Origin of the sequence: Buttiauxella agrestis (assembly GCF_900446255.1) — a bacterium.
GTDB lineage: Bacteria > Pseudomonadota > Gammaproteobacteria > Enterobacterales > Enterobacteriaceae > Buttiauxella > Buttiauxella agrestis.
In genome coordinates, this window is the sequence record NZ_UIGI01000001.1 from 4,022,058 (window position 1) to 4,079,728 (window position 57,671).

A 57,671-nucleotide genomic window follows, 5' to 3' on the forward strand; every position below is an offset into this window, starting at 1 on the left:
CTTTACAAAACTCAACGAGTCACTTATTCCACAGCTATCAGGCGTCGATACTCATCCCATGCGAATAAGTCCGTCATTCCACTGATATAATCCTGAATCAGGCGGCAGCGGTAGTAATATTCCCACACACCATAATCACTGGCTGACTTATCCAAATCACTGACGGCTTCAATATATGCAAGCCGATGTTTTGTCGATAATTTATGGAACAGGCGTGTCTCAATAGGCAGACGACGTAAACTTTCTTTCTCCACCAGTTCAGCAAAATCCTCATTTGATATATGGAGTAAGGGACTGTAAATATCAAGTAAGCCACTGATTACACGATACCCCTGTAGCTCGAGCTGTTCGACCTCAGGGTGGCTAAATACATGCTTAAACGCCACTTGCTTATAAAGCTCGAGCAAACGCGCAAAAGGGCTGTCATCTTCAAGCAACGCGTGATTAAACTCGCCGCTATACATCTCAGCAATATTGTCGATAAAACGCTGGGCAGCGTAGGGGACTAATTGGTTTAGCGTGTTGACGCGCAAATACATAAAGAACTGATCTTCGGTACTGCGGCGCATCTGATTGGTACGGGATTTTTCCCAGGCTTCATTCACCACTTGCGCAAAAAGATCGCCGTCACAATGCTCGCCCCAGGCGTCGCATAAGTGCTGATAAAGCTGCTCGACGGTGAATATACTTTTCTCGACAGCGTCTTCCAGATCCGCCACGCAGTAAGAAATATCGTCCGCCGCTTCCATAATCCAGGTCAGCGGAAAACGGCTGTGCTCGCCAAGTTCCAGCTCTGAACGCAAGCGTGCGATATATGAGTCTTCAGAAAGATAGTAACCGGGCTTTTTCATCAGATAAGCGTGGCTTTCAGGCGGCTCGCCAACAAACCAGGCAGGACGGGTATACTTGAGAATGCAGCCCACTTGCGCCCAGGTCAGATTCATCCGCAACAAGCTGTGCACCAGGCGAATACCCTGCGCATTACCTTCAAACTGGCAAAGATCCTGGCGCACTTTACGGCGCAAACCGTTTAACTGATCTTCTCCTTCATGCAGACACAGCGCCGCGACTTTGCAGCGATCGTCACTGCGTGGCTGGCTTCCGGCATCCCCCGGAAACAAACGCTGGCGAAACCAGTCATTTATAGCTGATTCCCCAAAGTGGCCAAACGGCGGGTTGCCGATGTCATGCATCAGGCACGCCATTTCAACGATACTTTCAAACGGACCGGTGAGTTCATGCAAGCCATAGCGTTCGAGATCTTGCTGCTCTTTCAGGCGACTCAACACTTCTTTGGCTATATAACGCCCCACCTGCTGCACTTCCATGGAATGCGTTAAACGCGTGCGGACAGAGGCATTTCGCTCCAACGGGAAGACCTGAGTTTTCTGCTGTAACCGGCGAATCGCTGGGGAATTGACGATCCGCCCACGATCGCTTTCAAAAATGCGCAGGATCTCATGTTCATTCTTTTGCCCTTCGGGCGAACGGAAACGGCGGTGCCAATTAATTTTCTTACGGAAATCTATTTCACTCATGCCTTCTCCTTCGCCCAGATTAAGAGCGGATTAATCCTTAATGCCTGCCATGATAGACTATGCATCTGATTTAACACTTTAGCGAGTATCACTATGAAAGCAGGCATTATTGGTGCAATGGAAGAAGAAGTTACGCTGCTGCGTGACAAAATTGAAAACCGTCAAACTCTGACCCTGGCCGGGAGTGAAATTTACACCGGCACGCTCAATGGCGTTGAAGTGGCGCTGTTGAAATCTGGCATCGGTAAAGTGGCTGCGGCAATGGGCGCAACGCTTTTGCTGGAACACTGCAAGCCTGATTTTATTATCAACACCGGTTCCGCAGGCGGCCTCGCGCCGACGCTGACAGTGGGCGATATCGTGGTTTCTGATGAAGTGCGTTATCACGATGCGGACGTCACCGCTTTTGGTTATGAATTCGGCCAACTGCCAGGCTGCCCGGCAGGCTTTGCTGCTGATGCAAAACTGATTGCTGCTGCTGAAGAGTGCATTGCCGAGCTGAACCTGAATGCAGTACGCGGCCTGGTTGTCAGTGGTGATGCGTTCATTAACGGTTCTGTAGCATTGGCAAAAATCCGCCATAACTTCCCACAAGCTGTTGCTGTAGAAATGGAAGCAACTGCGGTTGCACATGTTTGCCATAACTTCGGCACGCCGTTTGTGGTGGTTCGCGCTATTTCTGATGTGGCTGACCAACAATCTCACTTGAGCTTTGAAGAGTTCCTGGCGGTTGCGGCGAAACAGTCCACGCTGATGGTTGAAAACCTGGTGCAGAAACTGGCCCGTGGTTAACAAGAAGCTTTTAGTTAATAAGAAACTCTGGCGCGGGTTCACCGCGCTACTGTTTTGCATCCCGGCGCTGCTCATTGCCGCGCCGCGGGTGATTTCACTGTCGCCGAGCAATACCGAACTGGCATTCGCCGCAGGGATCACGCCAGTCGCCGTCAGTGCATGGTCGAACTATCCAGACGCCGCTAAAAAACTTGAGCAAGTCTCAAACTGGCAGGGAATGAATCTCGAGCGCATCGTGGCGCTTAAACCCGATGTAGTGCTGGCATGGCGTGGTGGAAATGCAGAACGACAAGTCAATCAGATGCAGGCACTGGGGATAAAAGTCGTCTGGCTTGACCCGACGACAGTTGAAGGTGTGGTTGCCGCCCTGCGTCAACTGAGCCAGTACAGCCCAACTCCGCAAACCGCCCAAAACGCAGCCGATCAACTGGCGAAAGAATTTGCAGATTTGAAAGCGAAATACGCTCATCGCGCGCCGAAAAAAGTGTTTTTGCAATTCGGCCAGCAACCGCTGTTTACCTCAGGACGCGGTTCGATTCAGAACGAAATTCTGGAAGTGTGTGGCGGGCAAAATATCTTCGCGGATAGCCGCGTTCCCTGGCCGCAAGTCAGCCGTGAACAGGTGCTCAGTCGCCGTCCCCAGGCTATTATTATCACCGGCGATGACACCCAAATTCCGCCCGTTGAACAATTTTGGAATACCCAGCTAAAAATTCCGGTTATTGCAGTGAATGATGACTGGTTTAGTCGCTCAAGCCCACGTATTATCCTCGCCGCAAAACAGCTCTGTGAGGAGCTGGCAGAAAAATAAACTTACTGAGGGTCATCTCCCATGCTCGTCTATTGGCTGGACATCATTGGCACAGCCGTCTTTGCAATATCCGGCGTGCTGCTGGCAGGAAAACTTCGAATGGACCCGTTCGGCGTGCTGGTGCTGGGCGTGGTGACTGCCGTGGGCGGCGGAACCATTCGCGATATGGCGCTGGATAATGGCCCGGTATTTTGGGTTAAAGATCCCACTGACTTAGTGGTGGCGATGGTCACTTGTCTGTTGACCATTGTGCTGGTGCGCCAGCCGCGCCGTCTGCCGAAATGGATTTTGCCCGTGCTGGATGCCGTCGGTCTTGCAGTGTTTGTCGGGATTGGGGTGAACAAGGCATTTCTGGCCGGTGCCAGCCCGCTGATTGCCATCTGCATGGGCGTGCTGACCGGTGTTGGCGGCGGGATTATTCGTGATGTTTTAGCGCGTGAAATCCCAATGATCCTGCGTACGGAAATCTACGCCACGGCCTGCATTGCCGGCGGTATTGTCCACGCCACCGCGTATTACACCTTCCACGTGCCGCTTGAACAAGCGAGTATGATTGGCATGGTCGTCACGCTGGCTATTCGTCTGGCCGCGATTCGCTGGCATCTTAAACTGCCAACATTTGCGCTCGATGACAGACAATAGAAAATAAAAAAGCCGGATAACGCTTTCGCTTATCCGGCCTACAAAGAACGATGTTATTAAACGCTAAAGGAAGAACCACACCCACAGGTGCTTTTCGCATTCGGGTTAGTCACCACAAAGCGCGAACCTTCCAGACCTTCGGTGTAATCCACCGCGCCGCCAACCAGATACTGCAGGCTCATCGGGTCAACAACCAAAGCAACACCTTGCTTCTCGATAGTCATATCGCCGTCGTTAATCTGATCGTCAAAGGTAAAACCATACTGGAAGCCGCTGCAACCACCACCGGTGATGTAAACGCGCAGTTTCAGATTCGGGTTCTCTTCATCCGCGATCAGGTGTTTTACTTTATTGGCTGCTGCTTCGGTAAACTGCAACGGCAGCACTGCTACGTCATCACTCATCATTTGCTCCCAACGAAATAAGAAGTCGGGTAAAGTTTAACCCGATCTTTAGGGCCATTATCTAATACCCGAGTAAATCGTTCAAGTATTCTCCCCGGCTGGGGTTTGCTGCTCTTTCGCCCGCTGTTCGGCTTCTTGTTTTGCCAGCGTGCGCTCAAGAATCGAGGAGTATAGCGGTTTCCCACCGAGAAATTGTGCCAATAGTGTCGCGCCAAGGCAGGTAATAATCATTGGCAGAATGAGCTGATAATTGTCGGTCATTTCCAGAACCAGCACAATTCCTGTCAGCGGCGCACGTACCGATGCCGCAAACAATGCGCCCATTCCGGCAATCGCAAATGTCCCAACTTCAAGGTGATACGCCGGGAACCAGGCGACACTGGCGGCTCCGAAAGCCGTTCCCAGCAACGTCCCCAATGCCAACATGGGGGCGAAAATCCCGCCCGGTGCACCGGATGCGAAACACAACAAAGTAGTAATCACGCGGGCAATAAAAATAAATAGCAGCATGCCAATAGTGTAGTTACCCGCCGCCGCGATAGGTATCAGGTTGAAACCACCGCCAGCAGCAGCCGGTTGAATCAGCCCTAAAACGCCACAAATTCCACCTAACAGGCCGCCGATAATCACCCATTTTTTTAGATTGCCGCCGTGGAAGCGCTGGAACATATCCTGAGTACGGAACACCATTGCGTTAAAGAACACGCCAACGATGCCAAAGACCATTCCCAACACCAGATATAGCCATAATGTGTTCACCGGCGCACTAGCCAGTTTCCCGACTTCAATGACGGCACTTTCACCGTTGAAAATACGGAACACCACGCTCGACATAATCACGCCGATAAACACGGCTTTTATCGAAATCAGGTTGTAACGGAACTGCGGACGCATCTCTTCGATGATGAACAAAATTCCCGCCAGCGGTGCGTTAAACGCGGCCGATAAACCCGCTGCGGCACCCGTCGCCAACAGTGAATGACGCGCTTCGGCACCGCGCAGCCGGAAAATATCCAGCACCATGCGGCCGATATTCCCGCCCAACTGCACCGTTGGCCCTTCGCGACCCAGCACCATGCCCGCGCCCAGCGTTCCCATACCGCCGATGAATTTCACTGGGATAACGCGCCACCAGCGCACCGGGCGTAACTCCTCGAGCGCACCTTCAATTTCAGGGATACCCGAGCCGCCCGCTTCAGGTGCATAACGGCGCACCAGATAATAGCCAAGCATCGCCAAAAGCATTGAACTGATGAATGCCAGCGGCCAGACAATCAGGCTGTAATCTGCCACATGCGCCAGCATCGCCAGGCGATTCTGTTGTACCCAGGTCACTGATTTTTCAAAAGCGACCCCCACTAAACCGGCTAACGTCCCTACTATCGCGGCCATGAAAAGAATAGCGACAGGCGTTTTGTCCTGTCTCATAAGGCGACGCACCATGTCGCCCCTGCGTAAGCGCACAACTTGCTGTGCTTCGAAAGAGGGGTGGGAGTGATTCATTAGGCTAATCATTTATTGGTAATACAAATCGAGGGGGCATTCTACTCTCTCGACGCGTTTGGGCAAAACTTTCATAACTTCGAGAGTTTCCCTTAGAATAGCGTGTTGCCACTATTTCCACGAATCAGGAGCCGATTCATGAGTAAGTCTGAAAACCTGTACGCTGCCGCCCGCAAAGTCATCCCTGGCGGGGTGAACTCACCGGTTCGTGCCTTTACCGGAGTCGGCGGTGTACCGCTGTTTATCGAACGCGCTGACGGGGCTTACCTGTTTGATGCTGACGGCAAAGCCTATATCGATTACGTCGGTTCATGGGGGCCAATGGTTCTGGGTCATAACCATCCGGCTATCCGTAATGCGGTGATTGAAGCGGTAGAACGCGGCCTGAGCTTCGGCGCGCCAACCGAGATGGAAGTGAAAATGGCGGAACTGGTGACTGAACTGGTTCCAACCATGGATATGGTTCGCATGGTGAACTCCGGTACTGAAGCCACCATGAGCGCGATTCGCCTGGCTCGCGGTTTCACCGGGCGCGATAAAATCATCAAATTTGAAGGCTGCTACCACGGCCACGCTGACTGCCTGCTGGTAAAAGCGGGTTCTGGTGCACTCACCCTCGGCCAGCCAAATTCACCGGGCGTTCCAGCTGATTTCGCCAAACACACCCTCACCTGCACCTATAACGATCTCGCCAGCGTGCGTGCAGCATTCGAGCAGTATCCGCAGGATATCGCCTGTATCATCGTTGAACCGGTCGCGGGCAACATGAACTGCATTCCACCAAACGCCGATTTCCTGCCGGGCTTACGCGCCCTGTGTGATGAGTTTGGCGCCCTGTTTATCATCGACGAAGTGATGACTGGATTCCGTGTTGCCCTGGCGGGCGCGCAGTCTTACTACGACGTGGAGCCTGACTTAACGTGCCTGGGTAAAATCATCGGTGGCGGTATGCCCGTCGGTGCATTCGGTGGCCGCCGTGAAATCATGGACGCTCTGGCACCAACCGGCCCGGTTTATCAGGCGGGCACGCTTTCTGGTAATCCAATCGCGATGGCCGCAGGTTACGCGTGCCTGACAGAAGTCTCTCAACCTGGCATTCACCAGACGTTGACTGAGTTGACTGAAATGCTGGCGCGTGGGCTGTTGAAGGCCGCGAAAGAAGAAAACATTCCTTTGGTCGTCAATAACGTCGGCGGTATGTTCGGCTTGTTCTTCACCGATGCTGTGTCTGTGACGAGCTATCAGGATGTGATGGCGTGTGACGTTGAGCGCTTTAAGAAGTTCTTCCATTTGATGCTGGAAGAAGGCGTTTACCTGGCGCCATCTGCATTTGAAGCAGGCTTCATGTCAGTTGCGCATTCGAAAGAAGATATTCAGAAGACAATTGACGCCGCGCGTCGGGTGTTTGCGAAGCTGTAACGCTGAGCAAAATAGATCCGTAGGGCGAGCAATCGCCCTACGAAAGTGGTTAGCCCGTTGTTTCAATACTGCAATATCAGAACCCCGTTACCATAAACTCACCAAATTCTTCCTTGAGTTTTGCCGATTGACTGACTGAAGGTTTACCTCCCCCCGCCAGCGCTGAAAAGTGCGTCCTGACCTCTTTGAGTAAAGGCAATCGATCTGCATCTTCTGTCTCCTTCAACCCGATAATTTGTGCCAGACGCATAGAGTTTAGCAGCGTGCTATTCAGTTCTTTCACATGACTAAAAGTCCGCGGCATACCTTGCTGTAACATAACCTGAATACTGCCGTTCGCTTCTTTCTCGGTCGCATCAAGCGCCTGGAACACGAGCTTCAAATATTTACGAGTGGCTTTCAATAATGGGCTTCGATTCATAACCTGCTCAACTTGCTCAATATTTCTGAAGTTGATGGCCGTGTTATTGCTGAACAACAACTCATAAGCTTGCTGTACATAGCTGTTTGGATCGCTGATTGCGGTAATGAATTCATTCATGGTGCACGGTGCTTCATGCGTTTTAGGCCGATTGGCAACAAAGCGCTGAAGCGAATCAGAAAGTTGCTCGGTTGCAAGTGTACGCACTACAAAAGATTTGATAACGTTATCTTCAGAAATCACATCGGCATTCTTCTCTTGCTCGTTGTGACCTTCAATTGGCAAGACCAGCAAGCGTGAACCACATCCTGCCTGCTTCCGTAAATAGGCAAATTCGCCAATAGTCCCCGCCCCAGAAGTAGTAATACCATCAGCATCAGCAATATAAGCCAGATGCATGGCATTAAAATCACCCGCAGCCCCCGGCCCACAAAATAAGAACAGTATTCGCTGGAAAACGGGATCATTAGCACGCATTCGCTCATTAACACAGCGTGCTATTATATTTGTTTTCTTATGTGCATAAACATAAACAATATTTTGGGCATCACCGCCGCGCTGTACTAAAGAACCCGCCATCACGCCTGAAAAGGGACGATTAACATTAGTTAATTTTTCTTTAATTTGTTCTTTAGAAAGTGAATGTGACAATAATAAATCGGCAACTTTTACCCTGGCAATATATTTCGGGGTTCCACTGAAGATACCAAGGCGTTCAGTAACATTACTAATACTTACCAGGGTATTACGTCCACCTAAATCAATATGCGAAATTATCTCTCCGTATCCCCCTAATACTTTTGATAACAAAGCATATTTCGGCAGTAAATTGAGTTGGCTATCATTAAGATTAAGTAAAATTGCATGGTTTTGTTGATCCAGACATCGTTTCCCGGGGACTCCCGCAGACTGGGCCGCTTTCTGCAAATAGGGATCCATATCCGTCAGTACATAGCAACGTTCTGCCATAATTTCACGCCCAAAATTAGCCGTCATGCTATTCATCAGATTCTTGGCTGAAATGATGGGTAATTCATTACAATCTTTATGCGTTTGGAACAAAGTACATTGCGAAAGCTCTGTGATTATTTTCTGACTATCATTCTGTCTGGCGGATTTTGACGTGACACTGCGCAAAGGAAAACGCGCGATATGCTGGAGAATGCTGGCATCATCCGACCCCCCCGTATCCTTATTCAGATATCCATAGATAGATTTATCTGACTCAGCTATCAAGACATTAATTTGGCGATTGACAAGTGTCTTTGCAAGATTTACGACCAAAGGGGATCGCGGCGTGCCTTCCCACGGACAGGGGACATGAAACATAACGATGCTATCTTCAGGAATAGATTTTTTCTCCAGCGCCATCGAAATAATATTGAGTAAACGTGCAGTATGCCCGCCCCCTGTTGGAGAATAGCTAACAACAATTAATTTAGCGGAAGGATTTCTTATAAACTTCCTTACAGTTTCACTAATCATGAATCCCCTTACAACATATTATTTAATATAAACACCACCCAATATCATTGGTGAAAATGATATACTCAACTTAATTCATTGATAGAATATATTTAACTTCACGGTCTATTCCAGGTGGCTGTAACGCCTATATGTTAGCTACAAATGCTAAAGAGTAGTGATGTCAGTCTCATTTCTGGTAATGATATTTTGCAACTAAAATAAACTCTTCATTATATGAATCTGTCGCATCAAAACTCACTTTTTGGAAGGAAGTTAAAATGTATAAAAGATATCTGGATTGTAATGCCTCAGACTTAATGGATCTTTCCCGCGCCGATTTGCTCTTTTCTCTCAGAGCCTGCGAAGGCCGTATTCTGGTGAGTGAAACTATTGTCACCGTCACACCATTACTCACCTCGGTCACTAATGCTGAACTGGCTGCCAGCCAGGGCGCAGATCTTTTACTGCTCAACCTGTTTGATGTTGAAAATCCCAAAATTGCAGGAATGCCTGCCGATATACCACCCGAGGATGTCATCCGCAAATTACAGCATCTAACCGGTCGTGTTATTGGCGTTAATCTGGAAGCAGTCGATAAGAGCTTTTGCGCTAAACACGAAGAACTTTGGAAGATGCGTCAGGGGCGATTTGCTACCGCGGCTAATGCACGCCGACTCCATGAAATGGGCGTCGGGTTTATTGTACTGACAGGAAACCCAGGCAACGGCATCAGCAATGAAGCGATCGCTGAAAGTTTGCAGGAAATACGTGCTGAATTAGGTGAAAAGATGGTGCTGATCGCAGGAAAAATGCACTCTGCGGGGATCTTACCGTCTGGCTCGCAAAAACTGATAACACCGGATGATGTAGAAACATTCATCCGAAAAGGTGCCGATATCATTTTGTTACCCGCCCCCGGAACAGTGCCAGGGATAACGCTCGAGTATGCGCAAACGCTGATCGATCTGGCACATCAAATGGGCGCGATGACCATGACCGCAATTGGCACCTCGCAAGAAGGTGCGGACGCTGAAACCGTACGTCAAATTGCCCTAATGAGCAAAATGGCCGGAACCGACTTACACCACATCGGTGATACCGGCTACACCGGGATAGCAATACCCGAAAATATTCGCACTTACAGCATCGCTATCCGTGGTGTTCGCCATACTTACACTCGTATCGCAAGGTCCGTCAATCGCTGATACTGACAGAGCCGTTATAGAGCCTATCAACGGCTCTGCTTACGCAGCAAATAAACAAAATACGGCGCACCGATAAACGTCGCCAATAGCCCGGCTGGAACCTGATCCGGGAACAAAATCATTCTCCCGCACCAGTCCGCCGCGACCATCAGCATCCCACCGAATAACGCCGACATAATCAGCTGCGGCATTGCACGCCGGAAACCTAACATCCGAGCGATATGCGGAGCCATTAAGCCGACAAAACTCAACGGGCCAACGGTCATGGTTGCGGCAGCAGTTAATGTTGCGGCCAGCAAAAGCAAAGCAAAACGCGATGGCGTCAGCGCCATACCAATTGCCCGTGCGGTCGCGCCACCTAATGGCAGAATCATCAACCAGCGGCGGCAAAGCGGTGTCAGCGCGAATAAGATAACCATCAGGATCAGCGTTCTGACAGCCTGATCACCGGTCACGTTGTACGTTGAACCGGAAATCCAGGTGAGTATTCCCGCCATACGCGGATCGCCGCTTGCCATCAACAGCATCAGCAACATGGTAAACGCGGTACTCAGCGCCATTCCGGCCAGCAACATGCGCTGTGGGGAAAAACCGCCACGGCTGGCAGTGACCATAATCACCAGTAGCGTCACCGCAGCCCCCAGACTGCCCGCCGGGAATAACCAGCCGAAGGCATTTCCAGGCACAATAAACAGCATCACCACCACACCAAATGCCGCACCAGAACTGATGCCCAGCACTTCCGGGCTTGCCATCGCGTTACCGGTTAAACGCTGAATCACGCTCCCGGCGACGGCCAACATCATGCCCGCTGTGAGGGCTGCCATCACACGCGGCCAGCGCCACTGCAATAGGTCGTGGAATAACGAACCACTCACCCAGTTCCAGCCCTGTACGTCGCGCCCCATCGTCAATGCGGTGACGATAACCAACGCTAACACGCCGATGCCCATCAACACCCACCAGAGCAGATGCTGACGCTCAACCGGAACGTTATCGCCCTGGTTCATGGCAGGCGTACCCACCGTTCGCAGACGCGGCAGCAGCCAGAGCAGCAACGGCGCACCAATCAAAGCCGTCACGGTGCCGGTAGAAATTTCACGCCATGCGCCGGTGAGCCAGATAACGGATTGATCCGACAGCCAGAGAATTAATGCCCCGATAAGCGGCGCGAGGAATAGCCGAGCCACCAGGCGACGCGCCCCCAGCATTTTCGCCAGAAGCGGCGCGAACAGGCCGATAAAACCGATAATCCCCACCGCATTGACCAGCAATGCGCTAATGGCAATCGCTAACACCAGCGTCGCGAGACGCACCATGGAAAGCGCCAGGCCAAGATTACGCGCCACGCCATCGTCAAGCCCCATCAATGTGAGCGGGCGCAGCAACAGAAGCGTCAGTAACAAACCACCCACCAGGCGCGGCCACAGGCCATTCACGATATCCCAGTCCTGCTGGTTCAACGAACCGGTGCTCCACAGGAACATGTTCTGCAACTGGTCGTGGTGGAAAATCGCGAGTAATTGATTCACCGCGCCGCAATACAGGCTCAGTACCAAACCCGCGAGGATGAGCGTCACAGGGGATAAACGTTTACCCCAGGCGACACCGAATACCAGTAAACCGACGACGCCCGCGCCCACTAAGGCCGCAAATTGTTGCGTCGCGAATCCACCGGGCAGCGCCCACAGCGTCGCGACGGTCACGCCGAGCTGCGCTCCACTCGCCACGCCAAGCGTGGTGGGTTCCGCAAGGGGGTTTCGCAGCACTTGTTGGAATAGCACGCCCACCAGCCCTAACCCTGCCCCGACCAATAAGGAAATGGCCAGGCGAGGCAACAAGCTGTAGTGGAATAACATCTGATTGATGTCATCGATATTTGGCTGCCACCAGGCGGATGCCCACAGGGCTGATGGAAGTTGGGCCTTGAGATTGTGCAGCGTCAGCGCGCAGGCAATCACAAACAGCAGCGATAACAAGATCGCCGGGAACACAGCATGACGATGTTTCACGCCTGGCTCCCTATGGCTTTCGCCAGCGTATTCGTGAAGCTCATGGCGGACAGCGTTGCGCCATAAAGCCAGACCGGAGGGACTCGCTGGAAACGATTCTGGCGCACGAAAGGCATCGCATTCCACAACGGAGTAGCGGTCACGCGGGCCATTTCAGCATCGTTGTTATGATCAAAACAGATGACGTCGGCGTCTTTCACTTCGGCTAAACGCTCCAGGCCAACCACCGCGCTGCCCCAGAAGTTAGTTTCACCAGACCAGGCGTTTTTCACTCCGAGCAAATCCATCACCTGTTGGAACAGGCTGTTTTTGCCGATGATCAGCGCATGGCGGGAATCTAATAATGTCATCAATAAAACGGGTTTATCACCCCGCCCGGCAAAGCGGGGCTTCATCTGCTCGATAAACTGGTCAAATTTCAGTAGGTGATCTTTTGCTGCCTGCTGCATCCCCAGTTTTTCGCCCAGTTCTGTCAGAGACTTGCGAGCGACAGTCAGCGGTTTGCCTGAGCCATCGTTAAAACTAAAACCTAGACCGGGTGCGATGCGCGCCATTTTTTCAGGTGCCGGGCCGTAGCCTGCGGAATAGAGAATCAGCGACGGTTTTAGCTGGGTGAGAAGCTCGAGATTAGGTTCAGTTCGCAGCCCAACGTCGATAATGCCATCAGGCAATTTTGGCTCGCCGACCCAGGCTTGATAATTGGCGATATCGGCCATCGCATAGGGTTTTACGCCCAGCGCCAGCATCAGTTCAACGGGCAACCATTCCAGCGCGACAATGCGATGAGGGTCAATTGAGGCCGCGTGAGAATTGCCCATTTTGAGCAGCAACGGCGAGAGCGCGAGTGCCACCAGTAGCTGGCGACGGCTCATTGAAGGATTAATCAATTCACTCATTAGTAAACAAAGCTCACGGGAGCCGCACCCGCAGGATGTGGCAGAATGCCCATCGGAATACCGTAAATCTTCTCCAGCGTTTCGCTTTGCATTAATTGGGCAGGGGTTCCCTGAGCAATCATTTCACCGCCACGCAGCGCCACCAGGTTATCGCAATAGCGGGCGGCCATATTGATGTCGTGCAGTACGGCAATCACCGTCAGGCCGCGTTCCTGGCTCAGGCGATGGATAAGCGCGAGGACGTCAACCTGATGGGCAATATCCAGCGCCGACGTTGGTTCATCCAACAGCAGGCAGCGGCTGTCTTGTGCGACTAACATCGCAATCCATGCCCGCTGGCGTTCGCCACCGGAAAGGCTATCAACCAGACGATGGGCAAAAGGCTTCAGGCCAACCAGCGTAATCGCCTCTTCAACCAGTTCCCTGTCCGCCACGCCAAAACGGCCCAGCGCGCCGTGCCACGGATAGCGACCAATCGCCACCAGCTCGCGCACGGTCATGCCCTCTGCTGCCGGAAGTTGCTGCGGTAAATAAGCGACTTTGCGCGCAAATTCTTTGCTGCTCCAGCTATCCAGCGGTTGGTCGTTAAGATTGATTTCCCCGGCAGAAGATTTCTGATGGCGGCCAAGCATTTTCAGCAGCGTCGATTTCCCCGATCCGTTATGCCCAATCAAACCCGTCACTTTTCCTACAGGAAAGGTGATAGACAGCGGATGGAGGAGCGTGCGACCGGGTACACGGAAAGTAACGTCAGTGAGGCTAAACGTGGTATCGGGTTGAAGGTGTTTGTCCTGCATGGGAGCCATCTTTGTTGATGGGCACGGCGAACCGTGCCCGAATACACTTAGAAGCGGAATGTTGCAGTCGCAACAACCTGGCGCTCTGCGCCCCAGAAGCAACCATAGGTTTCAAAGCAGCTGGCAACGTATTCACGGTCAAGCAGGTTGTTCACGTTTACCGCGATGCTTGAACCATTCAGACCGAAACGACCGAGGTCATATTTGACCACTGCGTCCAGCACCGCTGCGCTGCCGACTTTAAAGGTGTTAGCCGGGTCGCCGTAGCTTGAACCAATGAAGCGACCGCCCGTACCCAGAGTCAGACCACTCAGCACGCCATCGTTGAAGGTGTAATCACCCCACAGCGAAGCCATGTGTTCTGGCACTTGCGCAGGGGTGTTGCCTTGCAAGTTGGTGTCCTTGGTGTACTCCGCATCGGTATAGGTATATGACGCGGTGACGTTGATGTTGGCATTGAGAGCGGCTTTCGCTTCCAGTTCCACACCACGCGCACGAACTTCACCCGCTGGAACCTGGTTCAAAGCATTTGTTGGGTCAGCCATCAGCGTATCAGACTTGGTCAGCTGATAAACCGCACCGGTAATCACCACCGGCATATCTTTCGGCACATACTTCACGCCCGCTTCGTATTGCTCACCTTTGGAAGGTTCATAAGCGACACGTGGCGTGCTGTACAGGCTAAAGGCGTTAGGCTCGAAAGACTGGCTGTAGCTGATGTATGGTGAAATACCGTTATCAAACAGGTAGTTCACACCGCCACGCCAGGTAAATTGTTTGTCGTTACGCTCGATGTAACCGTTGTCGCTGCGCACCGTGGTCGCTTGCTTAGACCAGTCGTAACGACCGCCCAGCGTAAGCACCCATTTGTCCCACTCAGCCTGATCCTGAACGTAAAGGCCAGTTTGCTCGCTTTCGTTCATCTGATAAGGCACAGCTTCGCCGAAATCAACCGGTTCCATTGGCGGCAGATTATTCAAATCCAGCGGAGGAGCATTACCAAACAAGGCGCTGATATCGTTGCGCATACGCGAGTAATCCACACCGGTTAACAGGGTGTGTTCAACTGCGCCAGTCGCGAAGTTGCTTTGCAGTTGGGTATCGACGCTAAAGTTTTGCAGACGTTCTTTATCAACAACTGTGCCGCGGCCCAAATAGTGTGACTGCTGCTCTGGTGACAATGCCTGACAGTAAACGTTGAAGGCATTCATGCTGTTGTTACACAGCCCGGTGCCGTATGCGCTTTGCTGATCCACTTTCATCTCAGCGAAACGCAGGTTCTGACGCACGGTAAAGGTGTCGTTAAAGCCGTGTTCGAAGCTGTAACCGACCATTTTCTGGTTACGGGAATAGCTGTTGTTCGTGGCACCTTCATTGAAATCGGTTGGCAGGTGACCGCCGCCTGGCAGTGGTTCAACCGTCCCTTCTTTTGGCAACCAGCCGTAATAACCGGTTTCTGGCTCATTCTGGAAATAGGACAAGAAGGTGAAATTAGTCTTGTCATCCGGACGCCATGAGAAAGAAGGCGCGATGGCATAACGCTGCGATTCTGCACCCTGCTGCTGTTCGTTACCTGAACGCGCAACACCGGTCAGGCGGTAGGAATACACGCCATCGTCGTCCAGCGCGTCGCTGAAATCAAAACCAGTCTGGAACAGGCTGTCTGTGCCCATTTTAAACTGAACTTCATGAAGCGGTTCTGTGGTCGGGCGCTTGCTGACCATAGAAACGATACCGCCCGGGCTGCTTTTTCCGTACAACACGGAAGTCGGGCCGCGCATCAGTTCTACACGTTCCAGCATATAAGGGTCGATGACAGCATCGTTATAGAAATCGCCCTGCATTTTCAGGCCATCCAGATAGTTGTTCTGGTTCAGGCCAACAGAGGAAAAGCCACGAATGATAACAAAATCATAGGTGTTCGAAGCGCCACGGCTGCTTACTGTCACGCCGGGGGTGTAACCCAGAGCTTCTTTCACCGACTGGAACTGATGCATCTGCATCTCTTCGTTGGTGACAACCGAAATAGACTGCGGTGTCTTTTCGATTGGGGTGTCTGTTTTAGTCGCGGTCGCGCTGCGTTTAGCCGCGATAGTTGGGGACGGGCCCCACGCGCTTTCATCAGCCGCAGCGTTTGCGGAAACGGTGATGGTGTCTTCTTTAGTTGTTGTGTTGTCTGCTGCAAAACTTGATGCACTCACACCGCTCACGGTGGCCGCAACAAAAAATGCAAGTTTACGGAGAGAGGTGTTGACTGGTTGTCCAGTTCTTAAACGCGCCATTATGGTTTCTCTGATGAAGTGACGAATGATAACGTAAACGATAATTATTATTATGCCCGCAGAATAATAGACGAAACGGAAAGTGCATAGCAAGCAGATCACACCCCTAACGAGTGCGAGGGAATAATAATTAACCAGAGTAATTGCATGGACTTAACAAAAAAGAAAAGCCCCCGTTACAAACGGAGGCTTTTTCAGAATACAGCGAGGATTAGTTACCGCCGAACATGTCCTTAATCCACCCAGCAACGCCATCACTTTTTTCTGGCTGTTGCTGTGGTTGTTGCTGTTGTTGCTGCGGCTGCTGTTGTTGTTGTTGAGGCTGCCCCTGCGACTGGCTAAACGGATTGTTGTTTTGCTCAGCCTGCTGGCTTTGCTGACACAAACCGTCTGGATTCGTCGTCCACACTGGCAACGTACGATCGCCACCACCGCCGCACTGGAAGTAACCCGCGCTATCCACACTCATATCGACGATATCTTCCGGTGGATTGAGCACCAACGGAATTGGCGTCTGGTTAGCAAGGTAGCGCTGATACAACGACATCGCACCGCTTGCACCGTACAGCTTGGTCGGCTGGTTGTTATCACGCCCAACCCAGGTAATCGCCACTTCTTTGCCATCAATACCGGCAAACCAGGTATCGACGTTATCGTTGGTCGTCCCCGTTTTACCTGCCAGATGCAGGTTCGGATATTTGCCACCCAACGCACGCCCTGTACCGCGAGCCATAACCTGCTGCATGGTAAACAGCGTCATATACGCCGCCTGAGGTGGAACAGCTTGTTCGGCCTGCGGGAAGCTTTGATACAACACGGTACCGTCTTCAGCAATTACCGAACGTAACGCCGACAGCGTTGCTCGATTACCGCCGCTGGCAATGGTCTGGAACGCCTGAGCCACTTCGATTGGCGTCAGGTTCAGCGCCCCCAGCAACATAGCCGGAACCGGGTGCAACTGGTTCTGCGGCACGCCGAGTTTGACCCAGGTGTCGGTTACGGCTGGCAAGCCCAGCGCCATACCCAGGTTGACGGTTGGCACGTTCATCGAACGCGTCAGCGCGTCCACGAGCATGACCTTGCCGCTCTCGCTGTAGCGACGGTCATCGTTTTGCGGCGACCACACTTGTCCGTTTGGCTGTTTCAGCGCGATTGGTGCATCGGCAATCCAGGTATTCAGGCGGTACGCATCCGGCTGGCTTAGAGCCGTCAGATAAGTCGCAGGTTTTGCCAGAGAACCAATGGATCGACGCGCCTGCATCGCACGGTTAAAGCCTGCAAATTGCGTTTCTGCCCCGCCGACCATGGCACGAACTTCGCCGGTCGAACGGTCAACAATCACCATGGCCGCTTCGAGATCTTTGAGCTTACGGGAGGCACGCAGTACCGGAACCCCTTCGCTCACCGCTTTTTCTGCCGCATCCTGGGAAACGGAGTCAAACGTAGTAAAGATCTTCACGCCAGACAGGTCTTTAACTTTATCGCCAAGTTTTGTCTGGAGTTCGTTACGCACCATCTGCATAAACGCAGGCTGTGGCGAAATCACACCACCACGCGGTTGCACACCCAGCGGGCGAGCACTCAGCATGTCGTACAATTCCTGGTCGATCACCTTCTGCTCTTGCAGCAGGCGCAACACAAGGTTACGTCGCTCCAGCGCCAGTTTCGGGTTACGCCACGGGTTGTAAATCGACGCTCCTTTCACCATACCCACCAGCAATGCTTGCTGGTCGAGGCTCAGTTCTTCAACCGGGCGACCGAAATAGTACAGGCTCGCCAGTGGGAAGCCGCGAATTTCGTTATCGCCGCTCTGGCCGAGATACACTTCGTTCAGGTACAGCTCAAGAATGCGATCTTTGCCGTAACGCGCATCCATGATCAACGCCATGTACGCTTCGTTCGCTTTACGCCAGTAAGAGCGTTCGCTCGACAAGAACAGGTTCTTAACCAACTGCTGCGTCAGCGTACTCGCGCCCTGCACGGTACGACCGGCAGTGAGGTTAGCCAGCACCGCACGACCGATAGAGTAGAAGCTGATGCCATCGTGCTCATAGAAATGACGGTCTTCAGTGGCAATCAGGGTATCAACCAACAGTTCCGGGAAACCGGTGCGCGGCACAAACAGACGCTGCTCGCCATTCGGCGAAGACAACATAGTGATCAGGCGCGGATCCAGACGGAAGAAACCGAAGCTACGGTTGTTGTCCATATTCTGGATAGAGTCCAGATGGTCGCCATCAAACACCAGACGTGCGCGGATCTGCCCTTCTTTACTGTCAGGGAAATCGAACGGACGACGGATCATCTCGATGCTATTGCCCTGCACCGTAAACTCACCAGGACGCGTCATTTTAGTTACCTGACGGTACTGAGTCGCTTCCAGTAGGTTGACCATCTCTTTTTTGCTGTACGGCATATCCGGCTCAAGGTTCACCATACGGCCATAAACTGCCGCCGGGAGCTGCCAGACTTTGCCATCAATGCGCGTGCGAATCTTCTGGTCAAGGTAGACGCCGTAAATCACAAACAGCACCACGAAGACCACAAACAGTTTTACTAAGAACCACAACCAGCGGCGCTTTTTACGTGGCGGACGGCCATTGCCGCTGCCTTTTCCTTTACGTGGCGGCATCGGTTCCTCGTCATCGTAATCATCGTCATAATCCGCGTCGTATTCCTCTTCCCGGACTCGACGACGGCTGACTTTCTCTTTTGCGGGACGTGAAGGTTTGCCTTTACGTCCAATAGGTTCGCGGTCATTCCCCGCCATTGCTTTCTCCACCAAAATAAGGCGCACGGCCTGATTTTCCTTTCTTTCGCTAAACGCAAAAGAGGAAATCTCTCAAAGTTATTGGTACTTTTTAGTGCGCCGCGTTGGCAGCGCATCTGCTGGCGAATCCGGCCAGACGTGCTTTGGATAACGTCCTTTCATCTCTTTTTGCACTTCCCGGTATGCACCGTTCCAGAATGCGGTTAAATCACGCGTTATCTGCAAAGGGCGCTGCGCCGGGGAGAGCAGTTCCAGAACCAGCGGCACACGACCATCGGCAATCACCGGTGTTTGTGCCTCGCCAAACATTTCTTGCATACGAACCGCAAGAACAGGCGGGTTTTCATCGTCATAGCGAATCGCTATCTGGCTTCCGGTCGGCACAGTGTAATGAGTTGGCAGCGCACTATCCAGACGTACGCGCGCGTTCCAGTCGAGCAAGTTCTGTAACGCACGTGTGACATCAATGTTTTTTAATGCCCGCAGCGAGTGTACACCATGCAGTTCAGGTAATAACCAGCGATCTAGCTCTCCCAGCAAGGCGTTGTCTGAAACTTCAGGCCATTGCAGTTCGGGCAGCCATTTTGCCGCACAGGCCAGACGTGTTCTGAACTGTTGCGCCTGAGGCGACCAGTTCAAAACGGCCAGACCCTTATCACGAATGCCGTTAAGCATCGCCTGATGCAGCTCGTCTTCGGATGGTTTTGCCAGTGGCTGAACTTTCAGCACCAGTTTACCGATTTGCATGCGACGAAACGCTTTCAGCGTGCCTTGCGTTTCATCCCATTCCACGGAGTCGCTTTGGGTTAGCAGCGCCGGACACTGCGCCGCAAGCGCGTCGATGTCCAGAGGAATGGCCTGCAAAATACGGGCGTCGGGCGTATTGCTCCCCTGCAACAATAGCGGCGCTAACAGCCATTCATAACGCGTTAGCGGATCGTCCTGGTTGAGCATCGCCCCCATGCCGTTGGCTAACTGGTAACGGCCATCCAGGCCCCGACGGCGAGCGATTCTGTCGGGGAAGGCCTGCGCCAATAACGGTGCGGCAAGAGAAAAATCGGCTTCGCCGCCACGGCTGTTCAACCTTTTTAATAATTGCCCGCTGCGCTGCTGCCAGTTTTCCTGACGACGGCTAAACACGTTCCGCAAATCGCTGTCCTGGCCTCGCGGTGGCTCTTCAAGAATCGCCGTCAGGCGGGCAGCCGTCGCCTGTTCATCTGCCGTTTTCGCATTGACTAACATGGCGGCGAAACGCGGGTCATTACCGAGACTCGCCATTTTCTGGCCTGTAGACGTAAGTCGGTTTTGCTCATCAAGCGCGTTGAGCTGGCGTAATAAAGTGCGCGCAGCCGCAATATTGGCGGCAGGCGGCGTATCAAGCCAGGTCAGTTGATTCAGGTCTGAGCAGCCCCATTGCAGTAAATCGAGCAGCAAACCGGAGAGGTCACTTTGCAGGATTTCCGGCTCGCTTTGAGCGCTCGCACGCTCAGCCTGCTCGGCGCTGATAAGATGTAAACAAATCCCAGGCTCCAGACGCCCTGCTCGCCCAGCACGCTGAATCATCGACGCCTGGCTAATACGCTGAGTGATAAGGCGCGTTAACCCGGTGCGCACATCAAAACGGGCAACGCGCTCTTGCGCGCAGTCCACGACCAGACGAATGCCTTCGATGGTCAGACTGGTTTCGGCGATATTGGTCGCCAGTACCACTTTGCGCATGCCGTTCTGCGCAGGCAAAATCGCTTTGCGCTGCTCGCCCAAAGGCAATGCACCATATAACGGACAAAGCTGAACATCGCTTGCGACGCGCTCTTGCAGTTGCTGCGCGACACGCTGAATTTCACTCACACCGGGCAAAAACAGCAACAACGAGCCTGACTCTTCACGCAGCAAATTCGCCACCGCAATGGCGACGGCTTCATCAAAACGTTGGTGAGTCGAAAGCGGGCTGTAGCGACGATCTACCGGAAATGCCCGTCCTTCAGAACTGATAACCGGCGCTTGAGGTAAACATTGCTGCAAGCGTGAGTTATCAAGCGTTGCGGACATAATCAGGAGTTTAAGATCGTCACGTAACCCTTGTTGCACGTCGAGTAACAGCGCCAGCGCCAGATCGGCTTGCAGACTGCGTTCGTGGAATTCATCGAGGATAACCAGCGCCACCCCGGTGAGTTCAGGATCGTGCTGAATCATGCGCGTCAAAATACCTTCGGTCACGACTTCAAGCTGCGTATTTGGCCCTACACAGGTTTCGGCACGCATCCGGTAGCCGACTGTTTCACCGGGCTTTTCACCCAATAATTCTGCCAGACGCTGTGCAACATTACGTGCCGCCAGGCGACGAGGTTCCAGCAGTAAAATGCGTCCACCTAAGTTTTCCTGCTGTAAAATCTGCAACGGCAACCAGGTTGATTTACCGGCACCCGTTGGCGCGCTCAGTAAAACCTGCGGCGCGTTTTGCAAGGCGTTAAGAATATCGGGTAGCACTGCGGCAACCGGTAATGACGACACAGACGGCTCCAAACGGGTATGATGCGAAGTTCGCTATTGTAGCATTACGACAAGACATTATTGAGAGAACCAATATGGCTGAGACTCGCCGTCTGTTTTTTGCCCTTGAGCTACCCAAAGAGGTGCAACAACAGATTATCCACTGGCGCGCCACACAGTTCCCTGAAGATACCGGACGCCCGGTGGCCGCCGAAAACTTGCATCTGACGCTGGCCTTTTTGGGTGATGTCAGTGCGGATAAACAAAAAGCGTTGAGCCAACTCGCCGGGCGCATTCGACAGAAAGGTTTTACCCTGGCGATAGACGATGCCGGGCAATGGCTGCGCTCGAACGTTGTGTGGATTGGCCCGCGTCACGCACCTTTAGGATTAATTCAACTGGCGAATATGTTACGTTCCCAGGCGGCGCGTAATGGCTGTTACCAAAGCCCGCAGCCGTTTCATCCGCATATCACGCTCTACCGCAACACGCCGCGAGCAGTCACCATCCCACCCGCTAATTTTCGCTGGCAGTTTAAGGTCGATGAATTTGCCCTGTATGAGTCTGTATTCAGACAGGGCCGCACTCGTTACCAGGAATTACAACGCTGGACACTAAGTAATAAGGAAGAGTGAATGGAATTTACCCCGCCGTTGCAGCAGGCCACGCTGATCAAACGCTACAAACGTTTTCTGGCTGATGTGGTAACTCCGTCTGGTGAAGAATTGACGTTACATTGCCCAAACACAGGGGCAATGACCGGCTGTGCAACGCCCGGCGACACTGTTTGGTATTCCACGTCTGATAGCCCGACCCGCAAATATCCTCACACCTGGGAAATAACACAGACGCAAAACGACGAGTTTATTTGTGTGAATACGTTGCGCGCAAACGCCGTCGTGAAGGAGGCGCTAAGTACAGAAAGCATCGCGGAATTAACGGGTTACACCACCATCAAAAGCGAAGTGAAATACGGCGCTGAGCGCAGCCGCATTGATTTTATGTTACAAGCAGATTGCAAGGTTAACTGCTATATTGAAGTGAAATCAGTCACGTTATCACAACAAGGATGTGGCTATTTCCCAGACGCTGTCAGCCTCCGTGGCCAGAAGCATTTGCGGGAATTGATGAGCGTGGTTTTGCAGGGCGAACACGCAGTATTGCTGTTTGCAGTATTGCATTCTGCTATTACTCAAGTGTCCCCGGCACGCCACATCGACGCAAAATACGCGCAACTGTTATACGAGGCGCAACAGTGCGGAGTTGAAATAATTGCTTATAAGGCCGAACTTTCTGCCCGAGGGCTTACTCTAATTTCGCCGTTGCCTGTCTGTTTATAATTTCTTAATAAAGAGCAGTTAACGTTTGTCTGTTTTGTGTGCTGGCGGCTCGCGTAAATACGCTTTTCTTCACAGGGTTGTCAAGAGAGGAATTTATATAATTGCCATCCTGAAAAGCATCTGCTATTTATAGCGGCCTGATTTTCCCCCGAACAGGGGACCGATAGTGCGTGTTAAGGAGAAACAACATGCAAGAAGGGCAAAAGCGTAAAACATCGTCCCTGAGTATCCTCGCCATCGCTGGGGTGGAGCCATATCAGGAGAAAGCGGGCGAAGAGTATATGAACGAAGCCCAGCTGTCGCACTTCAAGCTAATTCTTGAAGCCTGGCGTAGCCAACTTATGGATGAAGTTGATCGCACGGTGACGCATATGCAAGACGAAGCAGCAAACTTCCCGGACCCGGTAGACCGTGCAGCCCAGGAAGAAGAGTTCAGCCTCGAACTGCGTAACCGTGACAGGGAACGTAAACTGATCAAGAAAATCGAGAAGACTCTCAAGAAAGTAGAAGACGAAGATTTCGGCTACTGCGAATCTTGTGGCGTTGAAATCGGCATCCGCCGCCTCGAAGCTCGCCCGACAGCTGATTTGTGCATTGATTGCAAAACGTTGGCAGAAATCCGCGAAAAACAAATGGCTGGCTAACAGCTCGCGATTTCATCACTTTCAAAGGCGGGAGTCTCTCCCGCCTTATTCATTTCTAGCTCCCTGAAAAATGACCACATCTCACTACATTGGGCGCTTTGCACCCTCGCCTTCGGGTGAACTCCATTTCGGTTCGTTAATTGCCGCACTCGGCAGTTATCTACAAGCTCGCTCAAAACACGGCCAATGGCTGGTGCGCATCGAAGATATCGACCCGCCGCGTGAAGTTCCTGGCGCCGCCGCGACCATATTGCAGCAATTAGACCATTACGGTTTGCATTGGGATGGCGAGGTTTTATGGCAATCACAACGCCATGAGGCTTATCGTGAAGCCCTTTCGTTTTTACAACAGCAAGGTTTGAGTTATTACTGCACCTGTACTCGCAGCCGAATTCAACAAATCGGCGGGTTTTACGATGGCCATTGCCGCACGCTAAATCACGGGCCAGATAATGCGGCACTGCGTTTTGTGCAGCGCCATCCGGTATTAAGTTTTGAAGATAAACTATACGGAACGTTAATTGCTGACGCCCCCCTGGCGCGTGAAGATTTTATCATTCACCGTCGTGATGGGTTATTCGCGTATAATCTTGCTGTAGTGGTAGATGATAATTTCCAGGGCGTGAGCGAAATTGTGCGCGGTGCCGATTTAATTGAGCCAACCGTTCGACAAATTTCGCTGTATCAACAATTTGGCTGGAAGGTTCCAGATTACGTTCATTTGCCTTTGGTGCTTAATGAACATGGCGCAAAATTATCGAAGCAAAACCACGCGCCAGCCCTTCCACAAGGCGATCCGCGTCCCGTAATCCATGCTGCGCTAACATTTTTGAATCAGCCGGAAATCGCTCATTGGCAAGATTTGACGTTGAGTGAGTTGCTCACTCAAGCGGTACAAACCTGGTCGCTGAAGGCCATTGTGCCAGACTCGTCGTGAATACGTCGTTCTCAAATGCCACACACTGAGCTATGATTAGCCGCTGTTTTTTTTGTCCCTATGATTGACACTGCCGAGGTGTACTATTTTTACCCGAGTCGCTAATTTTTGCCGCAAGGTGCTTAACCGCGATGACGTCGTGGTCGAGGAGAATGAAGATCTCCCGCAAATCACGGTAATTCCGCGTGACCAGCACGCTCTGTCCCGCAAAGATATCAGTGAAAATGCCCTCAAGGTGCTCTATCGTCTGAACAAAGCAGGCTATGAGGCTTACCTCGTGGGTGGCGGTGTTCGTGACCTTTTGCTTGGCAAACGCCCGAAAGACTTTGACGTCACCACCAGCGCAACACCGGATCAGGTTCGTAAACTGTTCCGCAACTGCCGCCTGGTTGGCCGCCGCTTCCGTCTGGCTCACGTCATGTTTGGGCCGGAAATCATTGAAGTCGCCACTTTCCGTGGGCATCACGAAGAGCAGAAGTCTGATAAGCAGACTTCCCAGACCGGCCAGAACGGTATGTTGCTGCGCGACAACATCTTTGGTTCTATCGAAGAAGATGCCCAGCGCCGTGATTTCACCATCAATAGCCTCTATTACAGCGTGGCTGATTTCTCAGTGCGTGATTATGTCGGTGGCCTGCGTGATTTACGCAACGGCGTTATCCGCTTAATTGGCGACCCTGAAACCCGCTATCGCGAAGACCCGGTGCGTATGCTGCGTGCTGTGCGTTTCGCCGCCAAGCTGAATATGACGATTAGCCCGGAAACCGGCGAGCCGATTCCGCGTTTAGCTACCCTGATTAATGACGTGCCCCCTGCCCGCTTGTTTGAAGAGTCCCTGAAACTTCTGCAAGCTGGCCACGGTTACGCGACCTACGAATTACTGCGTGAATATCACCTGTTCCAACCATTATTCCCGACTATCACCCGCTACTTTACCGAGCAAGGTGACAGCCCGATGGAGCTCATGATTGCTCAGGTGCTGAAGAACACCGATAACCGTATTCATAACGATATGCGCGTTAATCCGGCCTTCTTGTTCTCCGCAATCTTCTGGTATCCGCAGCTTGAGATGGCTCAGAAGCTGACTCAGGAAAGCGGCCTTGCTTATATGGACGCATTCGCACTGGCAATGAATGAAGTGCTGGATGAAGCCTGCCGTGCGCTGGCTATTCCTAAACGCATTACCACACTGGTGCGTGATATCTGGGGCTTGCAGCTTCGCCTGTCGCGCCGCCAGGGCAAACGCGCATGGAAACTGATGGAGCATCCTAAGTTCCGTGCGGCGTACGATTTGCTGGCACTGCGTGCCGAAGTGGAAAACAACAGCGAACTCCAACGCCTGACCAAATGGTGGGGTGAATTCCAGGTCGCAGCGCCCCCTGCGCAAAAAGATATGCTTGATGTGTTAGGGGATGAACCAGCGGCTCGCCGTCGCCATCGCCGGCCGCGTAAACGTGCACCGCGTAGCGGAGGAAGTGCATGACACTGGCGTTTATCGCCCTTGGCAGCAACCAGGCGTCACCGCTTGAGCAAGTGACTCACGCGCTTGACGCCATTGCAACCATTCCGCAAAGCCGGGTGGTTGCTATTTCCTCTTTCTACCGCACCCCGCCACTCGGCCCGCAAGACCAACCTGATTACTTAAATGCTGCCGTCGCACTAGAAACTGAACTGTCTGCGGAAGACTTACTGGCTCATACTCAACGTATTGAGTTAGAGCATGGTCGTGTGCGCAAAGCAGAACGTTGGGGGCCGCGTACGCTCGATCTCGATATTATGCTGTTCGGTAATCTGACTATCGCCACACCTACGCTTACCGTGCCGCATTACGATATGAAAAACCGCGCATTTATGCTGGTTCCGCTGCTGGAAATTGCGCCTGAATGCGCGTTCCCTGGTGGACAACGCGTGGCTGACGTTTTAAAACACCTCTCCCAGGATGGGATTAGTTTGTGGTAACCAGGGACGTGTTCATTTAATTAATATCATTCCGGGACTGCCATGAAACCAACCACCATGTCTCAGTTGCGCCAGTGGAAACAGGCTCAACGCAAATTCGCGACAATCACCGCCTACGATTTCAGCTTTGCAAAACTGTTTGCCGATGAAGGCATTGGCGTGATGCTGGTTGGCGATTCGTTAGGGATGACCGTTCAGGGCCACGACTCCACTCTGCCCGTCACCGTGCAGGATATTGCCTACCACACACGCGCCGTGCGCCGTGGTGCGCCAAATTGCCTGCTGCTGGCCGACCTGCCGTTTATGTCTTACGCCACGCCTGAACAAACCTTTGCCAACTCCGCCGAACTGATGCGCGCCGGTGCCAATATGGTCAAGCTTGAAGGCGGTCGTTGGCTGGCTGACACTGTCAAAATGCTGACCGAGCGTGCCGTTCCCGTTTGCGGGCATTTGGGTCTGACGCCGCAATCGGTCAACATTTTCGGTGGCTATAAAATTCAGGGACGTGATGAGGCTGCTGCGCAAACGCTGTTTGATGATGCCGTCGCTCTCGAAGCCGCAGGAGCACAACTGTTAGTGCTCGAGTGCGTGCCGGTTGCACTGGCGAAACGCATTACTGACGCGCTGACCATTCCGGTTATCGGCATCGGTGCAGGCAACGTCACTGACGGGCAGATTCTGGTGATGCATGATGCATTTGGCATTACCGGCGGCCATATTCCAAAGTTTGCGAAAAACTTCCTCACCGGAACCGGTGATATGCGCGCTGCGGTGCGACAGTACATTTCCGAAGTTGAGTCCGGCACCTATCCAGGTGAAGAACACAGTTTCCACTGACAGGAGAAGGGTTGTGTTGATTATCGAAACCATACCGCTGTTACGTCAGCAAATTCGCCGCTGGCGCCAGGAAGGCAAACGCATCGCGCTGGTGCCGACGATGGGCAACCTGCATGACGGCCATATGAAGCTGGTCGATGATGCCAAAAGCCGCGCCGATGTGGTGGTCACCACTATTTTTGTTAATCCAATGCAGTTTGACCGTCCGGATGATTTAACCCGCTACCCGCGCACCTTGCAGGAAGATTGCGAAAAGCTCAACCGTCGCAAAGTGGATTTGGTATTTGCACCTGCTCCTGCCGATATTTACCCGCAAGGCCTGGATTCTCAGACCTTTGTCGAAGTGCCAGGCCTCTCGACAATGCTTGAAGGCGCAAGTCGCCCTGGGCATTTCCGTGGCGTTTCGACCATCGTCAGCAAGCTGTTTAATATGGTGCAGCCTGACATCGCTTGCTTCGGCGAAAAAGACTTCCAGCAAGTCGCCGTGATCCGCAAAATGGTGGCGGACATGGGCTACGACATTGAAATCATCGGCGTGCCAACGGTGCGTGCAAAAGATGGCCTGGCGCTGAGTTCACGTAATGGTTATCTGACCGCCGAGCAGCGCAAAATCGCGCCGGGTTTGCACAAGGTGATGCAGTCAATTGCCGATAAACTGCGTGCCGGTGAGCGTGATACCGAAGAGATGCTGGCGATTGCCGCAACCGAGCTTAACGAAAAAGGTTTCCGCTCCGACGACCTGCAAATCCGCGATGCCGATACCCTGCTGGAGCTAAATGTTGAAAGCAAACGCGCTGTTGTTTTAATGGCCGCGTGGCTGGGTCAGGCGCGTTTGATTGATAATATTCAGGTCGAACTGGCGCAGTAGACAGCGTCATAAAATCGGGCAATACTGCCCGACTAAATTCCGGTGGCAAGCACTCTGGCTTGCTGCTTACGTAACTCTAGTGATGAAGGTTTAAGCTATGATACGCACCATGCTGCAAGGCAAACTTCACCGTGTCAAAGTGACGCAGGCGGATTTGCACTATGAAGGCTCCTGCGCCATCGATCAGGACTTCCTTGAGGCGGCAGGCATTCTGGAATATGAAGCCATTGATATTTATAACGTCACCAACGGTAAGCGTTTTTCAACTTACGCTATCGCTGGCGAACGTGGTTCTAAAATCATTTCGGTAAATGGCGCCGCGGCACACTGTGCTGATGTTGGTGACATTCTGATTATCGCCACTTACGTCACCATGCCGGATGAGCAAGCGCGTAGCTGGCAGCCAAAAGTGGCCTATTTCGATGGCGATAACGACATGAAACGCCTGGCGAAAGCCGTACCGGTTCAGGTGGCATAACCCCTGAGTTTTAGTAAGAAAAAGACCTGCTTTATTAAGCAGGTCTTTTTTTGTCTCAAGACTGCGGCTGGTTACTGATAAGCCGCGACATCGTTTCCAGCGAATCAGTACGCAGAATATAAAGCCGTTTTAGCAAAAACGGATTATCTCCCGGTTTCACCTTCCCGCGCACCGTTGTCACCGCCATATGGAACCCCGCATCATTCGCGGCTTGTACCGCTTTATCGTTGTAGCCGCCAAACGGATACGACAGGTATAAAACATGCGGATTAAACTGGGCCAGCGCGCGTCTTGAATGCTCAAAATCGAGCAGAATATTGCGATAGGTTCGGCGTAAAAGTGTCGGCTGGCGGTTGGCGTCAACGCGATGCAAAAAATGCGTATGCGACTGGATATCAAACACATCCTGACTGCCCTGCAATTCCGAGAGACTCATAAATTGCAGCGATTTTGGATTCCAGAGTTGCGGGTGCGCTTTTATGCGCGACGAAATAATAAAGGACGTTGCTTTAAAACCGTACTCTTTAAGAATTGGGTAAGCGTAGCGATAAACCGATTTCAGGCCATCATCAAACGTAATCACCACCGCCCGCGCTGGCAGGTTCATGCGGTTACGCACATAGCCCTCAAGCTGGTACATCGTGAGTGTGGTGTAACCCGTATCGCGCAGCCAGGTCATTTGGTTACTAAATGCAACAACCGAGGTAGTGGTTGAGGTATGACGGAAGCGGGTGTTCTCTTCATCGCGCAAGATGTGGTGATAGGTCAGCACCGGAATGCCGTTATCGGGCTGCGCATCAAGGCTGCTGACATACCCAAGACGGTTGCCAATCCGAATTTGATACCAGGTCTGGTTTAAACGGTCTTTCAGTTTAGCAATGATCGGATAACGCAAATTATCTGCCAGCGTGCCAAACGGTGCGCTGCCGTTGTCGGGTGCGTTGTATACCGTGACATCGCGGAAAGTGACCAGATTCTGATTACTGAGCGGCTTGTTCAAATCACCCAATCGGTCTTCGACGCGCTGTTTCCCCGACACCGGCTCGAGGTGGGTTTTATCAATAAAACCGGTACCAAAACCGAAACTAAACTCATAATAATCCGCGGCAATTGGCACGACGGCCAGTATTTGCCCTTCCTCAATTGTGCCCACAGAAATGACTTTGTCCCCAACCTGCGCCCAGATATCGGCGTCTTCGGTGGTCTGCATGTATTGCGCGGGGGTGTGATGGCTGCTGAGCAGGCTGGCATTCGCACTGCTGCCACAAATGAGCATCAACACGGAAAAAAGAAGGCGAGTTAGCATAACGAGTTTGATTGCACTGAGTGTCTCAATGGCGGAAAGAGTCGCCATTCTAACAAAAGATCACTCAATACCAATCTTTCAAATCAATATTGGTGGAGTAGGACGAACGGGGGATTCTTTTGTTGTTGATGCCAAAGGCTGGTGATATCACCGCCCCCCTGCTCAACAATACGGTCGCGAAATTGTTCGCTGGTCAGCGTTTCACGCTGGGCGCGCATCGCAAATAACGTGGGAAGCGTGACGCCAGAAATCACCTCGCAATGAGAATGTTGGTGGCTCATCAGCGCCGCAGTACGGTATGGCGCCGCACCGGTTTGGTCGGTCAGAAAAATAACGCCATCGCCGGAGTCGCAGTTATACAACGCATCGCACATCATCCGGCTCAGCATATTGGTGCTCAGCCCTTTCCAGTAATTCACCGCGCAGCATTGCGGCTGCGGGCCAAAACGTCGCTCGATTGCATCCAGCATATCCTGAGCATAATAGTCATGACCGGCAATAACCCAACCTAACATGGCGTTCTCCTTTTCGCAGAGCGCAAGTGTGCCAGAGCGAAAAGTAAGCTCCCTGATGCTAATCAAAACTGAGTAAGAAAATTCTTCGATAACCCCCCATTTCGGGGGTATCGATATTAGCTGCGCAGGCCGCGACCGCGTTGAATCAGATACCAGCACAGAATGTAGAAGGCCAGGATAAAGCCCACCAGCACTGCAACGGTAAACAACAGCGGCACGTCATTGATGCCGAGGAAACCATACCGGAAGCCGCTAATCATATACACCACCGGGTTAAGGTGAGACAGCGCTTTCCAGAAGGGTGGCAACAATGAAAGAGAGTAGAACACGCCGCCTAAATAGGTCAGCGGAGTCAGCACGAAGGTGGGAATCAGGCTAATGTCGTCAAAGGTTTTGGCAAACACAGCGTTCAGCAAACCGGCCAGCGAGAACAAAATGGCGGTCAGTAACAGCGTCAACGCGACAAACAGCCACGAGTGAACCTGGAATGGCACGAAGAACAATGAAACAGCCGTCACCAGAATGCCAACACACAGGCCACGCGCCACGCCACCGCCAACATAGCCCGCGATGATAATGTGGGTTGGCACCGGAGCCACCAGCAACTCTTCAATATTGCGCTGGAATTTGGCGCTAAAGAATGAAGAAGCCACGTTGGCATAAGAGTTGGTGATCACCGCCATCATGATCAAACCCGGCACGATAAATTGCATGTAGGTGAAACCATGCATGGAGCCGATCTGCGAGCCAATCAGATTACCAAAGATAATAAAATACAACGTCATGGTGATGACTGGCGGCACCAAAGTTTGAATCCAGATACGCGTGAAACGGTGAATTTCTTTGGTCCAGATACTTTTTAACGCGACCCAATAGAGATGCATCATGCCTTTCCTCCTTTCGGGCCGTTAACCAGCGTGACGAACAACTCTTCCAGACGGTTAGCTTTGTTACGCATACTTAACACCTGAACTCCTTGCGAGCTTAACTGGCTGAATACGCTATTAATCCCTTGCTCACGCAGCACTTCCACTTCAAGTGTTGAGGTGTCCACCAGGCGATACTGGTAGCCATCGAGTTTGGGCAGCGGGCTTTTCGGCGCAAGATCGAGAATAAACGTTTCTGATTTCAGCTTTGAAAGTAATGACTTCATCGAGGTATTTTCTACCAGCTCGCCGTTTTGAATAATGCCGATATTGCGGCACAGCATTTCTGCTTCTTCAAGGTAGTGAGTGGTCAGAATGATGGTGGTGCCTTTATCGTTCAGATCTTTCAGGAAGCCCCACATAGAACGGCGAAGTTCGATATCAACACCCGCCGTTGGCTCATCGAGGATCAGCAGTTTTGGCTCGTGCATTAAGGCACGGGCAATCATCAAACGGCGCTTCATGCCGCCGGATAACATACGTGCACGTTCGTTGCGTTTTTCCCACAGATCGAGCTGTTTCAGGTACTTTTCGCTACGCGCGATGGCATCAGCACGTTCGACGCCGTAATAACCCGCCTGATGCACCACAATTTGCTGCACGGTTTCAAACGGGTTGAAGTTAAATTCTTGCGGCACCAGTCCGAGCTGACGTTTGGCGTTAACCACGTCTTTTTCCAGGTCGTAACCAAACACACGAACCCGGCCAGAAGTTTTATTAACCAGCGAACTGATGATACCGATGGTGGTAGATTTCCCTGCGCCATTCGGCCCCAGCAGCGCATAAAAATCACCTGCTTCAACACGAAGATCTATGCCACGTAGCGCCTGAACACCGCCAGCATAGGTTTTCGTTAACTGTTCCAGTTCTAATGCAATTGTCATGGATATACGGTTACCTTGTCCGGTACAAAAAAGTTAAGCTGTTTAAAAATTATTTCAGTTGCACTATCAGTTGCCCTATATTACCTCAACGCACTTCTTCCGTTACAGGTTGTTAACTTCCATGAAAGACATAGATACCCTCATCAGCAATAACCAGGTCTGGTCAAAACTGATGGAGGACGAAGACCCGGGCTTTTTCGAACGTTTGTCTCAAGCCCAAAAGCCTCGCTTCTTGTGGATTGGCTGTTCTGATAGTCGTGTACCCGCAGAGCGTCTGACCGGCCTTGAGCCTGGCGAGTTGTTTGTTCACCGCAATGTCGCAAACCTGGTTATTCATACGGACTTGAATTGCCTTTCCGTTGTGCAGTATGCGGTTGATGTTCTTGAAGTTGAACACATTATTATTTGCGGTCACTACGGATGTGGCGGTGTACAAGCGGCGGTTGAGAACCCGGACTTAGGGCTTATCAACAACTGGTTGCTGCACATTCGCGATATCTGGTTCAAGCATAGTTCGCTACTGGGAGAACTCCCACCGGAGCAGCGCCTGGACACACTTTGCGAGCTGAATGTGATGGAGCAGGTTTATAACCTCGGTCATTCCACCATTATGCAGTCTGCGTGGAAACGCGGGCAAAAAGTGACAGTTCACGGTTGGGCTTACGGTATTCACGATGGTCGCCTGCGCGATTTAGAAGTCACCGCTACCAGCCGAGAATCGCTGGAGCAAGGTTACCGCAGCGGGATTTCAAACCTGCAAAACTCTCATATCAGCCATAAGAATAGAACACCTTCGCAGTAAGTCAGATAGCAAAAAGGGCCTTAAAGGCCCTTTTTTAATGAATGCTACCGACTTATTCGTCCAGCAGAACCACTTTGCCGACGTACGGCAGATGGCGATAACGCTGAGCGTAATCAATACCATAACCCACTACGAACTCGTCAGGAATGGCGAAACCCACCCACTCCACGTTCACGTCAACTTCGCGGCGTTCCGGTTTATCCAGCAGCGTACAAATCGCCAGTGACTTTGGCTCACGCAGGCTCAGGATCTCACGCACTTTGCTCAAGGTATTACCGGAGTCGATAATATCTTCGACGATCAGCACATCTTTACCGCGAATATCCTCATCAAGATCTTTCAGGATTTTCACATCACGGGTGGTAGACATGCCGCTGCCGTAACTCGATGCGGTCATAAAATCGACTTCGTGGGGCACTTGCACTTCACGGCACAGGTCCGCCATGAACATAAACGAGCCACGCAGCAGGCCAACCAGCACCATATCACTACCGCTATCACGATAATGTTCAGTGATCTCACGACCCAGTTCAGCGATACGGGCTTTGATCTCCGCTTCGGGGATCATCACTTCAACAGTATGTTTCATAGTTATAACCATATGATTTAAAAATAAATCATTCGATGTCGGTTAAATATCAGCCAACACAAAATATTCAGGCCAGCAGTATAACAGCAAAACCCATTCCCGTGCCCAATTGGTAAAAAAGCCATTTATGTGATGAATATCACACTTGTTAATAACTATAATGAATTGCTATCAAACTTTTAAGAGCGTGATAATTGTGAAAACAAATAACAGTGGTTCGCGAGTCATCGCAACCTTAACAGTCCTGTTTGCGGTACTGAGCGGGCTGTATTTATTTATTGGCGGGATATGGTTAGTGGCAATTGGTGGGTCCTGGTACTACCCAATTGCAGGCGCGGTGATGCTCATCACCGCATGGTTACTTTGGCAACGTAAAGCTCTGGCACTTTGGATTTATGCCGCATTACTGCTTTGCACCGTCGCGTGGTCTGTCTGGGAAGTCGGTTTCGATTTCTGGGCATTAACCCCGCGTTTAGACGTTCTGTTCTTCTTCGGCGTGTGGTTACTGCTGCCGTTTGTGTACCGTCAGCTGATTAAGCCATCAGCGGGTGCGGCTCCGGCATTGGGCGCGGTATTAGTCATCACCGTGATTGGGCTGGTCTGGGCGGTATTTAACGACCCACAAGAGATCAACGGCACGCTCAGTGCTGATGCTCAAACGCATCCGGCGGCGAGCGCCACCATTCCGGATGCCGACTGGCCTGCGTATGGTCGCAACCAGGAAGGCCAACGCTACTCTCCTTTGAAGCAGATCAACGATAAAAACGTCGGTGAGCTTAAAGAAGCGTGGACCTTCCAGACCGGTGATGTGAAACGCGCAAGCGATCCAGGTGAAATCACGAACGAAGTGACCCCGATTAAAATCCGCGACACGCTGTACCTGTGTACTGCGCACCAGCAATTATTTGCGCTGGATGCAGCCACCGGTAAGCAGAAGTGGAAGTTCGATCCGCGTCTGGATACCAACCCTTCATTCCAGCACGTGACCTGTCGTGGCGTTTCTTACCACGAAGCGAAAGCGGCTAACTCAAGCCCGGATGTGGTTTCAGACTGCCCACGTCGAATCATTCTTCCGGTGAATGATGGCCGCCTGTTTGCGATTAATGCCGATAACGGTCAGCTCTGCGAAAGCTTTGCTAACAAAGGCATTCTGAATCTGCAAACCAACATGCCGGTCACCACACCTGGTATGTATGAGCCAACTTCACCGCCCATCATCACCGATAAAGTGATCGTGATTGCAGGTGCTGTGACGGATAACTACTCGACGCGCGAGCCGTCTGGTGTGATTCGTGGGTTTGATGTGAACAGCGGCAAGCTGCTGTGGGCATTCGACCCGGGTGCGAAAGACCCGAATACCGTTCCGGGCGATGAACACCACTTCACCATTAACTCACCAAACTCCTGGGCACCTGCGGCCTACGACGCGAAGCTTGATTTGGTGTACCTGCCGATGGGTGTTACCACTCCCGATATCTGGGGCGGCAACCGCACACCGGAACAGGAGCGTTATGCCAGCAGCATTCTGGCGCTGAACGCCACCACCGGCAAACTGGCCTGGTCTTATCAAACAGTTCACCATGACCTGTGGGATATGGACATGCCGTCGCAGCCAACGCTTGCGGATATTACCGTTAAAGGCGAAACCGTTCCGGTTATCTATGCGCCTGCGAAAACCGGTAACATTTTTGTGCTCGACCGTCGTGACGGCAAACTGGTGGTTCCGGCTCCGGAAAAACCAGTGCCACAAGGTGCTGCGAAAGGCGATTACGTGACGCCAACTCAGCCGTTCTCGGATTTGAGTTTCCGTCCGAAGAAAGACCTGAGCGGTGCGGATATGTGGGGTGCCACGCTGTACGACCAGATGGTCTGCCGCATTATCTTCCACAAGCTGCGCTATGAAGGCATTTTCACACCGCCATCTGAGCAAGGCACACTGGTATTCCCTGGGAACCTGGGAATGTTCGAATGGGGTGGGATTTCGGTTGACCCGAATCGTCAGGTTGCGATTGCTAACCCAATGGCACTGCCGTTTGTTTCCAGGCTGATGCCACGCGGTCCTGGCAACCCGATGGAGCCGCCGAAAGATGCCAAAGGTTCAGGCACTGAAACGGGCATCCAGCCACAGTACGGCGTACCGTATGGCGTGACGCTGAATCCGTTCCTCTCTCCGTTTGGTTTGCCGTGTAAGCAACCGGCGTGGGGCTACATTTCTGCGGTAGATTTGAAAACCAACGATGTGGTGTGGAAGAAACGTATCGGTACTGTTCGCGACAGCTCACCGCTCCCACTGCCGTTTAAAATGGGGATGCCGATGCTTGGCGGCCCCATTTCTACCGCCGGGAACGTGTTGTTTATTGGCGCAACCGCAGATAACTACCTGCGTGCGTACAATATGAGCAACGGTGACAAGCTGTGGGAAGCACGCCTGCCAGCTGGTGGGCAGGCAACGCCGATGACTTATGAAGTGAATGGCAAACAGTACGTGGTCATTTCCGCGGGCGGCCATGGTTCGTTTGGAACGAAGATGGGCGATTACATCGTCGCTTACGCTTTGCCGGACGACGCTAAGTAAAAAACTGTCGGGTGGCACTGCGCTTATCCGACCGACGAAACTGGCGGATGAACAGACTTCTGTTCATCCGCCTTTTTTACGCCACCGTAAACCCAAGCATCATGCCGGTATCTTCATGTTCCAGCAGATGGCAATGCGCCATATACGCCTGCTCTTTCGCAGCCGCATGATCAAAGCGCACTAACACTTCACTGCGCCCGCCTTCCACACGAACCGTGTCTTTCCAGCCCTGACGATGAGCCTCAACCGGCTTACCATTTTCACTCAGAATGCGGAACTGCGTGCCGTGAATATGGAACGGGTGCAGCATCATGTCGCCTTCACCAGAAATCGTCCATTTCTCGTACTTGCCCTTCTCGACCGCAAACGCAGGCGTGTTCATATCAAATGCTTTGCCATTAATCTTATTCGCATTGTGGAAGTCAAAGCCCTGCTGGCCATGATTCATACCACCATGATTCATTTTGCCGTGGTCCATCTTTCCGTGGTCCATATTACCCATCATGCTGCCATGCCCGGCCATATTCATGCCCGCCATCGCCTGCTGGCCATATTTGTCCATCAGCGCTTGCATCCCCATCATGTCCAGCATCGGGTCCATCATCAGCTGTAACCAACGCTCGGTGACACCGTCCAGAGCAGGAATTGCGGGAACGTTAGCCAGTTTGTCAGGCATATCGCCAGATGCGGCAATAATCAGCGGCTGAATACGCACCACAGGCTGCGGTTTGTCGAACGGCGCAACCGTCATGCCCATTTGTTTAACCGGCAGTGTGACGATATCGAACGCTTTGCCGTCGTGGGTATCGACCAGCACTTCGAAACGCTCGCCCATCAGCATTGGCAGTTCGGTCACTTTTACCGGCTCCGCCAGTAAGCCACCGTCGCTGCCAACCACATACAGTGGGCGGTTGTCGCTGGCGGCAATGTTCAGAGAACGGGCATTACAACCATTGAGCAGACGTAAACGCAGCCAGCCGCGCGGGTTCGCATGCTGCGGATACACCGCGCCGTTGCACAGCAACGTATCGCCAAACCAACCGACCGCCGCACTCATCACGTCCAGTTGGTAGTCAATTTGGCCGTCAGCCGCAAAACGTTTGTCCTGAATAATTAATGGCACATCATCAATGCCCCACTGTTTTGGCAAACGCAGCGCACGGCTTTCAGGATCGTCAATCAGTACCAGTCCCGCCAGCCCCATAGCCACCTGATGGCCGGTTTTGCCATGCTGATGCGGGTGGAACCAGCAAGTGGCGGCACGTTGCTGCGGAGTGAATTTCACGGTGCGTTTGCCACCAGCGGCGATCACGCCTTGTGGCCCGCCATCGACATCACCAGGAACTTCCAATCCATGCCAGTGAACCGTGGTTTCTTCTGCCAGTTGGTTATTAATCTCGACCGTGACTTCTTCGCCCTGCGTCAGTTGCAAAGCCGGTCCCAGTAAATTGCCGTTATAGCCCCACGTGGTGGCTGTCTTGCCATTAAAAGTGCTTTTGCCCGCTTGCACGGCTAAACGGATGCTATTCTTTGCATCTGGGGCGAGAATTCCGGGGATCGGTAATGCGGGTCTGTCGGCAGCCAGTGCCGCTTTACTCCAGAGCGGCAGCGCGCTAAAAGCGCCAATAGCAGCAGAATATTTTAGAAAATCACGGCGTTGCATATTCAGTTCCTTTCATTAGCAGGCGTGATAGTGAGCATAAACTCTGCCCTTAGGGGAAGGTCAAGTTTTATACGGGTTGCAGGGCAGATAATAAATCTCGTCGCACCATATTTAACTGTGTTAACGTTTCGTATCTGATAAAAAGTGGTAGATGTGATGAAGATGGGAGTTAGGGCATTAATCCTGGGCTTGTTGATGGCTTTTTCCACCAGCAGTCAGGCACTTAGCGAGTCTGAAGCAGAAGATATGGCCGATCTTACTGCTGTGTTTGTGTTCCTGAAAAACGATTGTGGCTACCAAAATCTGCCGAACGGACAAATTCGCCGTGCACTGGTCTTTTTTGCCCAGCAAAACCAGTGGGATTTGAGCAATTACGACACCTTTAATATGAAGGCGCTCGGTGAAGATAGTTATCGTGATTTAAGTGGTATCGCTATCCCTACCGCGAACAAATGCAAATCCCTTGCCCGTGACTCGTTAAGTTTACTCGCCTACGTGAAGTAACCCGTCTTTTTAAAACACTTCTGGAAATTATAGCCGCCCTAAAGCGGCTATTTTTGTCAAATACGGATGGTGATATATAACAATTTCCTAAAAAACATTCAGCCAATTGCGTAAAAATAAAAAGGGTTTATTCTTGTTCAGGCAAGTGGTTAATTGAGCCAATTTTAATAAGAGTAATATTATAGTGTGCTTTTTAATTATTAATTAGGTGAAGACATTTATCACCTTACACCAGGCTATTTATTCATATAAAGAGAAACCATTTTACTTTAGCTCATCGCCAGAGCTTATTAACTGCTATGGAAATCAGCATAGTTTTTAAAATAATACCAAAGGATGGATATACGTGACCATGACAATTAAAAACGCCATCAACGTTTTTTGCCCGGCGATTGCAACTATGGTTCTCATGTTGGTCAGCGGCTGTAGTGCTTCTTCCTCACAGCAAGCAAAGCCCAATGCAAAAACACAAGCAATACAGACTATTCAACCCGCACCGAACATGGAAAGCATCTCTCAGCCTACGGTGAAAACACCTCAACAAGAACAAATTACCTTTTGTCGCATGGCACTTGATTCTTTACAGAAAGTGAATCCAGGCCGCGCGCGTAAATTAAGTAATGACTTTAATTCTCTTGTTAGCGCAGCCTCACAATATAATGCAGTGCGCGGGCAAGTGGGTGATACCACACGCCAGGCCATTGACTCAATGTATCACTTTAAGAGTGTGAAGCTGTGTGCCGATATTGATAAAGAATTAATGGACAGTCTGGTGCAACGCGGTGAGAGTGCTATCCGATGAAACGTCACTCTTTAATATTACACGTTCCGTTGGCAATAACTTTCCTGTACGGGTTAAGTCACCCCGCCAATGCGGAAGAAGATCCGTTAGCTGTTATTACGGCGAGTTCTAATTTCGATAACTCTGTGCCAGCAATTCTGAATTATGCGCAGCAAGAACAGGGTAAACCTTCTTCCGGGTCCGTTCAGGCGGCTCCGAAAAGCCAGAAACGGGTCCTGGCAAGCGACAAGAAAAGTTCTCTTGATAGCAAATATAGCCAGCAACAAGGTTGGCTAACGCAAAAAGATGCCACCATTCGTCAACTTCAGATGCAGCTTGCAGATAAAAATGCACAAGAGGAAACCTTCTCGCAAAAAGAAGTGGAGCTGACGACACGGATTAAAGCATTACAAACGCAGCTTGATGCGCAGAAGCAGCAAAACACCGGGCTTGCCGATGTGCAGAAGCAGTCGGTATTGCTCGAGGCGCAGCTCAAAGAAAAAGGCACTCAGCTTGAAAGCCTGACTCAAAAGCTCGACGCCAATGAGCAACAGCGTTCAACGCAAATTAGCGCCCTACAAGAGCAGTTGAATCAAGAAAGCCTGGCGGTGAAAGCGAAAGAAGCCGAGCTTGCCAAACTCACCAGCGATTTTACGCAGTACAAAGATGAAGCCGCTAAAAAATCCGCCGTGGTGGATTTGAAGCTGGTGCCTCAACAGCAGGCCTACTCTATCGGTGTCTCGCTGGGTAATGACGTTCTACAGGAGCTGAATACCCGTGAATCGCAGGGTGTGAAGGTCGATCGGGATGCCGCCCTGTTGGGCATAAACGATGTGTTTAAAGGCACGCTGGCACTTGATGAAAGCACGCGAAATAAATCACTCGCCGCGGCATCTCAGGCGTTGTACGAAAACCTGTCTAAAACAGAGAGCCTGTCGATTAAAGAAGGGAAACTGTACCAGCAGAAATTTGCCAAACAAAAAGGCGTTGAGTTCAAAGAAGGCGTCTACAGCAAGATTGATTACGCAGGCCAGGACGCGATTGGGCCAGAAGATACCGTGGTTATCGTGATGAAAGAGACCCTAACAGACGGTACGGTCATCACAGATATGGAAGCGGCAGGCAAAGTCTGGTCCCAGCCACTGAGTGCTTACCCACCGATTTTCAGCGGTCCGCTTAAGCGTCTGGGCAACCACGGCACTATTACCGTTGTCGTCCCACCGGATCTTGCCTATGGCAGTAAAGGATTACCGCCGAAAATACCACCGGGTGCCACCATGACTTACAGCATCCGCGTTGTTGATGTCATTAAAAAAACCAGGTAACACTTGTTCAGCATTCAGGCCCACAAGGGCCTGCTTTTTTATCGCTGGCTCAAAAACTCGCGATAGGCCGCTATGACTTGCATAAAATCTTCAACGCCGCAGAAGGACAAGCTTTCTTCATCGTAGTAGTTCATCCCCTCTTCCATTTCATCACCTGAAATTTCCAGCTGATTGGCGCGAATCATCACTTCTTCACCATCGAGCAACACAGTATATTCATGCCCGACACGTTGCCACTGGCGTTCACTGCCTTTGACTGAATTTGCCGCCTCTTCGACTTCGTCGAGCAGCCCAAGATTATCTTTTACTTCTTCATTAAACCAATGGCCCACCACTTCGTGGCCCATCGACATACGCACTTTCACCAACCCGGTGACATCACGCAAAAATTCATATTCCATGGTGTTTTCCTCTACCTTGCCTGGGGAAATACAGTACCCCTTAGCGTATAGAGTAAGTATCGCAGCAAAATCGGCGAAAAACAGCGCATATACCCACCTGGGGCAAATAAAAAGGGGGTGGAGCCTGATGCCCTCACCCCCAGCCCCTCTCCCACAGAGAGAGGGTTGCGTTGATATTGTTAGACCGCAGTCTGGAAAATCACGCCGTCCGCTTTCTCGGTGTACTGAGAAAGTTTGTCGAAGTTCAGGTAACGGTAAGTATCAACCGCCGTCTTATCAACCTGGGCCATAAAGGTCTGGTATTCGTCAGGCGTTGGCAGTTTGCCCAGCAGTGAAGCCACTGCGGCCAGCTCTGCGGAAGCCAGGTAGACGTTAGCGCCAGTCCCTAAACGGTTAGGGAAGTTACGCGTAGAAGTTGAAACCACGGTCGAACCGTCTGCCACACGCGCCTGGTTCCCCATGCACAGTGAACAGCCAGGGATTTCGATACGCGCACCGCTCTTACCAAACACGCTGTAGTAGCCTTCCTCAGTCAACTGAGCGGCATCCATACGCGTTGGGGGCGCAACCCACAGGCGAGTTGGCAGCTGGCCTTTGTGGCTATCAAGCAGTTTACCTGCCGCGCGGAAGTGGCCGATGTTGGTCATGCAAGAACCGATAAACACTTCGTCGATTTTCTCGCCCTGAACATCAGACAGCAGACGTGCATCGTCAGGATCGTTTGGCGCACACAGAATTGGCTCTTTGATATCGTTCAGATCGATTTCGATGATCTCTGCGTATTCCGCATCGGCATCGGCTTCGAGCAACTGAGGATCGGCCAGCCATTTTTCCATGCCCTGGATACGGCGCTCAAGTGTGCGACGATCGCCATAACCTTCTGCGATCATCCACTTCAGCAGCACGATGTTTGAGCTCAGGTATTCTTCAATCGGCTCACGATCAAGCTTGATGGTACAGCCCGCAGCAGAACGTTCAGCGGAAGCATCCGTCAGCTCAAACGCCTGCTCAACTTTCAGCGTTGGCAAGCCTTCGATTTCCAGGATACGACCAGAGAAGATGTTTTTCTTACCTTTCTTCTCAACGGTCAGCAGGCCTTGTTTGATGGCATACAGCGGGATGGCGTGAACCAGGTCGCGCAGAGTAATCCCAGGCTGCATTTTACCTTTGAAGCGCACCAGCACAGACTCAGGCATATCCAGTGGCATCACGCCGGTTGCCGCAGCAAACGCGACCAGACCAGAACCCGCTGGGAAGGAAATACCAATTGGGAAACGGGTGTGGGAGTCACCGCCCGTACCGACGGTATCCGGCAGCAGCATACGGTTCAGCCAGGAGTGGATAACACCATCGCCCGGACGCAGTGACACGCCGCCACGGTTCATGATGAAGTCAGGCAGCGTGTGGTGAGTGTTCACATCTACCGGCTTAGGATAAGCGGCAGTGTGGCAGAAGGACTGCATCACCAAATCAGCGGAGAAGCCCAGGCACGCCAGGTCTTTGAGTTCATCACGGGTCATTGGACCGGTGGTGTCCTGAGAACCGACAGACGTCATTTTTGGTTCGCAGTACTGGTTCGGACGAATGCCGTCCACGCCACAAGCGCGGCCAACCATTTTCTGCGCCAGAGAGAAGCCGCGAGTGCTTGCGACAACGTCTTTTGCCTGCACGAAGACTTCGCTGCGTGGCAGATCCAGTGCTTCACGTGCTTTAGTCGTCAGACCGCGACCGATGATCAGCGGAATACGACCACCGGCACGAACTTCGTCCAGCAGCACGTCAGTTTTCAGCTCAAAGTTTGCGATAACTTCGTTGGTTTCATGGTTACGCACTTCGCCTTTATATGGATAGATGTCGATAACATCGCCCATGTTCAGGTCGTTTACGTCCACTTCGATTGGCAGCGCACCCGCATCTTCCATCGTGTTAAAGAAGATGGGTGCAATTTTACCGCCGAGCACCACACCGCCGCCGCGCTTGTTCGGCACGTTCGGGATGTCGTCGCCCATAAACCACAGCACGGAGTTGGTTGCAGATTTACGCGAAGAACCGGTACCGACTACGTCGCCCACATATGCCAGCGGGAAACCTTTTTTGTTTAACGCTTCGATCTGTTTGATCGGGCCAACGCTTCCAGGTTGATCCGGTTCGATACCTTCGCGGGCGTTTTTCAGCATCGCTAATGCGTGCAGAGGAATATCCGGGCGTGACCAGGCATCAGGTGCCGGAGACAGGTCATCGGTGTTGGTTTCACCAGTGACTTTAAATACGGTAACGGTGATTTTGTCAGCCAGTTTAGGGCGCGACAGGAACCACTCGGCATCAGCCCAGGATTTCAGCACTCGTTGTGCGTGGGTGTTGCCCGCTTTGGCTTTCTCTTCTACATCGTAGAAGTTATCGAACATTAGCAGCGTGTGAGACAGCGCTTTAGCTGCAATCGGTGCCAGCTTTTCGTTATCCAGCGCGTCAATCAGCGGATGAATGTTGTAGCCACCTTGCATGGTGCCAAGCAGTTCTACAGCTTTCTCAGGGGAGATTAATGGGGAGGTAGCATCACCTTTAGTGATGGCAGCCAGGAAACCGGCTTTAACGTAGGCGGCTTCATCAACGCCCGGCGGAACACGATTGGTAATAAGATCTAAAAGGAATTCTTCTTCACCCGCTGGAGGGGTTTTCAGCAGCTCGACCAGTGCGGCCATTTGGGATGCTTCTAAAGGTTTTGGAACAATCCCATCTGCAGCACGTTCGGCTACGTGCTTACGGTATTCTTCTAGCACGACGGTTCTCCTCGCTCTCATTGTCATTTCGGTTCCGGCTATTCTCTTCACGCTCCTGTGAGACAGCAGTTTGTAGGGTAAATGCCCGGTTCCGCGACGGGCAGCATAGCAGGATTTTCAGGGAGGGTGAATGTGTTTACAAAAAAGCAACATTAAATACTTGCTGAATCGTTAAGGACAAAACATTCCTTTTCGATATGACCTAGTGACACAAAAAAACGACGTTCAGACCCGAGGTTTTGTACAGAATTTGTATAGCCAGAAATAATATTTCACGGTTTCGGACAACATTTACGGCAAGAATCACCGTTTAAGTCAAAAATTAAACTATCAGCTCCCTATACTCGCCAGACACAGCCGCCTTACGGCATAGCTCTCTACTTCTGAATACCAGGAGAAGTTAAATGAAGTTGCCCTTTAAGCCTCATATTCTTGCCCTCATTTGCAGTGTTGGAATTTTAGCGGCGTCCGGCGTTGTGTATGTGAAAAGCCAGACAACGCCTGTAACAACACCCGCGGCGCAGACCACGCAACCCGCTCCAGTGGCACAAACTGCTCCGGCTGCAACGCCTGCACCGACCGCTGCGGCAGTCGCGCAACCGGCCTACAGCACGGCACAACTCGACCAATGGGTTGCACCTGTAGCGCTCTACCCTGACCCACTTTTGTCTCAGGTATTAATGGCGGCCACTTACCCCGCTAACGTGGTTCAGGCGGTACAATGGTCGCGTGATAACCCAAAACTTGAGGGTGATGCGGCGATTCAGGCCGTGGCAAATCAACCATGGGATCCGAGCGTAAAATCTCTGGTCGCCTTCCCGCAGTTAATGGCCTTGATGGGTGAAAACCCGGAATGGGTACAAAATCTGGGGGATGCATTTTTAGCCCAGCCACAAGATTTGATGGATTCAGTGCAGAAGTTGCGTTTGCTGGCGCAGCAAACCGGCGCTTTAAAAACTACGCCACAACAAACGGTCACGAGTACGCCTGTCACCGTAAATCAGAATACGACGGTTGCCGCGCCTGCAAGTTCCGGCTCCTCTTCGTCTTCATCAAAAACCGTCGCAGCGGCTCCAGCGCAGACGGTGATTAAAATCGAGCCGACTGACCCGCAAGTGGTGTATGTCCCGACCTACAATCCATCCACGGTATATGGCACCTGGCCTAATACTGCTTATCCCCCGACGTATCTCCCGCCACCTCCGGGGGAACAATTCAGCAACAGCTTTGTGAATGGCCTCGGGTTCAGCCTGGGTATTGCAACCACCTATGCGATATTCAGCAATATCGACTGGGATGACGACGATTATCACCATAATGGTGATTATCATGGTGGCGGTAACGGCAATAACATCAATATTAACAACGTGAATAACTTCAACCGTATCTCCGGGCAAAATATTCAGGATCGCAATAATATAGCCTGGCAGCACAACCCGGCTTATCGCAATGGCGTGCCTTATAACAACAGCAATGTTGCCCAGCGCTACCATCAGACCAACGTCGCAGGCGGTTTGAGCTCCACTCAAAGAGCGCCCGTTAACCGTGATGCCCAGCGACAAGCGGCGGCCACACAATTGCAGCAAAACAAGGGGCGAATTGATGCAGCCGCTCCGCAATTGGCTTCTCGTGATACCCAACGTAAGGCCTCTTCGCAGCAATTGAACCAGATTGCCCAGCGGAATAATTACCGTGGCTATGATTCGCAAAGTGCGGATTCACGCCGCAATACTGCGAAGCAACAGTTCAACCAATCCGCGAATCAGCAACAACGCCGGGACACGGCTAAAACTCAGTTGCACAACCCGACAGCACAGCAACAACAGCGCCGCGATAATGTGAAATCGCAAGAACATCGTCAGACTTCACAGCAGCAGCAACAGCGTCGCGAAACGGCTCAGCAACACCGCAGCAGTAATAATCTCGGCCAGACACAGCGAGCGGTATCACGTCCGAACGCGTTTAGCGGGAATGACAGTCGCTCTCCTTCCTGGCAGGCACAAAACCAGCGCGGGCAGCAAAGTCTGAATCGCTCATCGGCTCATCGTGAGCAACGTAGCCCGTCAAGAGAACATAATTCTGGGCATCGTGAATTTAATCGCCGTTAAAAGGAGGCATCATGAAAAATCGCATGAAGTTAAGTGCATTAGTAATGCTTATGTTGCCTGCTTTCGTTCAGGCACAGCAGATGTTCAACACCCCTGAGTTGGCGGCCCAATCATTTGCCACCGCAGTAATAAGCCAGGATGAAGCGGCGCTGACGGAAGTGCTGGGCGATAACTGGCGGCACTATCTGCCCGATGAAAAAGCCGATCCTGAAGCCGTCGCCCGTTTTGTTCGTGACTGGAAAGTCAGCCATAAGATTGACGAACAAGGCGATACCGCGCATTTGAATGTCGGACAAGAAAACTGGCAGTTGCCGATTCCGATGGTGAAAACACAGGCAGGCTGGCATTTCGACATGCAGCGAGCGGCCGATGAAATTCTTACCCGCACTATCGGTCTGAACGAACTGTCTGCCATTCAGGCAGTTCAAGCCTACGTTGCGGCGCAGCAGGATTATTATCAGCTAGATCAGCAGTACGCTCAGAAGTTTGTCAGCACCGAAGGCAAGAAAGATGGGTTGTACTGGCCCGCAGTGCCTGGCGAAGCACCCAGCCCTCTCGGCCCAAGCTTCAGTCCGGTACAACCTGGCATGGGCTATCACGGCTACCATTTCCGGATCCTGACCGCTCAGGGGGCTGACGCTCCGGGTGGTGCGAAGAACTATATTAGCGACGGGAAAATGGCGGAGGGTTTTGCGTTAATCGCCTGGCCTGTTGAATACGGGGAAACTGGCGTTACAACCTTTATGGTGAATAACCAGGGCGTGGTTTATCAAAAAGATTTAGGGGAAGAAACGGCTGAGAAAGTGCAGGAAATAAAAGAATTCAATCCGGATAAAAGCTGGCAGGAAGAGCAACAATAACCCAATAAAAAACCCGCCTCGGCGGGTTTTTTTTACCATCAGGCGATTACTTCTTTTTCGCTTTCGGGTTTGGCAGGTCGGTGATGCTACCTTCAAAGATCTCAGCAGCCAGACCTACAGACTCGTGCAGAGTCGGGTGCGCGTGGATGGTAAGCGCGATGTCTTCAGCGTCACAACCCATTTCGATAGCCAGACCGATTTCACCCAACAGCTCGCCGCCGTTAGTCCCGACAATCGCACCACCGATAACACGGTGAGTTTCTTTGTCGAAGATCAGTTTTGTCATACCGTCTGCGCAATCGGAAGCGATAGCACGGCCAGAAGCAGCCCACGGGAAGGTGGCTGTTTCGTAGCTGATGCCTTTTTCTTTCGCTTCTTTCTCGGTCAGACCTACCCATGCAACTTCTGGTTCGGTATAAGCGATTGAAGGAATCACTTTCGGGTCGAAGTAGTGCTTCATGCCGGCGATAACTTCAGCGGCAACGTGACCTTCGTGAACACCTTTGTGAGCAAGCATTGGCTGGCCCACGATGTCACCGATAGCATAGATGTGCGGCACGTTAGTGCGCATTTGCTTGTCGGTACGAATGAAGCCACGATCGTCAACTTCAACACCAGCAGCGCCTGCATCCAGCAGCTTACCGTTAGGTACGCGGCCGATTGCCACCAGAACCGCGTCGTAACGCTGTGGTTCAGCTGGGGCTTTTTTGCCTTCCATGGTGACGTAGATGCCATCTTCTTTGGCTTCAACCGCAGTCACTTTGGTTTCCAGCATCAGGTTGAATTGCTTGCTGATACGCTTGGTGAAGACTTTAACAACGTCTTTGTCGGCAGCCGGGATAACCTGGTCGAACATTTCAACCACGTCAATCTCTGAACCCAGCGCATGGTACACCGTACCCATTTCCAGACCGATGATACCGCCACCCATAACCAGCATGCGTTTTGGTACGGCTTTCAGTTCCAGTGCGTCGGTAGAATCCCATACGCGTGGATCTTCATGCGGAATGAATGGCAGCTGAATCGGACGAGAACCCGCCGCGATAATTGCGTTGTCGAAAGTGATAGTCGTTGGACCATTTTCGCCTTCAACAACCAGGGTGTTAGCGCCGGTAAATTTACCCAAGCCAGTCACCACTTTAACTTTACGACCTTTCGCCATACCAGACAGGCCACCAGTCAACTGGTTGATAACCTTTTCTTTCCAGGTACGGATTTTGTCGATGTCAGTTTTCGGTTCGCCGAAAACAATACCGTGCTCAGCCAGTGCCTTCGCTTCTTCGATAACTTTGGCAACGTGCAGCAGGGCTTTAGAAGGGATACAGCCAACGTTCAGACAAACACCACCGAGGGTGCTGTAACGTTCTACAATGACGGTCTCCAGACCTAAATCAGCGCAACGGAAAGCAGCAGAGTAACCTGCCGGGCCTGCCCCAAGTACGACGACCTGAGTTTTGATTTCAGTACTCATCATGACCTCTTTATTATTCTCCGCCTGCAGTCTACAAAATTGTTAACAATTTTGAAACAAAAACGGCAAGCGAATTGTCCTTTGCATCAGATAATCTCGAACTACATCACGAGATTACCAGAAAAAAGCCGACCGAAGGGTCGGCTTTTTGGCTTACATCACCAGGCGGCGAATATCGGCCAGCGTGTTGTTGATGATGGTGATAAAGCGCGCACCATCAGCACCGTCAATCACGCGGTGGTCGAAGGAAAGAGACATCGGCATCATCAGACGCGGAGTGAACTCTTTACCATTCCAGACCGGCTCGATAGCAGACTTGGAGACACCCAGGATGGCCACTTCTGGCGCATTAACGATTGGCGCGAAGTGAGTCGTCCCGATACCGCCCAGGCTAGAGATAGTGAAGCAACCGCCCTGCATTTCGCCAGCAGTCAGCTTGCCATCGCGAGCTTTCTTAGAAATAGCCATCAGTTCACGGGACAGCTCAGAGATGCTCTTCTTGTTCACGTCTTTAAAGACAGGAACAACCAGGCCGTTTGGCGTATCAACCGCCACACCGATGTTGATGTATTTCTTCAGCGTCAGCTTCTGGCCGTCTTCTGACAAGGAGCTGTTGAAGCGAGGCATTTGCTCAAGAGCAGCCGCTACCGCTTTCATGATGAACACCACAGGAGTGAACTTCACGTCCAGCTTGCGCTTGGCTGCTTCGTCATTCTGCTGTTTACGGAACGCTTCCAGATCGGTGATATCTGTTTTGTCGAAGTGCGTAACGTGCGGGATCATTACCCAGTTACGGCTCAGGTTCGCACCAGAGATTTTCTGGATACGGCCCAGTTCAACTTCTTCGATTTCACCAAACTTGCTGAAGTCAACTTTCGGCCATGGCAGCATGCCAGGCAGACCGCCGCCCGTTGCCGCAGCCGGTGCAGATTCTGCACGCTTAACAGCATCTTTCACGTAAGCCTGAACGTCTTCGCGCAGGATACGACCTTTACGGCCAGTCCCTTTCACTTTCGCCAGGTTCACACCGAACTCACGCGCCAGACGGCGAATCAGTGGGGTGGCGTGAACGTATGCGTCGTTTTCAGCGAATTCAGTTTTGCCGGAAGCCTGAGCTTGCGCTGCTGCTGGTTTTTGCGCCGCAGCCGCAGGAGCCGGAGCTGCTGCTTCTTGCTTAGCGGCAGGAGCTGCTGGTGCAGCGCCTTCCACTTCAAAGACCATAATCAGAGAACCGGTAGACACTTTGTCGCCCGTGTTGATTTTGATTTCTTTTACAACGCCTGCGAACGGAGCCGGGACTTCCATAGAGGCTTTGTCGCCTTCCACGGTGATCAGTGACTGTTCAGCGGCAACTTTGTCGCCCACTTTAACCATCACTTCAGTCACTTCAACTTCGTCACCGCCGATGTCTGGCACGTTAACTTCTTTTGAGCCAGATGCCGCTGGTGCAGCAGCCGGAGCCGCTTCAGCTTTAGTTTCTGTTGCAGCCGGTGCCGCACCCGCTACTTCGAAGACCATAATCAGAGAACCGGTAGACACTTTGTCGCCCGTGTTGATTTTGATTTCTTTCACAACGCCTGCGAACGGTGCCGGGACTTCCATAGAAGCTTTGTCACCTTCAACGGTGATGAGCGATTGCTCTGCTTCTACTTTGTCGCCCACTTTAACCATGATCTCAGTGACTTCAACTTCATCACCGCCGATGTCTGGCACGTTCACTTCTTTAGCCGCAGCGGCTGCCGGAGCGGCCGCTGGCGCTGCTTCTTTCTTCTCTTCAGCCGGAGCTGGTGCAGCTTGCGCTGCACCTTCGGCGGATTCGAAAATCATAACCAGTTTGCCGGTTTCAACTTTGTCACCAACCGCAACTTTGATCTCTTTGACCACGCCTGCTTGCGGAGAAGGGACTTCCATTGAAGCCTTGTCACCTTCCACGGAGATGATGGACTGGTCAACTTCAACCTTGTCGCCCACTTTCACCATGATTTCGGTCACTTCAACTTCGTCTGTACCGATGTCCGGTACCTTGATTTCGATAGCCATTTTATTCTTTACCTCTTATGCCAGACGCGGGTTAACTTTATCTGCATCGATGTTGAATTTGGTGATAGCGTCTGCCACCACTTTCTTATCGATTTCGCCACGTTTAGCCAGTTCGCCAAGTGCTGCAACAACCACATAAGATGCGTCCACTTCGAAGTGGTGACGCAGGTTTTCGCGGCTGTCTGAACGACCGAAGCCATCAGTACCCAGTACGCGGTAATCACTTGCCGGGATGAAGTTACGGATCTGCTCAGCGAACAGTTTCATATAGTCAGTAGATGCCACTGCTGGTGCATCGCTCAATACCTGAGCAACGTACGGTACACGTGGTTCTTCAGTTGGGTGCAGCATGTTCCAGCGCTCACAATCCTGGCCATCACGCGCCAGTTCAGTGAAGGACGTTACGCTGAATACATCAGAGCCAACACCGTAATCTTTAGCCAGGATCTGTGCTGCTTCACGTACGTGACGCAGGATAGAACCGGAGCCCATCAGCTGAACTTTACCTTTGCTACCTTCAACTGTTTCCAGTTTGTAGATACCTTTACGGATGCCTTCTTCCGCGCCTTCTGGCATGGCTGGCATGTGGTAGTTTTCGTTCAGCGTAGTGATGTAGTAGTAAATGTTCTCTTGCGCTTCACCGTACATACGCACCAGGCCGTCATGCATGATGACTGCAACTTCGTAAGCGTAAGATGGATCATAAGAGATACAGTTAGGGATAGTCAGAGACTGAATATGGCTATGGCCATCTTCGTGCTGCAGACCTTCACCGTTCAGTGTGGTACGACCGGAAGTCCCGCCGACCAGGAAGCCACGCGCCTGTTGGTCACCCGCTGCCCAGCACAGGTCGCCGATACGCTGGAAACCGAACATAGAGTAGTAGATGTAGAACGGGATCATTGGCAGATCGTTGGTGCTGTAAGAGGTCGCAGCAGCCAGCCAGGAAGAACCTGCGCCCAGCTCGTTGATACCTTCTTGCAGGATCTGGCCTTTCTCGTCTTCTTTATAGTATGCAACCTGCTCACGGTCCTGCGGGGTGTACTGCTGGCCGTTCGGGCTGTAAATACCAATCTGACGGAACAGACCTTCCATACCGAAAGTACGCGCTTCATCGGCAATGATTGGAACCAGACGGTCTTTAATAGACGGGTTCTTCAGCATTACGTTCAGGGCACGAACGAAAGCGATAGTGGTGGAGATTTCTTTGTTCTGCTCTTCTAACAGAGAGCTGAAGTCTGCAAGCGTTGGCAGTTCCAGTTTCTCGGTGAATTTAGGCAGACGAGTCGGCAGGTAGCCGTTCAGTTTTTCGCGCTGACCATGCAGATATTTGTACTCTTCGCTGCCTTCTTCGAACTTAATGTATGGCAGTTTTTCGATATCAGCATCAGCAACAGGCACATTGAAACGGTCGCGGACATAACGCACGCCGTCCATGTTCATTTTCTTAACCTGGTGCGCGATGTTTTTACCTTCGGCAGTTTCACCCATGCCATAACCTTTAACGGTATGCGCCAGGATGACAGTTGCTTTGCCTTTGGTTTCTTGTGCATTTCGCAGTGCAGCGTAGATTTTCTTCGGATCGTGGCCGCCACGGTTCAGTGCCCAAATCTCATCGTCGGACATATCTTTAACCAGTGCAGCAGTTTCTGGATAACGACCGAAGAAGTGCTCACGAACGTATGCACCGTTTTTGGATTTGAAGGTCTGGTAGTCACCGTCAACGGTTTCGCCCATCAGTTGCAACAGTTTGCCGCTGGTATCTTTACGCAGCAGTTCGTCCCAACGAGAGCCCCAAATCACTTTAATCACGTTCCAGCCAGCACCCGCGAAGATACCTTCCAGTTCGTTAATGATTTTGCCGTTACCGGTTACTGGGCCATCAAGACGCTGCAAGTTACAGTTGATGATGAAGCACAGGTTGTCCAGTTTTTCACGAGTTGCGATGGTGATCGCACCTTTAGATTCTGGCTCATCCATTTCACCGTCGCCCAGGAACGCGTAAACACGCTGTGCGGAGGTGTCTTTCAGACCACGGTGTTCCAGGTATTTCTGGAATTTAGCCTGATAGATTGCACCAATTGGACCCAGACCCATAGATACGGTCGGGAACTGCCAGAATTCAGGCATCAATTTCGGGTGCGGATATGAGGACAGACCATTACCGTGAACTTCCTGACGGAAATTGTTCATCTGGTCTTCAGTCAGGCGGCCTTCAAGGAAAGCTCGTGCGTAAACGCCTGGGGAGATGTGGCCCTGGAAGTACACCAGATCGCCGCCATCTTTCGCATTGCGTGCGCGGAAGAAGTGGTTGAAACACACGTCATACACGGTTGCAGAAGACTGGAAAGAGGACATATGGCCGCCCAGATCGAGGTCTTTTTTAGACGCACGCAGGACGGTCATGATGGCGTTCCAACGGATAGCAGAACGAATACGGCGTTCCAGCTCCAGATTCCCCGGGTATTCCGGTTCATCTTCAACGGCGATGGAGTTTACGTACTGGCGGGCTGCAGAACCTGCTGCGATTTTAACTCCACCTTTACGGGCTTCGCTCAGTAACTGATCAATCAGGTACTGTGCGCGCTCAACACCTTCTTCACGGATGACCGATTCGATCGCCTGTTGCCAGTCGCGAGTTTCGATCGGATCCACGTCATTTGGGAAACGTTCTGACATGGGTGGTATTCCTTATCTGTGTCTAATACGTTGATTATCTGGAACCTGTCCCATTGTGCTTTCCTTGGAAAAACACAATAAGACAGGTTCTGCGTTTAGTTGCCGCGCTCTAAAAATTGGCGCTTTTGAGAACCTGAAATTTCAGACTCTTATTCCTTACGTTGCTGTAAGCGCCGCAGAGAACGTTCTCGACGACTCTGTTCGCGGCTGCGATCCAGCAATATTTCTTCGATAAATGCCAGGTGACGGTGCGACGCTTCGCGCGCCTGCTCCGGCTGGCGAGCCATAATCGCCGCAAAAATGCTGGCGCGATGGCTGCTCACTTGCGCCAGCATTTCACGGCGCGCATAGAGCAATTCAAAATTCTGACGAACGTTTTGTTCGAGCATCGGTGACATGCAGCGCAACAAGTGTAGTAGCACAACGTTGTGGGCGGCTTCCGTCACGGCGATTTGGTACTGCATAACCGCATCGGACTCAGCGTCCAGGTCACCAGATTCTTGTGCTTGTTGAATAGCAAAATGGCAGTCGCCAATACGTTTGAGATCTTCGTCCGTACCACGCAATGCCGCGTAATACGCCGCGATACCTTCAAGTGCGTGGCGGGTTTCGAGCAGATCAAACTGGGATTCAGGATGGTCAGACAGCAGTTCGACCAGCGGGTCGCTTAAACTTTGCCAAAGACTGTTCTGGACAAAAGTACCGCCGCCCTGACGACGAAGCAGGAGTCCTTTCGCTTCGAGACGCTGAATGGCCTCGCGCAGTGAAGGACGAGAAACGTCGAATTGTTTCGCCAATTCGCGTTCTGGTGGGAGTTTTTCGCCGGGACGCAAGGTTCCCTCGAGGATGAGAAACTCCAACTGCTGCTCAATCACATCGGATAATTTTGGTTGGCGGATTTTGCTGTAGGCCATGTGTTCCCTGTTTCTGCCATTAGCGCTTATGCCCTTCAAACTTGAAATTATTCGGGCAAAGTCAATTGGTATGACCAATTTCACATTCTTGACGCTAAAGTAACAAAGTATTCACCTTCTGTCCATATTGGTTTTGATTGAAATCATTAAACCCGGCACATTTTAACAACATTACAGAAATGACGTTTCAAAGTTGTAACCTTGCACAAATGTCACATTTACTCACATGCAGACGCATTTAACTTTTACGAAACAGCAAAAAGTGCCTTTTCTTGCAAATTGAACCGATTCATCAGTTTAAAATATGAATATTAATTCAACGTTCTCGCTTAAATTGAAGAAATAACACGCGAAATAAATAACGTGATCGATCTGACGATTGATTTCTTTTTATTCAACTCGTCACGACAAGAATAGAAAGCAGGTGCAAACACTGGCGCTTACCACTATTCTTTGCGCTGCGGAAGTCTGGTTTGCAAAATACTGGAATTAAAAACCGTAAAATAAAGACTACACATTACGGAATCACAAACTTACAGAGGCGCGTTCAGCGCCCTGAATATGACCACATGAGGTTAAACGATGGAACAAGGCGACACGCTTAAACGCGGCCTTAAAAACCGCCATATACAGCTCATCGCGCTGGGTGGAGCAATTGGGACAGGCCTGTTTCTTGGCAGTGCGTCTGTTATCCAGTCCGCCGGACCAGGGATTATTCTTGGTTACGCGATTGCAGGCTTTATTGCCTTCTTGATCATGCGTCAGTTAGGCGAAATGGTCGTTGAAGAGCCTGTGGCAGGTTCATTTAGCCACTTTGCTTACAAATATTGGGGCGGTTTCGCCGGTTTCGCTTCTGGCTGGAACTACTGGGTGCTGTATGTATTAGTTGCCATGGCAGAATTAACCGCCGTCGGTAAATACATTCAATTCTGGTATCCGGAAATCCCAACCTGGGCTTCTGCTGCTGTTTTCTTTGTCGTGATCAACGCCATCAACCTGACTAACGTAAAAGTGTTTGGTGAGATGGAGTTTTGGTTCGCCATTATTAAAGTCATCGCTGTTGTTGCCATGATTGTGTTTGGTGCCTGGTTGCTGTTTGGCGGCCATGCTGGCCCGCAGGCGACTGTGCGTAACCTTTGGGAACAAGGCGGGTTCTTGCCACATGGCTGGACCGGGCTGGTGATGATGATGGCAATTATCATGTTCTCCTTCGGTGGACTTGAACTGGTGGGGATTACTGCTGCCGAAGCCGATAACCCGCAGGTCAGTATCCCTAAAGCGACCAATCAGGTTATCTACCGTATTCTGATTTTCTATGTGGGCTCCCTGGCAGTTCTGCTGTCTCTGATGCCGTGGACTCGCGTTACCGCTGATACCAGCCCGTTCGTACTGATCTTCCACGAACTGGGTGATACTTTTGTCGCAAACGCGCTCAACGTGGTCGTGCTGACCGCCGCACTGTCCGTTTATAACAGCTGTGTTTACTGCAACAGCCGTATGCTGTTTGGTCTGGCTCAGCAAGGCAATGCGCCGAAAGCATTCCAGAAAGTCGATAAGCGTGGCGTGCCGGTTAACACCATCCTGGTTTCTGCGCTCTTCACCGCACTGTGTGTACTGATCAACTATCTGGCACCCGCAGAAGCCTTTGGTTTGCTGATGGCGCTGGTTGTCTCTGCACTGGTGATTAACTGGGCGATGATTAGCCTTGCGCACATCAAGTTCCGTCGTGCAAAACAGCAACAAGGTGTGAAGACTCGCTTCCCAGCGCTGTTCTACCCGATGGGTAACTACCTTTGCCTGCTGTTTATGGCGGCGGTGCTGGTTATCATGGCAATCACCCCAGGCATGGCCATCTCCGTATGGCTAATTCCGGTTTGGGTTGTGATCCTCGGCATTGGTTATTTCATCAAACAGAAAAACCTGAAAAGCGTTAAAGCGTAATTCTCTCTTCTGCTAAAAGCGCCCCGATCGAGCCTTCGCTCATCGGGGCGCTTTGTTATCTGCCTCACATTTCACCCTCGATGGCAGGATCGTCCATCTCTGTGACGGTTCTCTGCTGTGCAATTCCGACTTATTCTGCCAATACTCTTGTCCATATACTGGTCAGGAGCATTTCCAATGGAAAGCGGCAAATTATCTATTAAAGAAAAGATTGGCTACGGAATGGGTGACGCCGGGTGCAACATCATCTTCGGCGCCATTATGTTGTTTGTTAACTATTTTTATACCGACATTTTTGGGCTCGCCCCAGCACTAGTGGGAGTTATGTTACTTTCCATCAGAGTGATTGATGCGATAACCGACCCTATTATGGGTGCGATTGCTGACAGAACTCAGACCCGATGGGGGCGTTTTCGTCCATGGATTTTGTGGATGGCGGCACCCTTTGCCTTCTTCAGTTACCTGATGTTTACCACGCCTGACTGGGCTTACAGCAGCAAAGTTATCTATGCGTTTGTCACTTACTTCCTGCTTTCATTAACCTATACCGCAATCAACATTCCCTATTGCTCACTGGGAAGCGTGATTACCAACGATCCGAAAGAACGCGTGGCCTGCCAGTCGTATCGCTTTGTCATGGTTGGCATTGCGACGTTGATTCTTTCGCTTTCCCTGTTGCCGATGGTTGACTGGTTCGGCGGCGGTGATAAAGCCAAAGGCTATCAGATGGCGATGGGCATTCTGGCGGTGCTCGGAATGTGCATGTTCCTGTTCTGTTTCTCCACCGTCAGAGAACGTGTTCGCCCGGCGGTACCGAGCAATGATGACCTGAAAGCTGACCTCAAAGATGTGTGGAAAAACGACCAGTGGGTGCGCATCCTGCTTCTGACGCTGTGCAATGTCTGCCCTGGTTTTATCCGCATGGCGGCAACCATGTACTACGTCACCTGGGTAATGGGCCAAAGCACCAGCTTCGCCACCTTGTTTATTAGCCTTGGCGTGGTTGGCATGATGGGCGGCAGTATGCTGGCGAAAGTCCTGACTGACCGCATCTGCAAACTGAAAGTGTTCTTCTGGACCAACATCGTCCTGGCGATTTTCTCCAGCGGTTTCTACTTCCTCGACCCGCACGCCACCACACTGATTGTGGTGATGTACTTCCTGCTCAATATCCTGCACCAAATCCCGTCGCCGCTGCACTGGTCGCTGATGGCTGACGTTGATGACTACGGCGAGTGGAAAACCGGGAAACGCATCACCGGTATCAGCTTCTCGGGGAACTTATTCTTCCTGAAATTAGGGCTGGCGATTGCCGGAGCCATGGTCGGTTTCCTGCTTTCCTGGTACGGTTACGATGCGGGCGCGAAACAACAAAGCCCTGAATCAATTAACGGTATTGTGATGTTGTTTACCATCATCCCAGGCGTTGGGTACCTGATTACCGCAGGCGTAGTGCGTCTGTTAAAAGTTGACCGCGAAATGATGCAGCGTATTCAGGCAGACCTGGAAAAGCGTCGCATCAACTACCGCGAATTGAATGAATATCACGACAGCAAACCTGTTGAAGCCAAACTTTAAGGAAGCGTTATGAACCAGGAGCAATGGCCTAATCCCTTTATTGAGCAACGCGCTGACCCGTTTATTTTGCAGCACGGCGATGGTTACTACTTTATTGCGTCTGTGCCGGAATACGACAGGCTTGAGATTCGCTACGCGCCAACGTTGAATGAGTTGCCCAATGCGCAACCCTCCGTGGTGTGGCGCAAGCCAGAAAGCGGCCCCATGAGTAAACTGATTTGGGCGCCGGAACTGCATCATATCAACGGCAAGTGGTACATCTATTTTGCCGCGACCCATACGCAAGAGCTGGACAGTCTCAATATGTTCCAGCACCGGATGTTTGCCCTGGAATGTGAGGACGCAGACCCGCTCACCGGGAAATGGGCAGAAAAAGGCCAGGTGAAAACGCAGTTCGACAGCTTCTGTCTAGATGCCACAACCTTCAATCATCAGGGCAAGCAGTGGTATTTATGGGCGCAGAAAGACCCCGACATTGCCGGTAATTCGAATATCTATCTGGCCGAACTGGAAACGCCGT

45 protein-coding genes and 1 pseudogene (1 of these 46 only partly in view) are annotated in these 57,671 nt (G+C 51.7%); 24 read left to right on the plus strand and 22 right to left on the minus strand.

From position 1 onward, the window contains the following. Positions 1-23 precede the first annotated feature (23 nt). On the minus strand, positions 24-1,538 hold the full coding sequence (gene dgt / locus DY231_RS18985) for a dGTPase (protein WP_115630755.1): 1,515 nt from the start codon (positions 1,536-1,538) through the stop codon (positions 24-26). A gap of 93 nt (positions 1,539-1,631) precedes the next feature. Between dgt and mtnN the strand changes: the two genes are divergently transcribed. From mtnN to DY231_RS19000, 3 genes are read left to right on the plus strand one after another with little or no spacing between them, the layout of a single operon-like run. Then, positions 1,632-2,330, plus strand: a complete 699-nt coding sequence (gene mtnN / locus DY231_RS18990; protein ID WP_115630757.1) for a 5'-methylthioadenosine/S-adenosylhomocysteine nucleosidase — start codon at positions 1,632-1,634, stop codon at positions 2,328-2,330. Beyond that, positions 2,323-3,141 carry a vitamin B12 ABC transporter substrate-binding protein BtuF gene (gene btuF / locus DY231_RS18995; protein WP_115630759.1) on the plus strand — a complete coding sequence of 273 codons (819 nt, stop codon included), beginning with the start codon at positions 2,323-2,325 and terminating at the stop codon, positions 3,139-3,141. The genes mtnN and btuF overlap by 8 nt, the downstream gene beginning before the upstream one ends. Positions 3,142-3,162: 21 nt before the next feature. After that, positions 3,163-3,783 carry a TRIC cation channel family protein gene (locus DY231_RS19000; RefSeq protein ID WP_034493472.1) on the plus strand — a complete coding sequence of 207 codons (621 nt, stop codon included), beginning with the start codon at positions 3,163-3,165 and terminating at the stop codon, positions 3,781-3,783. 56 nt (positions 3,784-3,839) lie between these two features. Here the strand turns inward: DY231_RS19000 and erpA are convergent, their stop codons facing one another. After that, positions 3,840-4,187 carry an iron-sulfur cluster insertion protein ErpA gene (gene erpA, locus DY231_RS19005; protein ID WP_034493470.1) on the minus strand — a complete coding sequence of 116 codons (348 nt, stop codon included), beginning with the start codon at positions 4,185-4,187 and terminating at the stop codon, positions 3,840-3,842. Positions 4,188-4,268: 81 nt separating this feature from the next. Continuing rightward, positions 4,269-5,690: a H(+)/Cl(-) exchange transporter ClcA gene (gene clcA / locus DY231_RS19010; RefSeq protein ID WP_034493469.1), complete on the minus strand. Its 1,422-nt coding sequence runs from the start codon at positions 5,688-5,690 to the stop codon at positions 4,269-4,271. Between the two features lie 138 nt (positions 5,691-5,828). Here clcA and hemL point away from each other — a divergent pair, with 138 nt between their 5' ends. Continuing rightward, complete coding sequence (gene hemL, locus DY231_RS19015; RefSeq protein ID WP_115630761.1) at positions 5,829-7,109, plus strand: glutamate-1-semialdehyde 2,1-aminomutase; 1,281 nt, start codon at positions 5,829-5,831, stop codon at positions 7,107-7,109. Between the two features lie 76 nt (positions 7,110-7,185). On the opposite strand, the gene DY231_RS19020 is transcribed toward hemL, so the two are convergent. Continuing rightward, entirely contained in the window at positions 7,186-9,015 is a 1,830-nt protein-coding gene (locus DY231_RS19020; protein ID WP_115630763.1) for a glycosyltransferase family 28 protein, read from the minus strand. A gap of 260 nt (positions 9,016-9,275) precedes the next feature. Between DY231_RS19020 and DY231_RS19025 the strand changes: the two genes are divergently transcribed. Beyond that, entirely contained in the window at positions 9,276-10,202 is a 927-nt protein-coding gene (locus DY231_RS19025) for a DUF7916 family protein (RefSeq protein ID WP_115630765.1), read from the plus strand. Positions 10,203-10,228: 26 nt separating this feature from the next. On the opposite strand, the gene fhuB is transcribed toward DY231_RS19025, so the two are convergent. The 6 genes from fhuB to hrpB all read right to left on the minus strand — a co-directional run bounded on the left by fhuB (position 10,229) and on the right by hrpB (position 21,470). Continuing rightward, a complete protein-coding gene (fhuB, locus tag DY231_RS19030; RefSeq protein WP_115630767.1) occupies positions 10,229-12,214 on the minus strand; it encodes a Fe(3+)-hydroxamate ABC transporter permease FhuB in 1,986 nt (661 codons plus the stop codon). Beyond that, on the minus strand, positions 12,211-13,101 hold the full coding sequence (fhuD, locus tag DY231_RS19035) for a Fe(3+)-hydroxamate ABC transporter substrate-binding protein FhuD (protein ID WP_256682720.1): 891 nt from the start codon (positions 13,099-13,101) through the stop codon (positions 12,211-12,213). The genes fhuB and fhuD overlap by 4 nt, the downstream gene beginning before the upstream one ends. A gap of 8 nt (positions 13,102-13,109) precedes the next feature. After that, positions 13,110-14,009, minus strand: coding sequence for a Fe3+-hydroxamate ABC transporter ATP-binding protein FhuC (gene fhuC / locus DY231_RS19040; RefSeq protein ID WP_370511337.1), 900 nt, complete (start codon positions 14,007-14,009; stop codon positions 13,110-13,112). Beyond that, positions 13,955-16,189 carry a ferrichrome porin FhuA gene (fhuA, locus tag DY231_RS19045; RefSeq protein ID WP_115630773.1) on the minus strand — a complete coding sequence of 745 codons (2,235 nt, stop codon included), beginning with the start codon at positions 16,187-16,189 and terminating at the stop codon, positions 13,955-13,957. The genes fhuC and fhuA overlap by 55 nt, the downstream gene beginning before the upstream one ends. Before the next feature lie 211 nt (positions 16,190-16,400). Continuing rightward, a complete protein-coding gene (gene mrcB / locus DY231_RS19050) occupies positions 16,401-18,959 on the minus strand; it encodes a bifunctional glycosyl transferase/transpeptidase (RefSeq protein ID WP_115631897.1) in 2,559 nt (852 codons plus the stop codon). A gap of 78 nt (positions 18,960-19,037) precedes the next feature. Further along, a complete protein-coding gene (hrpB, locus tag DY231_RS19055; RefSeq protein ID WP_115630775.1) occupies positions 19,038-21,470 on the minus strand; it encodes an ATP-dependent helicase HrpB in 2,433 nt (810 codons plus the stop codon). 74 nt (positions 21,471-21,544) lie between these two features. On the opposite strand from hrpB, the gene thpR reads away from it, so the two are divergent. The 9 genes and pseudogenes from thpR (at position 21,545) to panD (ending at position 28,512) form a co-directional block, all read left to right on the plus strand. Beyond that, on the plus strand, positions 21,545-22,084 hold the full coding sequence (gene thpR / locus DY231_RS19060; protein WP_115630777.1) for an RNA 2',3'-cyclic phosphodiesterase: 540 nt from the start codon (positions 21,545-21,547) through the stop codon (positions 22,082-22,084). Further along, a complete protein-coding gene (sfsA, locus tag DY231_RS19065; protein ID WP_115630779.1) occupies positions 22,085-22,789 on the plus strand; it encodes a DNA/RNA nuclease SfsA in 705 nt (234 codons plus the stop codon). It abuts the gene before it with no gap. A 188-nt stretch (positions 22,790-22,977) separates the two neighbouring features. Continuing rightward, positions 22,978-23,433 carry an RNA polymerase-binding protein DksA gene (gene dksA, locus DY231_RS19075; protein WP_034493443.1) on the plus strand — a complete coding sequence of 152 codons (456 nt, stop codon included), beginning with the start codon at positions 22,978-22,980 and terminating at the stop codon, positions 23,431-23,433. Positions 23,434-23,503: 70 nt separating this feature from the next. Continuing rightward, positions 23,504-24,399 (plus strand): annotated as a pseudogene (gene gluQRS / locus DY231_RS19080) (tRNA glutamyl-Q(34) synthetase GluQRS). Between the two features lie 56 nt (positions 24,400-24,455). Further along, complete coding sequence (pcnB, locus tag DY231_RS19085) at positions 24,456-25,853, plus strand: polynucleotide adenylyltransferase PcnB (protein ID WP_218568350.1); 1,398 nt, start codon at positions 24,456-24,458, stop codon at positions 25,851-25,853. Next, complete coding sequence (gene folK / locus DY231_RS19090) at positions 25,850-26,329, plus strand: 2-amino-4-hydroxy-6-hydroxymethyldihydropteridine diphosphokinase (RefSeq protein ID WP_115630783.1); 480 nt, start codon at positions 25,850-25,852, stop codon at positions 26,327-26,329. Before pcnB ends, folK begins: the two co-directional genes overlap by 4 nt. 42 nt (positions 26,330-26,371) lie before the next feature. Further along, entirely contained in the window at positions 26,372-27,166 is a 795-nt protein-coding gene (gene panB, locus DY231_RS19095; protein WP_115630785.1) for a 3-methyl-2-oxobutanoate hydroxymethyltransferase, read from the plus strand. A 13-nt stretch (positions 27,167-27,179) separates the two neighbouring features. Then, a complete protein-coding gene (panC, locus tag DY231_RS19100) occupies positions 27,180-28,034 on the plus strand; it encodes a pantoate--beta-alanine ligase (RefSeq protein WP_115630787.1) in 855 nt (284 codons plus the stop codon). Positions 28,035-28,131: 97 nt separating this feature from the next. Then, positions 28,132-28,512, plus strand: coding sequence for an aspartate 1-decarboxylase (gene panD, locus DY231_RS19105; RefSeq protein WP_115630789.1), 381 nt, complete (start codon positions 28,132-28,134; stop codon positions 28,510-28,512). A 55-nt stretch (positions 28,513-28,567) separates the two neighbouring features. On the opposite strand, the gene DY231_RS19110 is transcribed toward panD, so the two are convergent. The 4 genes from DY231_RS19110 to DY231_RS19125 all read right to left on the minus strand — a co-directional run bounded on the left by DY231_RS19110 (position 28,568) and on the right by DY231_RS19125 (position 32,143). Then, a complete protein-coding gene (locus tag DY231_RS19110; protein WP_115631898.1) occupies positions 28,568-29,818 on the minus strand; it encodes a polysaccharide deacetylase family protein in 1,251 nt (416 codons plus the stop codon). An 83-nt stretch (positions 29,819-29,901) separates the two neighbouring features. Then, complete coding sequence (locus tag DY231_RS19115; RefSeq protein ID WP_115630791.1) at positions 29,902-30,333, minus strand: PTS sugar transporter subunit IIA; 432 nt, start codon at positions 30,331-30,333, stop codon at positions 29,902-29,904. A 116-nt stretch (positions 30,334-30,449) separates the two neighbouring features. Then, the gene (locus DY231_RS19120) at positions 30,450-31,220 is read right to left on the minus strand and encodes an ABC transporter permease (protein WP_034493435.1); all 771 of its coding nucleotides are present in this window, start codon (positions 31,218-31,220) and stop codon (positions 30,450-30,452) included. Further along, positions 31,217-32,143: an ABC transporter ATP-binding protein gene (locus tag DY231_RS19125; protein WP_115630793.1), complete on the minus strand. Its 927-nt coding sequence runs from the start codon at positions 32,141-32,143 to the stop codon at positions 31,217-31,219. Before DY231_RS19125 ends, DY231_RS19120 begins: the two co-directional genes overlap by 4 nt. 121 nt (positions 32,144-32,264) lie before the next feature. Here DY231_RS19125 and can point away from each other — a divergent pair, with 121 nt between their 5' ends. After that, entirely contained in the window at positions 32,265-32,945 is a 681-nt protein-coding gene (gene can, locus DY231_RS19130) for a carbonate dehydratase (RefSeq protein WP_034493430.1), read from the plus strand. 52 nt (positions 32,946-32,997) lie between these two features. Here the strand turns inward: can and hpt are convergent, their stop codons facing one another. After that, on the minus strand, positions 32,998-33,534 hold the full coding sequence (gene hpt / locus DY231_RS19135; protein WP_034460899.1) for a hypoxanthine phosphoribosyltransferase: 537 nt from the start codon (positions 33,532-33,534) through the stop codon (positions 32,998-33,000). Between the two features lie 160 nt (positions 33,535-33,694). On the opposite strand from hpt, the gene DY231_RS19140 reads away from it, so the two are divergent. Then, positions 33,695-36,109 carry a glucose/quinate/shikimate family membrane-bound PQQ-dependent dehydrogenase gene (locus DY231_RS19140; protein WP_370511338.1) on the plus strand — a complete coding sequence of 805 codons (2,415 nt, stop codon included), beginning with the start codon at positions 33,695-33,697 and terminating at the stop codon, positions 36,107-36,109. 76 nt (positions 36,110-36,185) lie between these two features. On the opposite strand, the gene cueO is transcribed toward DY231_RS19140, so the two are convergent. After that, positions 36,186-37,772, minus strand: a complete 1,587-nt coding sequence (cueO, locus tag DY231_RS19145; RefSeq protein ID WP_115630795.1) for a multicopper oxidase CueO — start codon at positions 37,770-37,772, stop codon at positions 36,186-36,188. Between the two features lie 156 nt (positions 37,773-37,928). Here cueO and DY231_RS19150 point away from each other — a divergent pair, with 156 nt between their 5' ends. The 3 genes from DY231_RS19150 to DY231_RS19160 all read left to right on the plus strand — a co-directional run bounded on the left by DY231_RS19150 (position 37,929) and on the right by DY231_RS19160 (position 40,382). Further along, positions 37,929-38,276, plus strand: a complete 348-nt coding sequence (locus DY231_RS19150) for a YacC family pilotin-like protein (protein WP_034493417.1) — start codon at positions 37,929-37,931, stop codon at positions 38,274-38,276. Positions 38,277-38,628: 352 nt separating this feature from the next. Next, the gene (locus DY231_RS19155; RefSeq protein ID WP_256682721.1) at positions 38,629-39,078 is read left to right on the plus strand and encodes a YuaE family lipoprotein; all 450 of its coding nucleotides are present in this window, start codon (positions 38,629-38,631) and stop codon (positions 39,076-39,078) included. After that, positions 39,075-40,382 carry an FKBP-type peptidyl-prolyl cis-trans isomerase N-terminal domain-containing protein gene (locus DY231_RS19160; protein ID WP_115630797.1) on the plus strand — a complete coding sequence of 436 codons (1,308 nt, stop codon included), beginning with the start codon at positions 39,075-39,077 and terminating at the stop codon, positions 40,380-40,382. The genes DY231_RS19155 and DY231_RS19160 overlap by 4 nt, the downstream gene beginning before the upstream one ends. 38 nt (positions 40,383-40,420) lie before the next feature. Here the strand turns inward: DY231_RS19160 and yacL are convergent, their stop codons facing one another. Together yacL and acnB are read right to left on the minus strand one after the other, a co-directional pair. Further along, a complete protein-coding gene (gene yacL, locus DY231_RS19165) occupies positions 40,421-40,783 on the minus strand; it encodes a protein YacL (protein ID WP_115630799.1) in 363 nt (120 codons plus the stop codon). A gap of 179 nt (positions 40,784-40,962) precedes the next feature. Beyond that, entirely contained in the window at positions 40,963-43,560 is a 2,598-nt protein-coding gene (acnB, locus tag DY231_RS19170; protein ID WP_115630801.1) for a bifunctional aconitate hydratase 2/2-methylisocitrate dehydratase, read from the minus strand. Positions 43,561-43,964: 404 nt separating this feature from the next. Between acnB and DY231_RS19180 the strand changes: the two genes are divergently transcribed. Both DY231_RS19180 and DY231_RS19185 read left to right on the plus strand, forming a co-directional pair. Beyond that, entirely contained in the window at positions 43,965-45,668 is a 1,704-nt protein-coding gene (locus tag DY231_RS19180) for a DUF3300 domain-containing protein (RefSeq protein ID WP_115630803.1), read from the plus strand. Between the two features lie 11 nt (positions 45,669-45,679). After that, positions 45,680-46,528: a DUF2950 domain-containing protein gene (locus DY231_RS19185; RefSeq protein ID WP_115630805.1), complete on the plus strand. Its 849-nt coding sequence runs from the start codon at positions 45,680-45,682 to the stop codon at positions 46,526-46,528. Between the two features lie 46 nt (positions 46,529-46,574). On the opposite strand, the gene lpdA is transcribed toward DY231_RS19185, so the two are convergent. From lpdA to pdhR, 4 genes are all read right to left on the minus strand, one after another. Continuing rightward, complete coding sequence (lpdA, locus tag DY231_RS19190; protein WP_172588710.1) at positions 46,575-47,999, minus strand: dihydrolipoyl dehydrogenase; 1,425 nt, start codon at positions 47,997-47,999, stop codon at positions 46,575-46,577. A 153-nt stretch (positions 48,000-48,152) separates the two neighbouring features. After that, entirely contained in the window at positions 48,153-50,039 is a 1,887-nt protein-coding gene (aceF, locus tag DY231_RS19195) for a pyruvate dehydrogenase complex dihydrolipoyllysine-residue acetyltransferase (protein ID WP_115630809.1), read from the minus strand. A 15-nt stretch (positions 50,040-50,054) separates the two neighbouring features. Continuing rightward, on the minus strand, positions 50,055-52,718 hold the full coding sequence (gene aceE, locus DY231_RS19200) for a pyruvate dehydrogenase (acetyl-transferring), homodimeric type (protein ID WP_115630811.1): 2,664 nt from the start codon (positions 52,716-52,718) through the stop codon (positions 50,055-50,057). 149 nt (positions 52,719-52,867) lie between these two features. Then, positions 52,868-53,632: a pyruvate dehydrogenase complex transcriptional repressor PdhR gene (gene pdhR, locus DY231_RS19205; RefSeq protein WP_034493407.1), complete on the minus strand. Its 765-nt coding sequence runs from the start codon at positions 53,630-53,632 to the stop codon at positions 52,868-52,870. A gap of 582 nt (positions 53,633-54,214) precedes the next feature. On the opposite strand from pdhR, the gene aroP reads away from it, so the two are divergent. The 3 genes from aroP to DY231_RS19220 all read left to right on the plus strand — a co-directional run. Continuing rightward, a complete protein-coding gene (gene aroP, locus DY231_RS19210; RefSeq protein WP_034493406.1) occupies positions 54,215-55,573 on the plus strand; it encodes an aromatic amino acid transporter AroP in 1,359 nt (452 codons plus the stop codon). Positions 55,574-55,750: 177 nt separating this feature from the next. Then, complete coding sequence (locus DY231_RS19215) at positions 55,751-57,151, plus strand: glycoside-pentoside-hexuronide (GPH):cation symporter (protein WP_115630813.1); 1,401 nt, start codon at positions 55,751-55,753, stop codon at positions 57,149-57,151. A 9-nt stretch (positions 57,152-57,160) separates the two neighbouring features. Beyond that, a protein-coding gene (locus DY231_RS19220; protein WP_115630815.1) for a glycoside hydrolase family 43 protein crosses the window boundary here: on the plus strand, positions 57,161-57,671 show its 5' portion. It continues 446 nt past the right edge of the window; only the first 511 of its 957 coding nucleotides appear in the window; its start codon is at positions 57,161-57,163; its stop codon lies off the right edge, out of view.

Bases quoted from the DNA above. Each gene is read 5' to 3' on its own strand.
- dgt (WP_115630755.1), bottom strand. From the start codon at position 1,538: ATGAGTGAAATAGATTTCCGTAAGAAAATTAATTGGCACCGCCGTTTC.
- mtnN (WP_115630757.1), top strand. From the start codon at position 1,632: ATGAAAGCAGGCATTATTGGTGCAATGGAAGAAGAAGTTACGCTGCTG.
- DY231_RS19000 (WP_034493472.1), top strand. From the start codon at position 3,163: ATGCTCGTCTATTGGCTGGACATCATTGGCACAGCCGTCTTTGCAATA.
- erpA (WP_034493470.1), bottom strand. From the start codon at position 4,187: ATGAGTGATGACGTAGCAGTGCTGCCGTTGCAGTTTACCGAAGCAGCA.
- clcA (WP_034493469.1), bottom strand. From the start codon at position 5,690: ATGAATCACTCCCACCCCTCTTTCGAAGCACAGCAAGTTGTGCGCTTA.
- hemL (WP_115630761.1), top strand. From the start codon at position 5,829: ATGAGTAAGTCTGAAAACCTGTACGCTGCCGCCCGCAAAGTCATCCCT.
- DY231_RS19020 (WP_115630763.1), bottom strand. From the start codon at position 9,015: ATGATTAGTGAAACTGTAAGGAAGTTTATAAGAAATCCTTCCGCTAAA.
- DY231_RS19025 (WP_115630765.1), top strand. From the start codon at position 9,276: ATGTATAAAAGATATCTGGATTGTAATGCCTCAGACTTAATGGATCTT.
- fhuA (WP_115630773.1), bottom strand. From the start codon at position 16,189: ATGGCGCGTTTAAGAACTGGACAACCAGTCAACACCTCTCTCCGTAAA.
- mrcB (WP_115631897.1), bottom strand. From the start codon at position 18,959: ATGGCGGGGAATGACCGCGAACCTATTGGACGTAAAGGCAAACCTTCA.
- thpR (WP_115630777.1), top strand. From the start codon at position 21,545: ATGGCTGAGACTCGCCGTCTGTTTTTTGCCCTTGAGCTACCCAAAGAG.
- sfsA (WP_115630779.1), top strand. From the start codon at position 22,085: ATGGAATTTACCCCGCCGTTGCAGCAGGCCACGCTGATCAAACGCTAC.
- dksA (WP_034493443.1), top strand. From the start codon at position 22,978: ATGCAAGAAGGGCAAAAGCGTAAAACATCGTCCCTGAGTATCCTCGCC.
- folK (WP_115630783.1), top strand. From the start codon at position 25,850: ATGACACTGGCGTTTATCGCCCTTGGCAGCAACCAGGCGTCACCGCTT.
- panB (WP_115630785.1), top strand. From the start codon at position 26,372: ATGAAACCAACCACCATGTCTCAGTTGCGCCAGTGGAAACAGGCTCAA.
- panD (WP_115630789.1), top strand. From the start codon at position 28,132: ATGATACGCACCATGCTGCAAGGCAAACTTCACCGTGTCAAAGTGACG.
- DY231_RS19110 (WP_115631898.1), bottom strand. From the start codon at position 29,818: ATGCTAACTCGCCTTCTTTTTTCCGTGTTGATGCTCATTTGTGGCAGC.
- DY231_RS19115 (WP_115630791.1), bottom strand. From the start codon at position 30,333: ATGTTAGGTTGGGTTATTGCCGGTCATGACTATTATGCTCAGGATATG.
- DY231_RS19120 (WP_034493435.1), bottom strand. From the start codon at position 31,220: ATGATGCATCTCTATTGGGTCGCGTTAAAAAGTATCTGGACCAAAGAA.
- DY231_RS19125 (WP_115630793.1), bottom strand. From the start codon at position 32,143: ATGACAATTGCATTAGAACTGGAACAGTTAACGAAAACCTATGCTGGC.
- can (WP_034493430.1), top strand. From the start codon at position 32,265: ATGAAAGACATAGATACCCTCATCAGCAATAACCAGGTCTGGTCAAAA.
- hpt (WP_034460899.1), bottom strand. From the start codon at position 33,534: ATGAAACATACTGTTGAAGTGATGATCCCCGAAGCGGAGATCAAAGCC.
- DY231_RS19140 (WP_370511338.1), top strand. From the start codon at position 33,695: ATGAATTGCTATCAAACTTTTAAGAGCGTGATAATTGTGAAAACAAAT.
- cueO (WP_115630795.1), bottom strand. From the start codon at position 37,772: ATGCAACGCCGTGATTTTCTAAAATATTCTGCTGCTATTGGCGCTTTT.
- DY231_RS19150 (WP_034493417.1), top strand. From the start codon at position 37,929: ATGAAGATGGGAGTTAGGGCATTAATCCTGGGCTTGTTGATGGCTTTT.
- DY231_RS19155 (WP_256682721.1), top strand. From the start codon at position 38,629: ATGACAATTAAAAACGCCATCAACGTTTTTTGCCCGGCGATTGCAACT.
- DY231_RS19160 (WP_115630797.1), top strand. From the start codon at position 39,075: ATGAAACGTCACTCTTTAATATTACACGTTCCGTTGGCAATAACTTTC.
- yacL (WP_115630799.1), bottom strand. From the start codon at position 40,783: ATGGAATATGAATTTTTGCGTGATGTCACCGGGTTGGTGAAAGTGCGT.
- DY231_RS19180 (WP_115630803.1), top strand. From the start codon at position 43,965: ATGAAGTTGCCCTTTAAGCCTCATATTCTTGCCCTCATTTGCAGTGTT.
- DY231_RS19185 (WP_115630805.1), top strand. From the start codon at position 45,680: ATGAAAAATCGCATGAAGTTAAGTGCATTAGTAATGCTTATGTTGCCT.
- lpdA (WP_172588710.1), bottom strand. From the start codon at position 47,999: ATGAGTACTGAAATCAAAACTCAGGTCGTCGTACTTGGGGCAGGCCCG.
- aceF (WP_115630809.1), bottom strand. From the start codon at position 50,039: ATGGCTATCGAAATCAAGGTACCGGACATCGGTACAGACGAAGTTGAA.
- aceE (WP_115630811.1), bottom strand. From the start codon at position 52,718: ATGTCAGAACGTTTCCCAAATGACGTGGATCCGATCGAAACTCGCGAC.
- pdhR (WP_034493407.1), bottom strand. From the start codon at position 53,632: ATGGCCTACAGCAAAATCCGCCAACCAAAATTATCCGATGTGATTGAG.
- aroP (WP_034493406.1), top strand. From the start codon at position 54,215: ATGGAACAAGGCGACACGCTTAAACGCGGCCTTAAAAACCGCCATATA.
- DY231_RS19215 (WP_115630813.1), top strand. From the start codon at position 55,751: ATGGAAAGCGGCAAATTATCTATTAAAGAAAAGATTGGCTACGGAATG.